General features: G+C 59.3%; 53 protein-coding genes, 3 tRNA genes, 1 rRNA gene and 3 pseudogenes. 39 read left to right on the top strand and 21 right to left on the bottom strand.

The genetic code is table 11. The annotated features are described in order from the left end of the window. Positions 1-53: 53 nt before the first annotated feature. Both ACQ4LH_RS18800 and ACQ4LH_RS18795 read right to left on the bottom strand, forming a co-directional pair. Complete coding sequence (locus ACQ4LH_RS18800) at positions 54-476, bottom strand: methyl-accepting chemotaxis protein (RefSeq protein WP_430698592.1); 423 nt, start codon at positions 474-476, stop codon at positions 54-56. Between the two features lie 1032 nt (positions 477-1508). Next, a complete protein-coding gene (locus tag ACQ4LH_RS18795) occupies positions 1509-2531 on the bottom strand; it encodes an AraC family transcriptional regulator (RefSeq protein WP_430698591.1) in 1023 nt (340 codons plus the stop codon). Positions 2532-2743: 212 nt separating this feature from the next. Here ACQ4LH_RS18795 and ACQ4LH_RS18790 point away from each other — a divergent pair, with 212 nt between their 5' ends. The 9 genes from ACQ4LH_RS18790 to ACQ4LH_RS18750 all read left to right on the top strand — a co-directional run bounded on the left by ACQ4LH_RS18790 (position 2744) and on the right by ACQ4LH_RS18750 (position 11822). Continuing rightward, complete coding sequence (locus tag ACQ4LH_RS18790) at positions 2744-3589, top strand: glycosyltransferase (RefSeq protein ID WP_430698590.1); 846 nt, start codon at positions 2744-2746, stop codon at positions 3587-3589. Between the two features lie 238 nt (positions 3590-3827). Further along, a complete protein-coding gene (locus tag ACQ4LH_RS18785; RefSeq protein ID WP_430698589.1) occupies positions 3828-5303 on the top strand; it encodes a flavin-containing monooxygenase in 1476 nt (491 codons plus the stop codon). Then, the gene (locus tag ACQ4LH_RS18780) at positions 5287-6216 is read left to right on the top strand and encodes an alpha/beta hydrolase (RefSeq protein WP_430698588.1); all 930 of its coding nucleotides are present in this window, start codon (positions 5287-5289) and stop codon (positions 6214-6216) included. Before ACQ4LH_RS18785 ends, ACQ4LH_RS18780 begins: the two co-directional genes overlap by 17 nt. Beyond that, positions 6217-6978: an SDR family oxidoreductase gene (locus ACQ4LH_RS18775; RefSeq protein ID WP_430698587.1), complete on the top strand. Its 762-nt coding sequence runs from the start codon at positions 6217-6219 to the stop codon at positions 6976-6978. Between the two features lie 316 nt (positions 6979-7294). Next, the gene (locus ACQ4LH_RS18770) at positions 7295-7630 is read left to right on the top strand and encodes a ribonuclease E inhibitor RraB (protein WP_108490342.1); all 336 of its coding nucleotides are present in this window, start codon (positions 7295-7297) and stop codon (positions 7628-7630) included. Positions 7631-7741: 111 nt separating this feature from the next. After that, positions 7742-8449, top strand: a complete 708-nt coding sequence (locus ACQ4LH_RS18765; RefSeq protein ID WP_430698586.1) for a type 1 glutamine amidotransferase — start codon at positions 7742-7744, stop codon at positions 8447-8449. Between the two features lie 216 nt (positions 8450-8665). Then, positions 8666-10075 carry a circularly permuted type 2 ATP-grasp protein gene (locus ACQ4LH_RS18760; RefSeq protein ID WP_311088449.1) on the top strand — a complete coding sequence of 470 codons (1410 nt, stop codon included), beginning with the start codon at positions 8666-8668 and terminating at the stop codon, positions 10073-10075. A gap of 2 nt (positions 10076-10077) precedes the next feature. Beyond that, the gene (locus tag ACQ4LH_RS18755; protein ID WP_160084806.1) at positions 10078-11028 is read left to right on the top strand and encodes an alpha-E domain-containing protein; all 951 of its coding nucleotides are present in this window, start codon (positions 10078-10080) and stop codon (positions 11026-11028) included. Then, entirely contained in the window at positions 11025-11822 is a 798-nt protein-coding gene (locus ACQ4LH_RS18750) for a transglutaminase family protein (protein ID WP_167140970.1), read from the top strand. Before ACQ4LH_RS18755 ends, ACQ4LH_RS18750 begins: the two co-directional genes overlap by 4 nt. A gap of 1369 nt (positions 11823-13191) precedes the next feature. On the opposite strand, the gene ACQ4LH_RS18745 is transcribed toward ACQ4LH_RS18750, so the two are convergent. Together ACQ4LH_RS18745 and ACQ4LH_RS18740 are read right to left on the bottom strand one after the other, a co-directional pair. Then, the gene (locus ACQ4LH_RS18745; protein ID WP_430698585.1) at positions 13192-14001 is read right to left on the bottom strand and encodes a c-type cytochrome; all 810 of its coding nucleotides are present in this window, start codon (positions 13999-14001) and stop codon (positions 13192-13194) included. Next, entirely contained in the window at positions 13998-14357 is a 360-nt protein-coding gene (locus tag ACQ4LH_RS18740; protein ID WP_430698584.1) for a rhodanese-like domain-containing protein, read from the bottom strand. Before ACQ4LH_RS18740 ends, ACQ4LH_RS18745 begins: the two co-directional genes overlap by 4 nt. A gap of 673 nt (positions 14358-15030) precedes the next feature. On the opposite strand from ACQ4LH_RS18740, the gene ACQ4LH_RS18735 reads away from it, so the two are divergent. From ACQ4LH_RS18735 to ACQ4LH_RS18725, 3 genes are all read left to right on the top strand, one after another. Continuing rightward, entirely contained in the window at positions 15031-16236 is a 1206-nt protein-coding gene (locus tag ACQ4LH_RS18735; RefSeq protein WP_430698583.1) for an acetyl-CoA C-acetyltransferase, read from the top strand. A 16-nt stretch (positions 16237-16252) separates the two neighbouring features. Continuing rightward, a complete protein-coding gene (locus ACQ4LH_RS18730; protein WP_430698582.1) occupies positions 16253-18397 on the top strand; it encodes a 3-hydroxyacyl-CoA dehydrogenase NAD-binding domain-containing protein in 2145 nt (714 codons plus the stop codon). Positions 18398-18543: 146 nt separating this feature from the next. Next, positions 18544-18945: a lysozyme inhibitor LprI family protein gene (locus ACQ4LH_RS18725; protein WP_430698581.1), complete on the top strand. Its 402-nt coding sequence runs from the start codon at positions 18544-18546 to the stop codon at positions 18943-18945. Positions 18946-18948: 3 nt separating this feature from the next. On the opposite strand, the gene ptrC is transcribed toward ACQ4LH_RS18725, so the two are convergent. Beyond that, on the bottom strand, positions 18949-19146 hold the full coding sequence (gene ptrC, locus ACQ4LH_RS18720; protein WP_160084800.1) for a type III secretion system co-regulatory protein PtrC: 198 nt from the start codon (positions 19144-19146) through the stop codon (positions 18949-18951). 26 nt (positions 19147-19172) lie between these two features. After that, positions 19173-19307 carry a hypothetical protein gene (locus ACQ4LH_RS18715; RefSeq protein ID WP_430698580.1) on the bottom strand — a complete coding sequence of 45 codons (135 nt, stop codon included), beginning with the start codon at positions 19305-19307 and terminating at the stop codon, positions 19173-19175. Positions 19308-19528: 221 nt separating this feature from the next. On the opposite strand from ACQ4LH_RS18715, the gene ACQ4LH_RS18710 reads away from it, so the two are divergent. Then, entirely contained in the window at positions 19529-20257 is a 729-nt protein-coding gene (locus tag ACQ4LH_RS18710) for an amidotransferase (RefSeq protein ID WP_430698579.1), read from the top strand. A 104-nt stretch (positions 20258-20361) separates the two neighbouring features. Here the strand turns inward: ACQ4LH_RS18710 and ACQ4LH_RS18705 are convergent, their stop codons facing one another. The 6 genes and pseudogenes from ACQ4LH_RS18705 to ACQ4LH_RS18680 form a co-directional block, all read right to left on the bottom strand. Further along, positions 20362-21333 carry a magnesium and cobalt transport protein CorA gene (locus ACQ4LH_RS18705; protein ID WP_275963593.1) on the bottom strand — a complete coding sequence of 324 codons (972 nt, stop codon included), beginning with the start codon at positions 21331-21333 and terminating at the stop codon, positions 20362-20364. A gap of 142 nt (positions 21334-21475) precedes the next feature. Further along, complete coding sequence (locus ACQ4LH_RS18700) at positions 21476-22198, bottom strand: 1-acylglycerol-3-phosphate O-acyltransferase (protein ID WP_430698578.1); 723 nt, start codon at positions 22196-22198, stop codon at positions 21476-21478. Positions 22199-22268: 70 nt separating this feature from the next. Beyond that, entirely contained in the window at positions 22269-23129 is an 861-nt protein-coding gene (locus ACQ4LH_RS18695; protein ID WP_430698577.1) for a substrate-binding periplasmic protein, read from the bottom strand. Positions 23130-23191: 62 nt separating this feature from the next. Then, on the bottom strand, positions 23192-24019 hold the full coding sequence (locus tag ACQ4LH_RS18690; RefSeq protein ID WP_370692738.1) for a methyl-accepting chemotaxis protein: 828 nt from the start codon (positions 24017-24019) through the stop codon (positions 23192-23194). A gap of 30 nt (positions 24020-24049) precedes the next feature. Then, positions 24050-25075 (bottom strand): annotated as a pseudogene (locus ACQ4LH_RS18685) (cache domain-containing protein); the annotation flags it as partial. 171 nt (positions 25076-25246) lie between these two features. Continuing rightward, positions 25247-25936: a crotonase/enoyl-CoA hydratase family protein gene (locus tag ACQ4LH_RS18680; protein ID WP_430698576.1), complete on the bottom strand. Its 690-nt coding sequence runs from the start codon at positions 25934-25936 to the stop codon at positions 25247-25249. A 64-nt stretch (positions 25937-26000) separates the two neighbouring features. Between ACQ4LH_RS18680 and ACQ4LH_RS18675 the strand changes: the two genes are divergently transcribed. The 5 genes from ACQ4LH_RS18675 (at position 26001) to efp (ending at position 29348) form a co-directional block, all read left to right on the top strand. Next, entirely contained in the window at positions 26001-26348 is a 348-nt protein-coding gene (locus tag ACQ4LH_RS18675) for a hypothetical protein (RefSeq protein ID WP_430698575.1), read from the top strand. Between the two features lie 92 nt (positions 26349-26440). Beyond that, positions 26441-26530: transfer RNA gene (locus tag ACQ4LH_RS18670), tRNA-Ser, on the top strand. 243 nt (positions 26531-26773) lie between these two features. Continuing rightward, positions 26774-27538, top strand: a complete 765-nt coding sequence (locus ACQ4LH_RS18665; RefSeq protein ID WP_430698574.1) for a substrate-binding periplasmic protein — start codon at positions 26774-26776, stop codon at positions 27536-27538. Between the two features lie 57 nt (positions 27539-27595). Continuing rightward, on the top strand, positions 27596-28729 hold the full coding sequence (gene earP, locus ACQ4LH_RS18660; RefSeq protein ID WP_430698573.1) for an elongation factor P maturation arginine rhamnosyltransferase EarP: 1134 nt from the start codon (positions 27596-27598) through the stop codon (positions 28727-28729). A 46-nt stretch (positions 28730-28775) separates the two neighbouring features. Next, entirely contained in the window at positions 28776-29348 is a 573-nt protein-coding gene (efp, locus tag ACQ4LH_RS18655; protein WP_430698572.1) for an elongation factor P, read from the top strand. Between the two features lie 145 nt (positions 29349-29493). On the opposite strand, the gene ACQ4LH_RS18650 is transcribed toward efp, so the two are convergent. Beyond that, positions 29494-30450 carry a LysR family transcriptional regulator gene (locus ACQ4LH_RS18650; RefSeq protein ID WP_430698571.1) on the bottom strand — a complete coding sequence of 319 codons (957 nt, stop codon included), beginning with the start codon at positions 30448-30450 and terminating at the stop codon, positions 29494-29496. 106 nt (positions 30451-30556) lie between these two features. Here ACQ4LH_RS18650 and ACQ4LH_RS18645 point away from each other — a divergent pair, with 106 nt between their 5' ends. Beyond that, the gene (locus ACQ4LH_RS18645) at positions 30557-31312 is read left to right on the top strand and encodes a sulfite exporter TauE/SafE family protein (protein ID WP_430698570.1); all 756 of its coding nucleotides are present in this window, start codon (positions 30557-30559) and stop codon (positions 31310-31312) included. On the opposite strand, the gene ACQ4LH_RS18640 is transcribed toward ACQ4LH_RS18645, so the two are convergent. Continuing rightward, positions 31302-32156 (bottom strand): LysR substrate-binding domain-containing protein, encoded by an 855-nt coding sequence (locus ACQ4LH_RS18640; protein WP_430698569.1) that lies wholly within the window; start codon positions 32154-32156, stop codon positions 31302-31304. The two genes, ACQ4LH_RS18645 and ACQ4LH_RS18640, sit on opposite strands and share 11 nt — an antisense overlap. A 97-nt stretch (positions 32157-32253) precedes the next feature. Here ACQ4LH_RS18640 and ACQ4LH_RS18635 point away from each other — a divergent pair, with 97 nt between their 5' ends. From ACQ4LH_RS18635 to queF, 4 genes are all read left to right on the top strand, one after another. After that, positions 32254-32487 carry a DUF1127 domain-containing protein gene (locus ACQ4LH_RS18635; protein WP_430698568.1) on the top strand — a complete coding sequence of 78 codons (234 nt, stop codon included), beginning with the start codon at positions 32254-32256 and terminating at the stop codon, positions 32485-32487. 94 nt (positions 32488-32581) lie between these two features. Continuing rightward, positions 32582-33052: a DUF3291 domain-containing protein gene (locus tag ACQ4LH_RS18630; RefSeq protein ID WP_430698567.1), complete on the top strand. Its 471-nt coding sequence runs from the start codon at positions 32582-32584 to the stop codon at positions 33050-33052. A gap of 126 nt (positions 33053-33178) precedes the next feature. Next, complete coding sequence (gene pyrF / locus ACQ4LH_RS18625; RefSeq protein ID WP_430698566.1) at positions 33179-33877, top strand: orotidine-5'-phosphate decarboxylase; 699 nt, start codon at positions 33179-33181, stop codon at positions 33875-33877. 95 nt (positions 33878-33972) lie between these two features. Then, positions 33973-34803 (top strand): NADPH-dependent 7-cyano-7-deazaguanine reductase QueF, encoded by an 831-nt coding sequence (gene queF, locus ACQ4LH_RS18620; RefSeq protein WP_430698565.1) that lies wholly within the window; start codon positions 33973-33975, stop codon positions 34801-34803. A 47-nt stretch (positions 34804-34850) separates the two neighbouring features. On the opposite strand, the gene ACQ4LH_RS18615 is transcribed toward queF, so the two are convergent. Next, positions 34851-35117 carry a DUF4404 family protein gene (locus ACQ4LH_RS18615; protein ID WP_090247740.1) on the bottom strand — a complete coding sequence of 89 codons (267 nt, stop codon included), beginning with the start codon at positions 35115-35117 and terminating at the stop codon, positions 34851-34853. Positions 35118-35265: 148 nt separating this feature from the next. Next, the gene (locus ACQ4LH_RS18610) at positions 35266-35985 is read right to left on the bottom strand and encodes an HAD family phosphatase (RefSeq protein WP_430698564.1); all 720 of its coding nucleotides are present in this window, start codon (positions 35983-35985) and stop codon (positions 35266-35268) included. A gap of 234 nt (positions 35986-36219) precedes the next feature. Here ACQ4LH_RS18610 and ACQ4LH_RS18605 point away from each other — a divergent pair, with 234 nt between their 5' ends. Next, entirely contained in the window at positions 36220-36921 is a 702-nt protein-coding gene (locus tag ACQ4LH_RS18605; RefSeq protein WP_430698563.1) for an MlaA family lipoprotein, read from the top strand. Between the two features lie 60 nt (positions 36922-36981). Here ACQ4LH_RS18605 and ACQ4LH_RS18600 read toward each other — a convergent pair whose 3' ends face one another. After that, positions 36982-37281, bottom strand: coding sequence for a PilZ domain-containing protein (locus ACQ4LH_RS18600; RefSeq protein WP_430698562.1), 300 nt, complete (start codon positions 37279-37281; stop codon positions 36982-36984). Between the two features lie 215 nt (positions 37282-37496). Here ACQ4LH_RS18600 and rssB point away from each other — a divergent pair, with 215 nt between their 5' ends. Both rssB and rssC read left to right on the top strand, forming a co-directional pair. Then, on the top strand, positions 37497-38681 hold the full coding sequence (rssB, locus tag ACQ4LH_RS18595; protein ID WP_430698561.1) for a two-component system response regulator RssB: 1185 nt from the start codon (positions 37497-37499) through the stop codon (positions 38679-38681). An 8-nt stretch (positions 38682-38689) separates the two neighbouring features. Then, a complete protein-coding gene (gene rssC, locus ACQ4LH_RS18590; RefSeq protein WP_160016356.1) occupies positions 38690-39172 on the top strand; it encodes an anti-sigma factor antagonist RssC in 483 nt (160 codons plus the stop codon). Between the two features lie 57 nt (positions 39173-39229). Here the strand turns inward: rssC and tal are convergent, their stop codons facing one another. Beyond that, positions 39230-40156, bottom strand: coding sequence for a transaldolase (tal, locus tag ACQ4LH_RS18585; RefSeq protein WP_430698560.1), 927 nt, complete (start codon positions 40154-40156; stop codon positions 39230-39232). Positions 40157-40197: 41 nt separating this feature from the next. Further along, positions 40198-41208, bottom strand: coding sequence for a tRNA dihydrouridine(20/20a) synthase DusA (dusA, locus tag ACQ4LH_RS18580; RefSeq protein WP_430698558.1), 1011 nt, complete (start codon positions 41206-41208; stop codon positions 40198-40200). Positions 41209-41457: 249 nt separating this feature from the next. Between dusA and ACQ4LH_RS18575 the strand changes: the two genes are divergently transcribed. Beyond that, entirely contained in the window at positions 41458-42135 is a 678-nt protein-coding gene (locus ACQ4LH_RS18575) for a PA2778 family cysteine peptidase (RefSeq protein ID WP_430698557.1), read from the top strand. 66 nt (positions 42136-42201) lie between these two features. Here ACQ4LH_RS18575 and ACQ4LH_RS18570 read toward each other — a convergent pair whose 3' ends face one another. Further along, positions 42202-43485, bottom strand: coding sequence for an NAD(P)/FAD-dependent oxidoreductase (locus tag ACQ4LH_RS18570; RefSeq protein ID WP_430698556.1), 1284 nt, complete (start codon positions 43483-43485; stop codon positions 42202-42204). A 186-nt stretch (positions 43486-43671) separates the two neighbouring features. Here ACQ4LH_RS18570 and ACQ4LH_RS18565 point away from each other — a divergent pair. The 10 genes from ACQ4LH_RS18565 to ACQ4LH_RS18520 all read left to right on the top strand — a co-directional run bounded on the left by ACQ4LH_RS18565 (position 43672) and on the right by ACQ4LH_RS18520 (position 51444). Then, positions 43672-43748, top strand: a tRNA-Val gene (locus tag ACQ4LH_RS18565). A 241-nt stretch (positions 43749-43989) separates the two neighbouring features. Beyond that, complete coding sequence (thrS, locus tag ACQ4LH_RS18560) at positions 43990-45912, top strand: threonine--tRNA ligase (RefSeq protein WP_430698555.1); 1923 nt, start codon at positions 43990-43992, stop codon at positions 45910-45912. Continuing rightward, entirely contained in the window at positions 45912-46463 is a 552-nt protein-coding gene (gene infC, locus ACQ4LH_RS18555) for a translation initiation factor IF-3 (protein ID WP_169852835.1), read from the top strand. The genes thrS and infC overlap by 1 nt, the downstream gene beginning before the upstream one ends. 60 nt (positions 46464-46523) lie before the next feature. Continuing rightward, positions 46524-46718, top strand: a complete 195-nt coding sequence (gene rpmI / locus ACQ4LH_RS18550; RefSeq protein ID WP_079202156.1) for a 50S ribosomal protein L35 — start codon at positions 46524-46526, stop codon at positions 46716-46718. Positions 46719-46743: 25 nt separating this feature from the next. Further along, complete coding sequence (gene rplT / locus ACQ4LH_RS18545) at positions 46744-47100, top strand: 50S ribosomal protein L20 (RefSeq protein ID WP_040069108.1); 357 nt, start codon at positions 46744-46746, stop codon at positions 47098-47100. A gap of 95 nt (positions 47101-47195) precedes the next feature. Then, a complete protein-coding gene (gene pheS / locus ACQ4LH_RS18540) occupies positions 47196-48212 on the top strand; it encodes a phenylalanine--tRNA ligase subunit alpha (RefSeq protein WP_430698554.1) in 1017 nt (338 codons plus the stop codon). Positions 48213-48257: 45 nt separating this feature from the next. Beyond that, the gene (gene pheT / locus ACQ4LH_RS18535; protein WP_430698553.1) at positions 48258-50636 is read left to right on the top strand and encodes a phenylalanine--tRNA ligase subunit beta; all 2379 of its coding nucleotides are present in this window, start codon (positions 48258-48260) and stop codon (positions 50634-50636) included. A 3-nt stretch (positions 50637-50639) separates the two neighbouring features. Beyond that, positions 50640-50942 (top strand): integration host factor subunit alpha, encoded by a 303-nt coding sequence (gene ihfA, locus ACQ4LH_RS18530; RefSeq protein WP_003243414.1) that lies wholly within the window; start codon positions 50640-50642, stop codon positions 50940-50942. Continuing rightward, positions 50923-51279, top strand: coding sequence for a MerR family transcriptional regulator (locus tag ACQ4LH_RS18525; protein WP_090256190.1), 357 nt, complete (start codon positions 50923-50925; stop codon positions 51277-51279). Before ihfA ends, ACQ4LH_RS18525 begins: the two co-directional genes overlap by 20 nt. An 88-nt stretch (positions 51280-51367) precedes the next feature. Continuing rightward, positions 51368-51444 (top strand) — tRNA-Pro (locus tag ACQ4LH_RS18520). A 73-nt stretch (positions 51445-51517) separates the two neighbouring features. On the opposite strand, the pseudogene ACQ4LH_RS18515 reads toward ACQ4LH_RS18520, so the two are convergent. Then, a pseudogene (locus ACQ4LH_RS18515) lies at positions 51518-51742 on the bottom strand (tyrosine-type recombinase/integrase); the annotation flags it as partial. On the opposite strand from ACQ4LH_RS18515, the pseudogene ACQ4LH_RS18510 reads away from it, so the two are divergent. Then, positions 51736-51963, top strand: a pseudogene (locus ACQ4LH_RS18510) (S4 domain-containing protein); the annotation flags it as partial. The pseudogenes ACQ4LH_RS18515 and ACQ4LH_RS18510 overlap by 7 nt on opposite strands. A gap of 678 nt (positions 51964-52641) precedes the next feature. After that, a 16S ribosomal RNA gene (locus ACQ4LH_RS18505) occupies positions 52642-52920 on the top strand; the annotation flags it as partial.

Genomic DNA, 52920 nt, shown 5'->3' with positions numbered 1-52920 from the left:
GTTCTGCACCGTATCGGCGGTTTTGTTACTTCGCCGCGGGGGGGCTGGTTCTTTTAAACATCTGACGCTGCCGACGACCCCCCCCCAGGGGGGGGGTTGGGGGGGGCGGGGGCGGTTAAAAAAAAAAAAAAACAAAAAAAACTGAGTGAGAGGTTGTCGGTCAGCCCGGCGTTGCTGCTTAGCGCAGTGCCGACATCGCTGACCTGGGCCGCGCCGGTATCGATGATCTGCTGCGACTGGCCCAGCACGTTCTGCACCGTATCGGCGGTTTCGTTACTGCGCCGCGAGAGGTTGCGCACCTCGTCGGCAACCACGGCAAAGCCGCGGCCATGTTCGCCGGCGCGGGCCGCTTCGATGGCTGCGTTAAGCGCTAGCAGGTTGGTCTGTTGGGCGATGGCGCTGATCATCTGCATGGATTCGGCGATGCGCTGGTTGCTCTGCTGAATCGCTTGCATGCTGGCCTGGGCATCCTCCATGCGTTGCGCGCAGGCATTCACCTGGCTGCTGCTGTGCTGGGTGTCCTGGCTGAGCTGTTGCATGTGGTCGGTGCTGGAGGCCAGGCTGTCCAGCACTTCATGCAGGGCCAGATCCAGTTGATGCATGGCGTCGGCCTGCTGTTGCACATCGGTGTCGATGCTCTGGCAGCGCTGGCGAATGCCGCCAAGGGTCTGTTGCAGCTGACCGGCCATTTGCAGCAGGTCGCCGGCGGTGCTGCGCACTTCATCGACGATGCCGCCAAGTTGTTCCTGGTTGCGTGCGGCGCGCTGGCCGAACTCGCGGGACTCGTTGAGCGCCAGCTCGGCATCGGCCAGCGCCTGGTTGCGCAGCTGTGCGCTGTACCACTGCGCCAGCCACACGGTCAGCACCGGGAGGATAAACCCGGAGTAGGTGTTCACAGCGGCGTCACGGGGGCTTAGTTCGAATACCGGCAGGCTCGCACCGCTGCGTTCCAGGCGGATCAGCCAGAACACGAACAGTACCTGCACCAGGCTCCAGACCATGGCGCTGCGCGGGCCCGCCAGTAGGTAGGCGAAGACGATGATTACCGCCGGCCAATAGATATGCGCCGAGTGCAGGCCGCCCAGCTGGTAGATCAGCAGCATTGAGTAGCTGGCCATGCAGGCCAGCGCCATATTCGCCGCCACGGCCAGCGGCAGCACGGCGCTGCGCATGACCAGCAGCATCAGCGGCATACCCAGTACCAGCAGCAACGAGCCGTACATCAGCGCCTCGTTGCCCATGCGGCCCCATTTGATGCAGCTGTACAGGCCGATCACTACGCTGCATAAGCCGCTGAAGGCCAGGGTGCGGGCCAACAGAACGCTGGCCTGGTCGGTCAAATCATGTGGCAGGAACTGCCCAAGGAAACCCTGTCGCATGAAAACTCCAGTCAGTAGGTTGTTCAGCAGTATCGGCGTAAATGGCCGCCGGCTTGAGGGTGGAAAGTGCCAATTTGGCGGATGAAATGGCAAAGTGCCACCCTGGCCGACGACTTGTCAGTCGCGCTTTCACGCCAGCGCTTGGCGGTACTGGCCGGGCGTCTGGCCTTTCCAGCGTTTGAAGGCATGCAGAAAGTTCGACACCTCGCTGTAGCCCAGGCGTTCGGCAATCTCCTCCTGGCTCAGGCTGGCGATGGCCAGCAGCTCTTCGGCCAGAGCCTGGCGTACTTCTTCCTGCAACTGGCGAAAGCTGCTGCCCTGATCTTCCAGGCGGCGGCGCAAGGTGCGGCTGCTGATATTCAGCTCGTTGGCAATCAGCTCCATATCCGGTAGCCGGCCGGGTGTGCTCAGCAAACGATCACGAATCTGTCCGGCCAGACCGCTGCGTACCTGGCGTTTGGCGAGCAGTGCCTGGCATTGCAGCTCACAGAGTTGCGCGTTGTGTGGATTGGCGCGGGGCAGGGGCAGGTCGAGCAGATGACGGGAAAAACTGATGCGGTTCTGCGTGCAGGCAAACTCTGGCAGCAGACCAAATTGCTCAACAAAACGCGTCGGATCGGCGGGCGCTGGCATGCTCAACTGCACCCGACTGAGGGGAATCTTGGCGCCAGTGAGTTCGCGCTGAATCACCATCACCGCCACGGTGTCGCGCAGCAGGAGAAAATCGCGCACCTGGCCCGGCAAGTGGCTGCCGTCCAGCTGCAGATGCGCCTGGTTGGCGTCTTCGCACAAGGTGATGCGGTTGAAGGCAAAGGTCAGGTCCAGGTAACGCAGGCCAAGGTCGGCGGCCTGGCGGAAGGTCTGGCTGCTGAGTAGCGCATAACCCCAGATGCCGTAGGTGGTCAGCTGATAACGCAGGCCGGCCTGTAGGCCCAAGTCGTATTGCGCGGGCAGGGCGTCGATCAGGTTGCGGATCAACTGCAGTTCCTGCGGGCCTTCGATTTCACTGTGCAACTCGGCCAGCTGCAGAGGGCTGAGGCCGGTGTTGTGCAGGCAGCGTTCGACACTCAGGCCATGGTCGATGCCCAGTTGGGTGAGCAGTTGCACGCTGGTGATGCTGCGCCGTGGCAGGGTGTAGGGGACGGCCGACATGGATTTGTCCGGAAGTCACAATAAGAGTGATCGAATATGCCATAGCTATGGTGTGCTACGCGAAGGCTGCTCAGACAGTTGCCGAGGCAGCTGTGCTGTGCTTGATCTGCCAGCGGCAAAGCATTAGCGTACGCCGAAATTTGCCGCCGGCTCCCAGGGCTGGGTGCAATAGGTTTTAGCGGAGCCAGACAGTGGCAGAGGAACTCCAAGATATGCAGGAAGTAATCAAGGTTTTCGTTGGCTGCGACCCCAACGATTGCGATTTGGAGCAAATGATGGTGCTGGACTACAGCATCCGCAAACACTGCTCCTTGCCGGTCGAGATCCACTGGATGCAGCTTTCCCGTGGCTCGCAAAGCTTCTGGTATTCCAATCCTGAGCAGCAGCAAGGCTGGCGCACCGAAGCCTGGACCACGCCGTTCTCGGGCTTTCGCTGGGGTATTCCGGCCTACTGCGGCTACCAGGGCAAGGCTATTTATATGGACACGGATGTTATCGTCCTGTGCGACCTGGCTGAACTCTGGCAGCTACCTTTTGAGTCCGGCAAGGTAGTCATGGCCAAGGGTGGGCAGCAGTCCTGGCGGTTCTGCGTGTCGATGTGGGACTGCGCCGCGGCTGAAAAGCACCTGCCTCTGATCGAGGAGATCAAAGGTCGACCTGAGACCCACCAGCAGCTCAAAAAGTACTACAAGGTTAATACCGGTGTTATTCAGCCGTTTGACACCGAGTACAACAATATCGATGGCGAGAACAGCCCGATCGAGCAGATCAAGATTCTTCACTACTCGGATATGGGCACCCAGTTCTCTCACTATCTCTCGATTCCGCGTCTGGCCGGGGAAGGGCGAAAGCACTGGTTCGATGGCCAAGTCATGGCGCATCCGCGCAAAGACCTGCAGAGCCTCTTCGACCGTTACTACCAGGAAGCGCTGGACAATGGTTACAGCTTGGACAACTACCGATTGCCCGAAGCTTTTGGCGATTTCCCCAAGTTTTCGCAAAAGACCTATACCGGCAACCGCGTGACGCGGCCCAAACGCTGGTGGAAGTTCTGGTAGTCGCTGCGGACACATCCGCGCCCACTGAGTGTTGAGCGGCGTACTTTGCCATTACTGACTCGAGCTCTGTGGGTGTTCCGATTGCTCGGACATTTACCTTTAGTGCTAGAGCCTTAGCATCCGTGGTCATGGGGGCTGTCCGAAAGTCACAATCCGTTGTCCGGCTATCCCATAACCTTTATCTACCCAGGCAAGTAGCATTCTGTGCAGTCAGGCAGATGCAATTGGGGAGATAACAATGCATAACAATTCCCGTTCGACAGTACCCTTGCGCGTGCTGATTGTCGGCACCGGGTTTGGCGGCCTGGGCATGGCCATTCAGCTGCAGAAGGCCGGTATCGAGGATTTTCTGCTGCTGGAAAAAGCCGCAGAAATCGGCGGAACCTGGCGTGACAACAGCTATCCGGGGGCGGCCTGTGATGTGCCGTCGCACTTGTATTCGTTTTCCTTCGAGCCGAAAAGCGACTGGAGCCGCAAGTTCGCGCCCCAGGCGGAAATCCACGGCTACATGCTGCACTGCGTGGCTAAGTACCAGCTGCGCTCGCGCATTCGCTGCAATGCCGAGGTGGCCTCGGCCGCATTTGATGCAGCCGCGGCGCTGTGGCGGGTGACCCTGAGCAATGGCGAAGAACTCTGCGCCGAGGTGCTGATCAGCGCCTGCGGTCAGCTCAACCAGCCGGCCTATCCGGCGTTGCCGGGCATCGAGCAGTTCGCCGGTGAGGCCTTTCATTCGGCGCGCTGGCGGCATGATCTGGACCTGACCGGCAAGCACGTGGCGGTGATCGGCACTGGCGCCTCGGCGATTCAGTTTGTTCCGCAGATTCAGCCCAAGGTTGCGCAGCTGCAGCTGTTCCAGCGCTCGCCGGCCTATGTGCTGGCCAAACCGGACCGCGCCTATCGGCCGTGGGAGCTGGCAGTAATGCGCCGGCTGCCCTGGCTGCAGCGCATCGACCGTGGCCTCAAGTACCTGCAGCACGAAGTGCGCGGCCTGGCGTTTATCAGCATGCCTTGGCTGATGAAGCTGTTTCGCTTCAGCTTCGAGCGTCACCTTAATCAGCACATCAGCGATCCACAGTTGCGTACCCAGCTGCAGCCGAATTACCCCATGGGTTGCAAGCGCATCCTGATCAGCAATGATTACTTCCCGGCCCTGGCGCAGCCCAACGTGACAGTTGTCAGCGAGGCAATCAGCCGCGTCAGCGCAACGGCGATCATTACCGCCGATGGCCGCGAGCACCCCTGCGATGTGCTGATCTACGGCACCGGGTTTGCTGCCACGGATCTTCTCGCACCGATGCAGATTCTCGGCCTCGGCGGGCTGGAGCTGAGCCAGGCCTGGCGCGACGGCGCCGAAGCCTACAAGGGCATCAGCGTCAGCGGCTTTCCCAATCTGTTTATCCTTTACGGGCCGAATACCAACCTGGGACACAACTCGATCATCTATATGCTCGAAAGCCAGTTCCGTTATGTGCTCGGCTGCATCGATTTGCTGCGTCAGCAGGGCGTACGCTATGTGGATGTAAAGGCTGCGGTGCAACAGCGCTACAACCAGCAGGTGCAGGCCAGCTCACATCGAACGATATGGGAGCAGGGCTGCTCAAGCTGGTACAAAACCGCCTCCGGCAAAAGCACCAATAACTGGCCGGGCTATACCTTTACTTATCGCCTGCAGACCCGCGCACCGGAGCCCGATGACTATGAATGCACCCGTTGAATTCACCGCACCTGCGGCCGATCAGGCGTTACTGCGCAGCGTGCTGCGTACCGGCCTGCGCCTGTTGTTTCGAAGCCTGGTGCGCCCGCCGATGCCGATTGCCGGGCAGCGCGCGGTACTGCGCTTGCTGACCGCAGCCAGCCCGGCACCGCGTGGTATCAGCCGTAGCGCCGGCACCCTGGGCGGGCGGCCGTGCGAATGGCATCGTCCACAAAGCCCACGCGGTACGGTGCTGCTTTACCTGCATGGCGGCGCTTACCTGATCGGCGGGCCGAACACTCACCGAACGATCTGCGCGCACCTGGCCAAGCGCGGGCAGATGGAGGTCTGCGCCCTGGATTACCGCCTGGCGCCGGAGCATCAATACCCAGCGGCTCGCGAAGATGCGTTGGCAGCGTTTCAGGAACTGATCACGCTGGGTTACAAGCCTGAGCAGATTGTGATCGGCGGTGATTCGGCCGGCGGCAACCTGAGCCTGATCACCAGCCTGCGCTTGCGTGACCTGGGTTTGCCGCAACCGGCGGCGCTGGTGTGTTTCTCTCCGGTTACCGATTTTTCCTTCACGCAGATACATGAGCCGCCGGCGGGCGACCCACTGCTTCATCCAAAATGGGCGGCGCAGGCGTTGGCACTGTATTGCCCGGTCGGGCTGGCGCCTGACGATCCTGGTATGTCGCCGCAGTATGCTGATCTGCACGGCCTGGCCCCGCTGCTGATTCAGGTGGGCGAAGACGAAATTCTGCTCAATGACAGCCTGCGCTTTGCCGACAAGGCCAAGGCTGCCGGTGTGGATGTGCGCCTGCAGCGGTATCCGGATTTGTGGCATGTGTTCCAGGCGTATGCCGGCATGCTCAAGGCCGCCGATTTTGCCCTGGCTGAAGTGGTGAGCTTTCTGCGTGAGCGGGGCTGCTGAGTGAACAACATTCTGATTACCGGGGCCGCCTCGGGGATCGGCGCGGCCACCGCCAGGCTGTTTCATCAGTATGGTTGGCAGGTCGGTTTGCTGGATATCAACCACCAGGCGCTGGCCAAGCTGGCCCGTGAGCTGGGTAACGTCTGGCATGCCGAGTTGGATGTAAGCGACCCGGCGGCGGTCAAGGTCGCTCTGGCGGACTTCTGCGCCCTGCATGGCGGCCAGTTGCGCCTGCTGTTCAACAGCGCGGGGATTCTGCAGTGCGGGCACTTCGAGGAAATCGAACTGAGCGAGCATGCGCGCATCCTGCAGATCAATGTGCAGGGCCTGCTGAATATGACCCACGCGGCCTTTCCCTACCTGAAAGCCACGCCCGACGCCCAGGTGATCAATATGGGCTCGGCCTCAGGGCTGTATGGCGTGCCGCATCTGGCCAGCTACTCGGCCTCCAAGTTCGCTGTGCGTGGGCTGACCGAGGCGCTGGATCTGGAATGGGCCAAGCACGGCATCCGCGTCGGCGACCTGATGCCGCCGTTTGTCAGCACGCCGATGCTTAACAGCCAGCGCTTCCAGGCCCCGGTGCTGCGCCGCCTGGGCGTCAATCTTGAGGCCGAAGCCGTGGCCCAGGCCGCCTGGGCGCAAACCCGGAGCAGGGCGGTACACCGGCCGATCAGCCTGCCATTCAAGCTGCTGTACTGGTCCGGCCAGTTGACGCCGGCCTGGATTAACCGGCGCATCATGGCTTGGTTAAGCCGCGAGTAATTCCCCGGATGTATTGCTGTAACAACTTTCCCTGGGCAAAGACTGTCTGATGGGACTAGTCTGCAACTAACGCTTCTGACTTGTTCACTCTGAACAAGCCTGCGTTGACCAGTCCTGGTTTCAGGTCTGGCTTATGACATATCAAGCAGCGTGATCGCTTGATTCTCGGGCGGCACTGCAATCGGTGCCGCAACACCGCTGAGGTTCTGGCGGTAGCAATGGGAAAGCGTTTACCAGGTCGTTGCACTGCAGTATCGACACCTAGTTGGTTCTTTAGCGTCCTGTAAATTTATCCATCGCCTGAGGAGGTCACTTCATGAGCACAGCCTTGCACGATGATGTCAGTAACGGGGTTTTACGGCGGATGAAGGAGGGTGGCTTCGACTTTGCCAGCTTCCATCCCATCGAGTTCTACGCCCTTTTCCCTGATGAGGAGCGGGCCCGTATGGCGACCCGCAAATTTCGAGGTGAGTCTTTACACGCCCTGGTGACCGAGCGTGATGACGGTGTCTGGCACCTGCAAGTCAGTAAAGTAATGTTCGCGACATATCACGGCATCGATGACTTCGAGCATGACCTGGAGTCCGTCGTGGCGCCGCTTGGCGGCAAATTAGATGGGTGGGGCGTTACCCAGGAGGTAAGGCAGCCCTGAAGTCTGCACACTGGCCAGCCATAAGCTGGCCAGTGTCATTTCAACCCCCGCACACTATCCCCAGCCAATCGTCCCTCGACCCCAGCCTGCGCTTTGCTTCAGACTTGGCGCATGACCGATATCCTGATTTTTACCCACATTGATTACTGCCCGCCGGCCCACCTGGGCAAGGTGCTGGAGCAGGCTGGCCACGCATTTACGGTGCTGCGTGCCGATCTTGGCGAACTGGACGGCATCGACCTCGACCGCCCCAAGGCTGTGGCCATTATGGGTGGGCCGATGAGCGTCAACGATGCGTTGCCCTGGCTGCAGACCGAAGTGGCCGCGCTGCAGCATTTTATCCGCCGCGATATCCCGCTGATCGGCCACTGCCTGGGTGGCCAGCTTTTGGCCAAGGCCCTAGGCGCAGAAATCAGCCGCATGCCCTATACCGAAAGCGGCTGGCAGCCGCTGAACCGTCTTGATCAGGCTGTGCCCAGTCCCTGGCTGCAGCACCTGCCTGCGCAGTTCCCGATTTTTCAGTGGCATGGCGACAGCTTTGCCATTCCCGAGGGCGCGCAGCCTTTGCTGAGCAGCCCCTGGTGCAGCAACCAGGCGTTTGCCTGGGGCGACAAGCTGCTGGCCCTGCAAGGCCACCCGGAAATGGACGAAGCCCTGGTGCGCCAGTGGCTAGGTGATTGGCACCACCTGCTGGATGAAACCCAACCCAGCCAGCAGAGCAGGGCGCAGATGCTCGATGAGCTGCCGGCCAAGGTTGCCGAGCTGAACCGCGTCGCCGAAGGTTTCTATCGTCATTGGTTGCAGCTGGCCGGGCTCTGATACGCACATTCCCTGCCGCGCTTACGTAGGCGGCTGCAAACCACAGCCAACGCGCGCCTTAAAATGGCGCGCCCTGCGACTCGGCGGTCACGATTGCGCCCTGGCTTGGTGCGTTGCTAGTTGGTTAAATACTCAAGTGATTGATTTAAAGCATTTTTGTTGTGTGGCGCGGGCCTTGCAAAGCTGTCTCCATGTCCGGGTGACAAGGAGTACGGCATGGCCCGCACCTTTTATGATGAGATGTACGACGCGAGTGGCGCTGTCCGCCCGCATTACCAAGCTTTTGCCCGCTGGTTAGCGGATACCCCGGATGAACTGCTGGCCCAGCGCCGCCGTGAAGCCGACCTGCTGTTTCACCGCGCTGGTATCACCTTCACCCTGTATGGCGACGACCAGGGCACCGAGCGGCTGATTCCGTTCGACATCATCCCGCGCAGCATCCCCGCCAGCGAATGGCGCATCGTCGAACGCGGCTGCATCCAGCGGGTGCAGGCACTGAACATGTTCCTCGCCGACCTCTATCACGATCAGCGCATCATCAAGGCCGGTATCGTGCCTGCCGAGCAGGTGCTGGCCAACGAGGGTTACCAGATCGCCATGCAGGGCCTCAACCTGCACCGCGACCTCTACGCCCACATTGCCGGGGTCGACCTAGTGCGCGATGGCGATGGCAGCTACTACGTGCTGGAAGACAACCTGCGCACGCCCAGCGGCGTCAGCTACATGCTCGAAGACCGCAAGATGATGATGCGTCTGTTCCCCGAGCTGTTCGCCGCCCAGCGTGTGGCGCCGATTGATCACTATCCGAACCTGCTGCTCGACACGCTGAAATCCTCCAGCCCGCTGGATAACCCAAATGTCGTGGTGCTGACGCCGGGGCGCTTCAACAGTGCCTACTTCGAGCACGCCTTCCTCTCCCGCGAAATGGGCGTGGAGCTGGTTGAAGGCGCGGACTTGTTCGTGCGCGACGACAAACTGTTTATGCGCACCACCGCCGGGGCCAAGCAGGTGGACGTGGTTTATCGCCGCCTTGACGACGCCTTCCTCGACCCGCTGGCCTTCAACCCGGACTCCATGCTCGGTGTGCCGGGCCTGCTGGCCTGTTACCGCAGCGGCAACGTAGTGCTGGCCAACGCCATCGGCACTGGGGTGGCGGACGACAAATCCATCTATCCCTATGTCGACGACATGATCCGCTTCTACCTCAGCGAAGAGCCGATCCTGAAAAACGTGCCGACCTTCCAGTGCCGCAAACCGGCCGAACTGTCCCACGTGCTGGCCAATCTGGAACACCTGGTGGTCAAGGAAACCCAGGGCTCCGGCGGCTACGGCATGCTGGTCGGCCCGGCAGCCACCAAGGCCGAAATCGAAGACTTCCGCGCCCGCCTGATTGCCCGCCCCGAGGCCTATATCGCCCAACCGACCCTGTGCCTATCGACTTGCCCGACCTTTGTTGAGCGTGGCATCGCGCCACGCCATATCGACCTGCGGCCGTTCGTTCTATCCGGCAAGGAAACCCGCATCGTCCCCGGCGGCCTGACCCGCGTCGCGCTGCGCGAAGGCTCGCTGGTGGTCAACTCGTCCCAGGGTGGCGGCACCAAAGATACCTGGGTGGTGGAGGACTAACCATGCTTTCAAGAACTGCCTCTGATCTGTACTGGATGTCGCGCTACCTGGAGCGCGCGGAAAACCTCGCGCGCATGCTTGAAGTCAGCTATTCGCTGTCGCTGATGCCGCAGGACGGGCGTGGCGATGGCCTGGAAGAACTGGCCCTGCCGCTGCTGATTACCGGCACCCTGGACGATTACCTGGAGCGCCATGGCCCGCTGCATGCCGAGCGCATGTTGCACTTCTTCGCCCTTGATGCGACCAATCCGGCGAGCATCTACTGCTGCCTGCAGGCCGCGCGCAGCAACGCCCACGCCGTACGCGGGCGGATCACCGCCGACATGTGGGAAAACATCAACGCCACCTGGCTGGAAATCCACGGCATCGCGCAGCAAGGCCTGAGCCGCTACGGCATCAGCCGTTTCTGCGAATGGGTCAAGGAGCGCTCGCACCTGTTCCGTGGCGCCACCTTCGGCACCATCATGCGCGGCGACCCGTACCGCTTTATCCGCCTGGGCACCTTTATCGAGCGCGCCGACAACACTCTGCGCCTGCTCGATGCGCGCTATGAAATGCTCGGCGAAGACATCGACGAAGTCGATGGCCGCCCGGCGCGCAGCTACTACCAGTGGACCGCGCTTTTGCGTGCACTGTCCTCGTTCGAGGCCTTTGCCGAGATCTACCGCGGCTCGCCCGGTACGCGCAAAGTTTCCGAACTGCTGCTGCTACGTGCCGACGTGCCGCGTTCGTTGCGCGCCTGCATGGACGAACTCAGCCTGATGCTCGCCAGCCTGCCCGGCGACAACGGCCGCCCGGCCCAGCGCCTGGCCGCCGAACTGGAAGCGCGACTGCGCTACACCAGCATCGAAGAAGTACTCGACGAGGGCCTGCACGCCTGGCTCACCGATTTCATCCTGCTGGTTCGCCAGCTGGGCCAAGCCATCCAAAGTTCCTACCTGGAGGTCGCATGAGACTGTCCATCAGCCACGACACCACCTATCACTATGAAGATCAGGTGCGTACCAGCATCCAGTACCTGCGCATGACTCCGCACGACAGCGAGCGCCAGCAGGTGCTCAGCTGGGAGTTGACCCTGCCGCGCCCGGTGCGCGCCCAGCTCGACCCCTACGGCAATATCCTGCATGTGCTGACCATGGATGAGCCGCACGAATCCATCGTCATCGGCGCCCGTGGCCAGGTGGAAATCGACGAAGCGCGCGAAGCCGAACACGAAAGCCAGTCGGCGTTGCCGTTTTTGCGCTTTACCCGCCTGACCGAAGCCGACGAAGCCTTGCGTGAATTCGCCAAACTGCAAAGCCGCAGCCGCCCGGACCGCAGCGGCTTGATCGACCTGATGCATGCGTTGAATGCGCATATCCGTTACCAGCCGGGCAGCACAGCTGTGGAAACCAGCGCCAGTGAAGCCTTCGCCGGCGGCAAGGGCGTTTGCCAGGATCACGCTCACGCCTTCCTGGCCTGCGCGCGCAGCCTGGGCGTTCCAGCGCGTTATGTGTCGGGTTATCTGTTTACCGACAGCGAAGACCACCTGGCCAGCCACGCCTGGGCCGAAGCCTGGTTGGACGACGCCTGGTACAGCTTTGATGTGACCAACTGTTTGGCCAAACCGGAGCGGCATTTGAAGTTGGCCGTGGGCCTGGATTATCTGGATGCTTGCCCGGTACGCGGTATGCGTCGGGGTGGTGGCATCGAGCAGATGCATGCTCAGGTGGAGGTTGCACCGCTGGTGCGGGTGCAACAGCAGTAGGGGCGCTGCGCTGGCTTCGTAGGGTGGGTTAGTGGCGCGGATCCGAGATTGATTGTGCAACTCGGAGCTTGAGCGCCATGTAACCCACCAAGCGGTTATAGGCTCTAGTTTTGGTTTCGCCCCTTACGGGCGAGTCCCTTTTGGCAATTGCCCCAAAAGGAACCAAAAGGTCTAGCCCCGACATCCGGCCCTGCCTGCGGCAGGGTTCGTGAACAGAATCATTGCTCCGAGGGTCGGCGTACAAGGGCCGTCCTGGCCCTTTACGCCTTTCGCCGCATCCATGCGGCTCAACCCTCTACACAACGATTCTGTTCACCCTCCTGAAGGGGCGTTTGGCGTCGTCTGCGCATTTTGCGTGGGTTAACCAAAAGCAACGTCCGCGTGGCCATTTGTAGGGTGGAAAACCGCGAAGCGTTTTCCACCACGGCAATTTGATGGGTATCGCGTTGCTCAATCCATCCTACGAGTTGTTACACATTATCATCGGGGGCTTGCTCCATGTTCTGGCTTATTTAAGTTGTATTGCCGAGTGAGATTTTATAACTGCTGTAATGTCCGGGCGATATGGGGTTACAGTTTCGTCAAAGAATTTTTGCACGAATGGTGCAACCCAATATTGAGAACCTTCCTCCGGTTGCATCCCACATTCAAGAGCATCTATGTAGTCCCCTGATATCATGTAGTGATTGTTTATGAAGAAGACATAGCTGATATGGAGTATGACGAGATCTCGAATGTCATTCGACAGTCGAGTGATCCATTTTTCTCGGCTATTCAGGTGAATTTGGTTATCGTTGAGCATTACATGTTTATAGAAATTGTAGTGCGTGTTGTCGTTGCATCTATTTCGTAATTCTTTGTATCGGTCGTCTGAATAAAATGCATTGCTTATGGGTTGAACATCCTCAGTCTCTCTTATGTACTTAGATAGTACTCGATATTCCGGCAGTGTCTCTTTTCCACGAAGCCAGTTGTTTATTTTTTCGATTATGAGTTTTTCAGGGCTGCAATTTTTTCGAAGATATAGGTTTGTGTAAATATTTATTATTGCGGAGTCATGGTATTTTCGTAGCAGTGCGTACGCATCGTTAATTCGACCTGCTTTTAGAGTTAGTGATATGGATTCCAGTGTTCCCTGCATCGACGAATAGACATAGGTATCTATGCTGCATATCGCATTAGTGCCCATGCTTGGAAAGCTGAATATAGAAATTGATAATTGATCGTAAAACTCCATGAGTTTCTGTAAGTCGGTAAACACATGATGCTCTTGATAAGATTTATCCGTAACTTTCATTTTTCGCGCCTAGGTCTTGATCAGTGCCATGGTTATATTGCCTCTGCATGAAAATACATACTGGATAAGTATCTATAGGGCATGTTTCCTCCCCACCATATGCCGCAAATACTCAACCAATTCCCCCAATTCCTTATCACTCAACACCTCAACCGAAAACCCCGGCATCTTGCCCTGTGGCCAGCGCCGCAAGCTCTGCGGATCGCGGATATAGCGGGTGAGAAAATCGCCGCTGAAATACTCGGTAGGGTTATGCGGAATATTCAGATCGGGTCCGAATTGCGAGTCGCCTGCGCCATTTAAGCGATGACAGGCCATGCAGTTCTTCTGGTATTGGGCAAAACCTGCCTGCACCGCCGGGCTGGCGTCGGCCGCTGGCAGCAGTTGCGGGAAGCGCTGCGCTACTGGGGCCAATTTACGGATGGTGGCCAGTTGGAACGGCCATTGCTCCGGGCCGATCTGGCTGGCGGCTGGGTTTTGCCAGACCAGGTAGAACGGCCCGGCGCTGGGTTTGCCGTTGCCTAGGGCGGGCCAGGGCTCTGCCGGGTCTTCGATGGCCAGCCAAGCCCGACTGCCGGTTTGGTTGAGCGCGGGTGCGGCGGAGAGTTCGGCAGCAAAGCCGTCGCTGGCGACCAGTTGCAGGTGATCGCCCGGCTGCACGCCTTCCAGCAGCGCGGCCAACGGCACGGCGCGGTAGCGCATGCTGCGTTTGTAGCTGACGTCGTCGCTGATCTCGACGCTTTGCGCCTGCGGGTGGGCGAGCAGTTGGGCGCTGCTCAGGCGCTGGCTGCCGTTGCCCAGTTCCAGGGTCAGTTCGGCGGCGTGCAGGTGGCTGAAGGGTAAGAGGACGAGCAGGGCGATACCGAGAGTGCGCTTGTTCAATCCTGCGACTCCAGGGCGAGTTTCAGTTCGTCATAGCCGCCGGCGTTGATCAGGTTGCTGTAGCCCATGGCGCGCAGGTTTTCTTCGGCGATGCCAGAACGGCGGCCGCTGCGGCAGTAGAGGATGATCGGCGTGTCTTTATCCGGGGCGAGGGCTCTGATGCGGCTGGTGATCTGTTCGTGCTCGATCTGCTCGGCTCCGGGCAATGCGCCTGCGGCGAATTCATCGGCGGTGCGTACATCGATCAGCACGCTTTCCGGTGATTGCAGGGCGACAACGGCGGCGCTGAGTTCGGCTTCGCCGGCCAGCAGAGGCAGGCTGACCAGCAGGCTGAGGGTGGCAAATAGGGTGCGCATGGTGTGCTCCTTAGGGTGATTGAAATCACCCTAGCACAGGCGCCAGCTTTCAAGCGGTTGCGGGGTTGTGCTGCCGCTGCCGTGCGCACTCCACGGTGGCAGGCAGGGCAGGAAATCAGGGGTTTAGCTGACCAAACGGGTCAGGTTGGGAAGAATCAGAATGACTGTGGTGGCAAACACGATCATGCCTGCCTGACGCATTTTCACTGGATTGAACATGGCGGTTGGCCTTGTTGTTTTTTGCGGGTGGTCGTCGCTGTCCTGCGTAATGTGCGGATGCGACGCCACGCCTCGTGTTGATCATTCAAGCCGTCCCGGCAAAACCCGGCGACGACGCCTACAGCAGCCGACCTGCGCTCTATTTGCCGGTGGCTTGATTCAACTGTAGGGGCGCGCAGCGTCTGGCTATAGACGCCTTGATTACTAAGGTGTGCCGGCTAGTTGCCAGCGGTTATGACGCGGACCCGGTTATTGGCAAGCGGGCCTTGAGCTAGACGCGCTTGTTAGCCTTCGCCCAGTGATTGACCGTTTGTCTGAGCTGAGCGGTCAATAGGCCTGAGCACTTCGGTCATTGAGACTGCTCCGGTGCGGCGTATGGTAGGCCCACTCAACAAAAACAGGCGTGGGCCCACCTGCGCCGCCAGCCACCCTCCATTGGAGGTCTGAGGACGCCATGACCGAAGCATTTATTTTCGATGCAGTGCGCACGCCCCGCGGTAAGGGCAAGAAGGACGGCGCGCTGTACAGCGTCAAGCCTGTCGACCTGATCGCCGGCCTGCTCAAGGCGCTGCAAGCGCGTAATAACCTGGACACCAGCCAGGTCGATGACATCGTGCTCGGCTGTGTAACGCCAGTGGGTGATCAGGGCGCGGACATTGCCAAGACCGCTGCCATGGTTGCCGATTGGGATGTCAGCGTATCGGGTGTACAGCTCAACCGTTTCTGCGCCTCGGGCCTGGAAGCGGTGAACATGGGCGCGATGAAGGTGCGTTCCGGTTTCGAGGATCTGGTGGTGGTCGGCGGCGTCGAGTCGATGTCGCGCATTCCCATGGGTTCCGACGGTGGTGCCTGGGTGATGGATCCGGCGACCAATATGCACACCCATTTCACCCCGCAGGGCATCGGCGCCGATTTGATTGCCACCCTGGAAGGCTTCAGCCGCACGGACGTCGACAGCTTCGCCCTGCGTTCGCAGCAGAAAGCCGCTCGCGCCAGCAAGGACGGCTCGTTCAATAAATCGCTGATTCCGGTGGCCGACCAGAACGGCATCGTGCTGCTTGATCACGACGAATTTATCCGTGGCGAATCCACCCTCGAAGGCCTGGGCAAACTCAAACCGAGCTTCGAGATGATGGGGCAGATGGGTTTCGACAGCACCGCGCTGCGCGTCTACAGCAATGTCGAGCAGATCAACCACGTGCACACCCCAGGCAACAGCTCCGGCATCGTTGACGGTTCGGCCTTGATGCTGATCGGCAGCGCTGAGAAGGGCAAGGAACTGGGCTTGAAGCCGCGTGCGCGCATCGTCGCCACTGCCGTGACCAGTACCGACCCGACCATCATGCTCACCGGCCCGGCGCCGGCTACACGCAAGGCCCTGGCCAAGGCTGGGCTGAACGTCAATGACATCGACCTGTTCGAAGTCAATGAAGCGTTCGCTTCGGTGGTGATGAAGTTTATGAAGGACATGGGCGTCAGCGAGGACAAGGTCAACGTCAACGGCGGCTCCATTGCCATGGGCCACCCGCTGGGTGCGACCGGTTGCGCCATCCTCGGCACCCTGCTCGACGAGCTGGAGAAGCGCCAACTGCGCTACGGCTTGGCCACCCTCTGTGTGGGTGGCGGTATGGGCATTGCCACGATTATTGAAAGAGTTTGAGGCGGAGATAAGAAAAATGACTGACGCCATCCGTTACGAAAAAGGCCAGGACAATATCGTCGTTCTGACCATGGACATGCCCGGCCAGAGTGCCAACACCATGAACGCGGTATACCGCGAGGCCATGGGCAAAATCGTCGACCGCCTGGAAGCCGAGAAGGATTCCATTGCCGGTGTGATCGTTACTTCGGCGAAGAAGACGTTCTTCGCCGGCGGTGATCTGAACGAGCTGATCAAGGTCACCAAGGCCGACGCGCCGGCCTTCTACCAGATGATCCTCAATATCAAGGGCCAGCTGCGCCGCCTGGAGTGCCTCGGCAAACCGGTGGTGGCTGCGATCAATGGCGCGGCCCTGGGCGGCGGCTGGGAAATTGCCCTGGCCTGCCATCACCGTATCGCCCTGGACAGCTCCAGCACCCAGCTCGGCCTACCGGAAGTGACCCTCGGCTTGCTGCCAGGTGGTGGCGGGGTGGTGCGTATGGTGCGCCTGCTCGGTCTGGAAAAAGCCCTGCCGTATCTGGCTGAAGGCAAGAAGGTCCGTCCGGATGCCGCGCTCAAGGCTGGCTTGATCCACGAACTGGCTTCCGACAAGGATGACCTACTGGCCAAGGCCCGCGCCTGGATCGCCGCCAACCCGGCGCCCAAGCAGCCTTGGGATATAGCCGGTTACAAGATCCCCGGAGGCACGCCGTCGAGCCCGAATGTGGCGCAGATGCTGGCCATCGCGCCGAGCGTATTGCGTGATAAAACCAAGGGCTGCTTCCCAGCGCCGGAGAAGATCATGTGCGCCGCCGTCGAGGGCGCCCAGGTCGACTTCGACACCGCGCAGATCATCGAAGCGCGCTACTTCACCGAGCTGACCACCGGCCAGGTGGCGAAGAACATGATTGGCACCTTCTGGTTCCAGCTCAATGAAATCAACGCCGGCGGCTCGCGTCCGCAAGGCTTCGCGCCCTACGTGACCAAGAAGATCGGCGTGCTCGGTGCCGGCATGATGGGCGCCGGTATTGCCTATGTGTCGGCCGTCGCCGGTATCGACGTGGTGCTCAAGGACATCTCCATCGAGGCCGCCGAGAAGGGCAAGGATTACTCGGCCAAGCTGCTGGAGAAGAAAGTCGGCCGTGGCCAGATGAGCGCCGACAAGCGCGATGGCATTCTGGCGCGGATCAAAACTACTGTTAGCGATGCCGATTTCGAAGGTTGCGACCTGATTATCGAAGCGGTATTCGAGGATCGTGATCTCAAGGCCAATGTCACCGCCGCTGCCGAACGGGCTGCGTTGAGTGATGCGGTGATTGCCTCCAACACCTCGACCCTGCCGATCACCGGCCTGGCCAACGCGGTGCAGAAGCAGGACAAGTTTATCGGCCTGCATTTCTTCAGCCCGGTGGACAAGATGCCGCTGGTGGAAATCATCAAAGGCGAGCACACCAGCGACGAGACCCTGGCGCGCGGCTTTGACTACGTCATGCAGATCAAGAAGACCCCGATTGTGGTCAACGACAGCCGTGGCTTCTTCACCTCGCGGGTATTCGGCACCTTCACCAACGAAGGTCTGGCCATGCTGGGCGAAGGCGTGAGCGCGGCGATGATCGAGAACGAAGCGCGCAAGGCCGGCATGCCGGTTGGCCCGCTGGCGATCAGCGACGAGGTGTCGATGAGCCTGATGAACCATATTCGTCAGCAGACCATCAAGGACCTCGCCGCCGAGGGTAAATCCATCCCCGAGCACCCGGCGTTTGCGGTGATCGACATGATGCTCAACGAGTACAAGCGGCCGGGCAAGGCAGCTGGTGCGGGTTTCTACGATTACCCGGCAGGCGGCAAGAAGCACCTGTGGCCGGAGCTCAAGGCGCGCTTTGAGAAGCGCGATGCGCAGATCTCGCAGATCGACGTGCGTGATCGCATCCTGTTTATCCAGGCCATCGAAACCGTGCGCTGCGTGGAAGAAGGTGTGCTCAAGTCGGTAGCGGACGCCAATATCGGCTCGATCATGGGCATCGGCTTTGCCGCCTGGAGCGGCGGCGCGCTGCAGTTTATCAACCAGTACGGGGTGAAGGACTTCGTCGCCCGCGCCCAGTACCTGGCTGAGCAGTACGGTGAGCGCTTCCTTCCGCCAGCGCTGCTGCTGGAGAAGGCGGCGAAGAACCAGAGCTTCTAACGCCGTCGCGTTAAGGCTGATGTTCTGAAAACCGGCTCCTTGCGAGCCGGTTTTTTATGGCCTGTAGTTTATGGAAGACCAGCCTATTTATGACTACAGCACTAGACTGCTCAACGGCCACGCCGGTGTGGCGCAAGGGAGGTGTTATGAACGTTAGGATAAGCAGTGCTCTGGCAATCAGCCTGGGGTTATTGGCCGCGCCGGTGTGGGCGGATGACTGCGCCAATGCCATGGATCAGTTCACCCTCAACCAGTGCGCGGCGGCGGAGTACGCCACTCAGGACAAGCGCCTGAATCAGCTGTACGGCGATTACCGCAAGCGTCTGGATGATGGGCAGAAGCAGCAACTCAAGGACGTGCAGCTGGCCTGGATCAAATTCCGTGACCTGGCCTGCGCGTTCGAGTCGGCTTCGGTGGAGGGCGGTTCGGCCTATCCGATGGTGCTTAACGGCTGCCTGACTCAAAAGACCGCCGCACGGGTCAAGGAGCTGGAGCAGCTGGTCGTATGTGAAGAAGGCGACCTAAGCTGCCCGATGCCAGCGCAGTAGCGGTCAGCAGGCCTGACGGCCGCAGACCAGCTGCTGGATAGCCTGACGCTCGCTCAGGTGAGTGGGCATGCGCAGGGTGGTCAGAGTTCCATCGCTGAGCTGGATGGCCAGCTCGGATTCGAAGTGGATGCCACTGTCGTCGACAGTGGCGTAGGTCACGCCATAGACGTTCTGGTTGCTCAGCGATTGGGCGATGCTCATGGCGTTCTCCTGATTGCGGGGTGCAGTTATTTACCGGCGTTCTGGTCGGCCTTGAGTTGTGCAGCTTGCACTTTTTCGGTTTGGCGCTGGCTACTCGCACTGTGGCTGCTGGTAAAGGCTGATGCGGCAAGCAGGCTGGCGATGGCGGAAAAACTGGTCATGGTGATGTCCTCTGGTAAGTGGGGCGCAGTGCCCGATGGCCAGATCATCTGCGCGTGCCGCTATCGACAGAAGTGAATGGTGCTTATGGTGACTATCGAGGGCGCTGATGGGCCCCGGGTAATTGGTCGGGTTTAGCCCGTAGCTATTGCCTTGCAGCCTGTCAGCAGGCACGCTTGCGCGCTGGAAAAACAACCCTCCTGCGCCCTAGGTAACCGCCCATATGCCGCTGCAGATCTGCATCCTGGAAACCGATGTTCTTCGCCCTGAATTGGTCGACCAATACGACAGTTATGGCCGTATGTTCGAGCAGTTGTTCGCCCGTCAGCCAATTGCTGCCGAATTCAAGGTGTACAACGTGATGGAGGGGCATTACCCGCCGGACAGCGAGCGCTACGATGCCTATCTGGTGACGGGCAGCAAGGCGGATTCCTTCGGTAGCGACGCCTGGATTCAGACGCTGAAAACCTACCTGCTGGAGCGCTACAACCGCGGCGACAAGCTGCTCGGTGTGTGTTTCGGCCATCAGTTGTTGGCGCTGCTGCTGGGCGGCAAGGCTGAGCGCGCGGTGCAGGGTTGGGGGGTGGGCATTCATCAGTACCGCATGGCGAGCAAACCGACCTGGATGAGCCCTGATCTGGAAGACCTGACCCTGCTGATCAGCCACCAGGATCAGGTCACCCAACTGCCGGAAAACGCCACATTGCTGGCCAGCAGCGAGTTCTGCCCGATCGCCTCCTACTGCATCGGTGATCAGGTGCTGTGCTTCCAGGGCCACCCCGAGTTTGTGCATGACTACTCGCGCGCGCTGCTCGACCTGCGTCAGCAGCATATCGGTGAGCCTGCCTACTCCAAGGGCGTAGACAGTTTGCAGCGCGATCATCAGGGCCACACCGTGGCCGAGTGGATGATGCGTTTTGTCGCCCATGGCCGTGCCGGCCTGGCTGAGTAACACGCGCCTTCACGAAAAAGCCCGGTCAGTGACCGGGCTTTTTTATGGCGTGCCATCCATGGCCGCCCCCTGCGGGCCGCCGCTACGCGACGCTAAACATCGCTCTATAGCCAGCCGGAACGCTTGAAGCTGGCGTAGAGCCCGACGCAGCCGGTGGTGATCAAGCCGAGCACGCCGAAGTAGCCGTACTGCCAGGCGAGCTCGGGCATGTTCTGAAAGTTCATCCCGTAGATCCCGGCCACCGCCGTGGGGAAGGCCAGGATCGCTGCCCAGGCGGCGAACTTGCGTTGGGTGACGCTTTGCCGTGAGGACTCCAGCAGCAGGCCGATTTCGATGGCGTGGTCGGCCATCTCGCGCAGGCCGGTGAGGTCTTCCAGCAGGCGGTTGACGTGGATCGCCACGTCGCGGAAGTAGGGGCGCATGTTCTTGTCGATAAACGGAAAGTCGAGGCGCTGCAGCTCTTTGCAGATTTCTGCCAGCGGCCCGATATAACGACGCAACCGCAGCAGGTCGCGACGCAGGCCCTGGATGCGCTCGACATCGGCCTGGCTCAGTGGGTTTTTCAGCACGTGCTGTTCCACTTCTTCAAGCTCGACGTGGTAGTTGTCCATCAGCGGACGGTAGTTCTCGATCACGAAGCTGAGCAGAGCGTAGAGCACGAAATCTTCGCCGTGCTCAAGCAACAGCGGACGCGCCTCGCAGCGTTGGCGCACCTGGGAGTAGGGCGCGGATTCGCCGTAACGGGCGCTGATGATGTAACCGCTGCCGGCAAACAGCTGGGTTTCGACAAAGGTCAGCTCGTCGTTAACCAGGATGGGCGAGTAGAGCACCAGAAACAGCGCATCGCCGAAGGTTTCCAGCTTGGGCCGGGTGTGCCGCTGCAGGGCGTCTTCCAGGGCCAGTTCATGCAGGTCGAATTGTTGTTGCAGGCTGATCAGCTCCTCGGAGCAGGGATCATGCAGGCCGATCCAGACGAAATGCCCCGGTTTCTTCGACCATGGTTTGCCTTCGTCGAGGCTGATATTCGTGACTTTCTTGCCGTTGCTGTAAACGGCGGCGGCAACAACGCGACCCATGGTGTTTCCTTATTATCGGTGACCTCAGCACGCAGCTTAGCGGCTTGCTCGCCGCTGGTGTGACTGAACGGCTGCTGCGCAGGTTGCATCAGGCAATAAAAAGCCCAGCGCGTGGCTGGGCTTTTGGCCGTTGCGGGTTGCGTCAGGCGCTTTGGCTGAGCTGTTGATCCATGGCATCGATGGACTGCTGCATTTGCGTGCGACAGGTTTCGATCAGCTGCGGCAGGTCATCCTGGCTCAGGCCTGCGGTGGGGATGGCCGGCAGCGAGCGGATCATGATCTCGCCGCTGTTCCAGCGGTTGAGCTGGATATGGTTGACGTAGGTGCTGACGCACACCGGGATGATCGGCACGCCGGCGGCAATCGCCATCTGGAACGCGCCTTTCTTGAAGGGCAGTAGACCCTTGCCGAGGTTGCGCGTGCCTTCGGGGAACACCCAGATCGAAGTGTCTTTATGCTTTAGCGTATCGGTGGTGGTCAGCATGGCCTGCTTGGCGCGAATCGCATTGCCACGGTCGAGCAGCACGTTGCCGGCCAGCCAGTACAGCTGGCCGAAGAATGGCACCCACTTCAGGCTCTTCTTGCCGATGCTCACGGTGCGCTTGGGCACCACGCGGCCGAGCACGTAGAGGTCGTAGTTGGATTGGTGGTTGGCGATGATCACGCAGGAGTATTGGTGTTCCAGGCTGTGCACATCGGTCTTCAGCTTCCAGCGCAACAGCCACTGCGCGGGGATGCTGTAGAGGCGGGCGCACAGACGGCTGTTGTCTGGGTTGAACGGGCGGCAGATGCCAAGCAACAGGCCGAGGATGCCAGCGAGGATAAAGTGCACGCCCATCGCCAGCATGCGCAGAAGAAAAAGCATTTGGTACGCCCGTCATAGGAAAAAGGCGCGCAGTGTACGGGCGTGCACTGCTTTCGGCAATTGATGCTGATCAGAGGTCGTTACCGCTTGTTGCGTCCTCGCCAGAGCCGCTATCGGTGGCAGGCAGCAGGTCAATCGAACTGTAGCGCTGGGCCAGGCGGGCGATGCTGCCATCCTGCTCAAGGGCTAGCAGGGCCTGATCCAGCTGTTGCATAAAGTCCTGTTTGTAGGGGTATGCCTGTTCATTGATGCGGGTATAGCCCAGATGACCGTGCTCGCTGGACAGCTTCGGCCCCTCAGTCAGCCAGCTCAGCCCACTGCTGGAAAACAGGCCTTCGTTGCGCATCTGCTGCAGTTCCCAGAGGATCGACAGGCGATCATTGATAAACACATCGATGCGCTTGCGCCTGAGTTGCAGCAAGTTGGTGCGGTTGTCCGTGGCGTAGCTCTGTTTGACCTCGCCAGCCGCGAGCATGGTCTTGTAACTCGGCGCGGCGATGATATTGAAGCCTCGGTTGAGGCCGATGCGCAGGCCCGCATAGGCGGCCGGGAAATCCTCGATGGTGCGTTGTTGCGCCAGCTCGGAACGCACGAAGGCCACCACGCTTTCTTCCAGAATCGGCCGCGAGTAATCCATCCACGGGCGTTCCACGGGGCGATGGTAGGGCGGGAACAGGGCAAAGGCTGTGCCTTTTTCCAGCGCCGCCAACCCGCGTGGCCAGGGCACCGGACGGATACTCACGCGATAGTCCGGCATGTGGGTGAAGGCCGCACGTAGGATGTCGCTGTACAGGCCTTTGGCTTCGCCGTTTTCGGCGTAGCTGTAGGGCGGATAACTGGCGTCACACAGCACCGTAACACTGATGGGCGTTTGCGCCTGGGCGATGCCATGCATGGCCAGGCACAGTAGCCACGCTACGAGTATGCGCATGCCCAATCTCCTTATCGGTTGGCGCAGGCTGCACGCGTAGGTGCAGCCAGATGTATGGGAACTCAGACCTTGAAACGCCCGAGCAGATGATCCTGCTGGCCGACCTGTTCGACCATTACGGCGCACTGGCGCACCTGTTCTTCGGCGCCCGCGGCCACCTCATGGCTGATGTCGCGAATATTGGTGGTGTTGCGGTTGATCTCCTCGGTGGTGGCGCTCTGCTGCTCGGCGGCGGTGGCGATTTGCAGGTTCATGTCGTTGATACGGGTGATGGCATCGCTGATGCGCCCAAGCATATCGTTGGCCGCGCCGGCTTCTTCGGCGGTCTTGCTGGCGGTATCGCGGCTCTGCTGCATGCGCGACTCGGCCTGCTTCACCCCGGATTGCAGCTGATCGATCATCTGGCGGATTTCCTGGGTCGACTGCTGGGTGCGCGAGGCCAGTGAGCGTACCTCATCGGCAACCACGGCAAAACCCCGGCCGGACTCACCGGCGCGCGCTGCCTCGATGGCTGCGTTGAGGGCGAGCAGGTTGGTCTGGTCGGCAATGCTGGTGATCACCGAGAGGATCGACTCGATGTTGTGGCTGAGCTTGGCCAGCTCGTTGATCGCGTGGCTGGTTTCGTCCATTTCCTCGGCGAGGTGCTTGATTGCCTCGGTGGAGCGCGAAACCACGCGCACGCCATTCTCGGTTTCCTGATTGGCCGCCAGCGCTGCCTGCGCCGCAGCCTGTGCGTTGCGCGCGACTTCCTCTGCGGTGGACGCCATTTCCTGCATGGCGGTGGCCAGCTGATCGAGCTCCTGCAGCTGTTGCTGCAAACGATTAGCGGCCTGGTTGGCTTCGCTGGAGGTCAGGGTGGTGCTTTCGCGCACTTGCCTGGAGCTGCCCATAACCTCGCTGATCAGGCTCTGCAGGCTTTGCAGGAAGCTGTTGAATTCTTTGGAAACCAGGGCAATTTCATCGTTGCCGGCGGCAGGCAAGCGGCGGGTCAGATCGCCTTCACCGCTGTTCACCTCATGCAGGGAGTTGTGCAGGTGATCAAGGGGCTTGAGCAGGCTGTTCATCAGCACGCCCAGCACGATCAGGCTGATGATCACTCCCAGCACGGTGCCGATCACAGCGCGCCAGCTCAGGGCGTTGGCTTCGGCCATGACGATGCTCTTGTCCAGCACCACGCCGATATACCAATCCATGCCTTTGAGATTGGGCAGTGGGGTGAAGGACACCAGCAGGTCCTTGTCGCCGCCATTGGTTTCCTGCAGCTCCTTGTTCAGGGCTGGGCTCTGGCCTTCGAATAGTTCGCTGTAGCTTTTGCCGTTCAGTTCTGTGTTGGGGTGGGAAATGATATTGCCGTTGCGCGTGAGCAGAAAGGCGTAGCCGGCGCCGTTGAAGTCCAGCGTGTTGACCGCGTCGGCGACGGTTTTCAGGCGAATGTCGCCACCCAGCACGCCGAGAAATTCGCCAGCATTGGTGATGCGGGTAACGGCGGAAATCAGGATTTCCCCGGTGGTGGAATCCACATAGGGTTCGGTGAGTACCGCCTGGCTGCCGGCTTTACCGGTGGCGTACCAGGGGCGTTGACGGCCATCCCAATCCGGTTTTGGCTGCCACTCATCGGTGTTCTTGATCGGCTTGCCATCGCTTTGCAGGGTGCCAAACACCAGGATGAACTCGTTTTTCAGCATGGGGCTGTTGACGATGCGCTGGGTTTCTTCGGGGCTGTAGTTGCTGTCGATGCTTTGCGACATCAGATCCATCAGCTTGAGTTTGGCGTTAAGCCAGTTCTCGATCTGCCGCGCCAGTGCGTTACTCGACTCTGCGATGCTCGCCGCCACCTGGTTCTGCAGGGTTTCGCGAACTTGGCTGACTTGCGCCAGTGACAGCAGGCTGGTGGTAAGGAACAGCACGATGGCCGCGGCCAGACCAACCTTGTGGGCAATCTTCATAACACGCTCCCGGCGGCAATTTCGAATAGATCGTTGGGCGCCTCTGCTCCTTGGCTCTACCTGTTAAAAGTAATACAGCCTGGCCAGATTGCTTGCGGGCTCGCCACTGTTTTGCCATTAAATGCAAAAGCCCGGCACATGGGCCGGGCTTTGCGGTGTTGCGGGGTGTGTTTACACCATGTGCTTCTTGTCCAGCTCGACTGCTTGGTCGAGGGCTTCGAGCAGCGCCTTGCGTACTTTCAACTTGGTGTTCTTGTGCGCGGTCATGTTGATCTTCTTCATCTGCTGGGCAACCGCCAGGGCAGTGGCGTGCAGTTGCTCGGCCGGCACCACCTTGTCGAGGAAGCCTGCATCCACCGCGCCTTGCGGGTCGAACATCTCGCCGTTGATTACCGAACGGTGGAAGGCCGATTTGCGCAGGCGGTCACGGGCCAATTCGATGCCGGCGTGGTGCATGGTCATGCCGATCTGTACTTCGTTGAGGCCGATGCTGAACGGACCTTCGACGCCGATGCGGTAGTCGGACGAGAGCAGGATAAAGGCACCCTTGGCCACCGCATGGCCCGGGCAGGCGACGATGATCGGGAAGGGGTGGGCGAGCATGCGGCGCGCCAGGGTGGAGCCGGAAGCCACCAGATCGATCGCATTCTGCGGGCCGGAAGTCATCACCTTGAGGTCGTAGCCGCCCGAAAGAATGCCCGGCTGGCCGGTGATGATAACGATGGCCTTGTCCTCCGCGGCGCGATCCAGAGCCGCATTGAAAGCGGTGATCACGTCCGGGGAGATGGCATTCACCTTGCCATTACACAGGGTCAGGGTGGCAATGCCATCGTTGAGTTGGTAGCTGATCAGGTCGCTCATGGTCGGGTTCCTTGTGCTGAAGTGCAGCAGACGTTACTCATCCGCATCGGCCAGGTAAAGCACGATGGCTGACTGGCTGGTCAGCGATGGTGGGCTGCTCGGGCTATGGAGGCGATCAAGATCGCCAATTGGGCTGCACAGCTTGCTTGCACTTAAGGTCGCCACCCTATTAGGAGTGACCGACATGCCTGGTTTAATCAGACTCATCAGCTTCTGGCGCGCTGCATTGGCCTTGTTGCTGATGGTTGGCTTGCTCTGGCTCGCGAGTGACCAACACAGCCAAAGCCCTGCGGGTGTGCTGGGGCTGTTCGGCTTCGGCCTGTTTATCTCGCTGGGCTTTATCCTGTTCGGCCAGCAGCGATTCGAGCCGAGCACGGCGAATACCTCGGCCGAAGACCAGCATCTGGCATAAGCGCATGAATTTTTTGAAGAAAGCTTTTGCCTTTGCCAGTATGTTCGGCTAGATTAGCGCGCCTCGACAGACAGCAATGCTTGTCGAGACCCGGTGAAGTGTCCGAGTGGCTTAAGGAGCACGCCTGGAAAGTGTGTATACGAGAAATCGTATCGAGAGTTCGAATCTCTCCTTCACCGCCATATATAGAAAACCCCAGAAAGAGCAATCTTTCTGGGGTTTTTGCGTTTAGGCCGCACGTTTTGGCCTGATTGGTACAGCGCAGTGGTACAGATGACCGCCCCGGCAAAGCGCTCAGTTGGCTGACCACCACATTGCACGCTATTGCGGCTGTTTCTAAGAGCAACTTGGATTAGCGCGGCGGGCTTTGGTTGAAGCAATGAGGCCTAGACTAAAAGGTATAAATCCTTCGGTCAGGCTCTGTGATGAGATGGTTGTGGTTAGCCCTTTTACTTGTCCTCTGGCCGCTGGCACAGGCGGAGCCTCTGAGTATCCGTGTCTGTCATGACCGGGAGCCATTGCGGCCCTGGCGGCTTGAGGGGCAGCAGGGGCTGGATTTTGAGTTGATCCGTCAGTTGGAACCGCAGTTGGCGGTGCGGTTTGAATTTATTGCGCTGCCCTGGAAGCGCTGTTTGCTGAGCCTGGAGCAGGGGCGAGTGGATGGGGCCATGGGCGTCAGCTTCTCGGAAGAGCGTAGTGCGTTTGCCATGTACCCACTGCATGAGCAGCAACCCCATGCTGCCCTGCGCATGCGCAGTGAAAGTTATGTGCTGTATCGGCGTAAGGGTACGCCGGTGCGCTGGCAAGAGGGCGCGGTGGCTGATCTGCAGGGGGGTGTGGGCATCCAGCACGGCTACTCGGCTATCGATTTTCTGCAGCGTTTGGGCGTGCCAATCGACAGTAGCGCCGGCAGCTCGGAGGCAAATCTGTACAAGTTGCTCAAGGGGCGTATCGGGGCGGCCGTGTTGTTGGGGCAGGAAGGTGATTACTGGTTGCGCCACGATTTGGCGTTCCATGCGGCGCTGGAGCGGGTCGAGCCACCACTGCAGGAGAAACATTACTACCTGGTTTATTCGCGATCCTTTTATGAGCGCAACACGGCCCTAGTACAGCGCAGCTGGCAGGGCGTTGCAGTGGCGCGGGATTCGGCAATTTATCGTCAGCAACTGGATGCCAGCCTGCAGGATTGAGTAGGCGCCAGGCGTTGGGCACTTGTTAGACTGCGCGCCTGACGATTGGGGTTGGGCATGAAGGCGACTTGGGACATTTTCTGCAGCGTTGTCGATAACTACGGCGATATCGGGGTGACCTGGCGGTTGGCGCGGCAGTTGGTGGCCGAGCACGGTCTGGCGGTGCGGCTGTGGGTCGATGATATGGGCGCGTTTGTGCGCCTGTGTCCGCAGGCAGATGCGCAGGCGTTGCGGCAAGTCCAGCAAGGTGTTGAGGTCTGTTTATGGCGTGCCGAGTGGCAGGCTGTCGAGCCTGCGGATGTGGTGATCGAGGCGTTTGCCTGTGAATTGCCAGCCACTTATATAGGCGCAATGGCGCAGCGTTCGCAGAAACCACTCTGGCTCAATCTGGAGTATCTAAGTGCCGAGGAGTGGGTTGAGGGATGCCATGGTTTGCCTTCGTTGCAGTCCAATGGTTTGTCGAAGTTCTTCTTCTTTCCAGGTTTTACTGCAGGCAGCGGCGGCCTGTTGCGTGAGCGTGAGCTGCTGGTGCAGCGCCGGGCGTTTCAGGCAGATAGCGGCGTCCGCGAAGTGTTTCTGCGCAGCATTGGTGTAACGCCGTTGCCTGGGGCGCGATTGATCTCCCTGTTTGCCTATGAGAACGCTGCGCTGGCCAGTTGGCTGGATGTGCTGGCTGTCGACGCGCAAGCCAGCCAGTTACTGGTGCCGGAAGGACGCATTCTGGCGGATCTGCAGGCTTGGCTGGGCGGTGCGGCGCTGCAGGTCGGTGATAGTCGGCAACGCGGTCAACTGCATATCCAGGTGCTGCCGTTTATCCAGCAGGATCAGTACGACCGGTTGCTGTGGAGCTGCGATTTTAATGCGGTGCGCGGGGAGGATTCCTTTGTCCGTGCGCAATGGGCCGGGCGGCCGTTGCTCTGGCATATCTATGAGCAAGCGGACAACGCCCACCTGGAAAAGCTCGACGCCTTTCTTGCTCTCTATAAAGAGGGCTTATCAGCGGATGGGCAGCGTGCCCTGGTCGAGTTGTGGCATGCCTGGAATACCGGTCAGTCGGTCAAAGAAAGCTGGAATCAGCTGCTACAACGCTGGCCAGAGCAGCAAACACACGCCGAGCAGTGGTGTCTGCAACGGGCCTCTCAGGCCGATCTTGCCGAGGCGCTGGTGCTGTTTTACCTAAATTGGCTATGATACGCGGCCAAGAATTTTGTAATTCCATCCAAACCCGGATATTCGTATGAAAACCGCACAAGAAATGAAGCCCAACAGTGTGGCCCTGATCGACGGCCAACCTTGGCTGATCCAGAAGGCCGAATTCACCAAATCCGGTCGTAACAGCGCCATCGTTAAAATGAAGTTGAAGAACCTGCTGAGCGGCTCCTCAACTGAAACCGTGTACAAAGCCGACGACAAAATGGAGCCGGTGATCCTCGATCGCGTAGACGTGACCTACTCGTACTACAGCGAGCCGAACTACGTCTTTATGGACCAAGAGTTCAACCAGTACGAGCTGAACAAAGACGATCTGGAAAGCGTAATGCCGTACATCGTTGATGGCATGACCGACATCTGCGAAGCCGTATTCTTCGAAGGTAAAGTGGTTTCGGTTGACCTGCCGACCACCATCGTTCGCCAGATCACCTACACCGAAGGTTCCGCCCGTGGCGACACTTCCGGCAAAGTGATGAAGCCAGCTAAGCTGAGCAACGGCACCGAGATCAAAGTTGCTGACTTCTGCAACATCGACGACTGGATCGAAATCGACACCCGTACCGGTGAGTACAAATCCCGCGCTAAAGCTCCGGTCTAAGACCTGCTTTAACGGCGAGAAGAAAAAGCCCGACCTTGAGTCGGGCTTTTTTATGGCCAGCCATCCATGGCGGCCACCCTTCGGGTCGTCGCTGCGAGACGCTAAAAATGATTCCGATCATTTTTTATGCCTGCTGTTTCAGCTTTTAACTACGTTGTAGGCCACTTTGCAGCGCCAGATCCCAGGGCGCTACCGGGCCGAAGCGGGCCTTGAGAAACTCCAGCAACAAGCGACTGCGCGAGTCGGTTTCGCGCTCCAGGCGCAGGGCATAGATGCCGCTGGGCTCGGGAGTTGGCAGGCCGTTTTCGCAGAACAGCGGCAGCAGTTCGCCGCGCAGCAGGTAGTCGCTGATCAGCCAGGTCGGCAAATGAGCAATGCCCAAGCCGGCGAGGGCGCTGAACAATAGCGCCTCGGCATTGTTGGCGGTCATGCGCAGGCGCTTGGGGCGGCACAGTTGCAGTTTGCCGCCCTGCTCGAAGCGCCAGGCATAGGGCGGTGCCAGGCTGTCCCAGTCGAGGCCGTCATGCTCCAGCAGCTCATCAGGGCTACGCGGTACGCCGCGACGCGCCAGGTATTCGGGGCTGGCGCAGACGACCCGCACCATGGGTGATAGCGCGGTGGCGACCAGGCGGGTGTCGGCCAGGGGGCCGATGCGCAGCACCAGGTCGACCTCACCCAGGTGTGTGCCATGTAGATCGACGAAGCTGTCGATCAGGCGCAGTTGCACATCCAGCCCTGGATAGGCGACCAGAAACTCTGCAATCGCCGGAGCCAGATGGCGCCGGCCGAACGGTGCCGGCGCGTCGATGCGGATCAGCCCTTCCGGCGCGCTGCTCAGCGAGACGGCTTCGGCGCGAGCCAGGTGCAGCTCGGCGAGAATGCGCCTGGCCCGTTCGGCAAACGCCAGGCCGGCGGAGGTGGCGCGTACGGCATGGGTGCTGCGGCTGAACAGGTTGCTGCCCAGCGAGCGTTCCAATGCATCGATTCGCCGGGCCACAGCCGAGGGCGTCAGCGGGTGGCGACGGGCAGCGGCGGAAAAGCTGCCGGTTTCCAATACATCGAGAAACAGGCTGAGCTGGTCGGTCAGGCTATCGGGGTTCATGGTCAGAGCCTGCTATGCGTTATATGCAAAGCCATTTTGCGTTGCTGTGCGTTTCGCGGCTAGTGGCGAATAACTAGGCTGTGCAGCTTCACTCTGGAGCCTACCGATGACCTTGCTCGATTTTGCCTTGAACCTTCTGCTCGGATTGGCCCTCGGTACTCTGGGCGGTCTGTTTGGGATTGGCGGTGGGCTGATCGCCATTCCGGCGCTCGGCGTGTTGTTTGGCCTGGATCAACAGCTGGCTCAGGGTACGGCGCTGGTGATGGTGGTGCCCAATGTGCTGTTGGCGCTGTGGCGTTATCACCAGCGCAACCGTATCGACTGGCGGCATGCGTTGGCCCTGGCGGTGCCCAGCCTGATATTTGCTGTGCTGGGCGCGGGCTGGGCGGTCACTGTGGATGCCGAGCGCATGCGCCTGGGGTTCGTGGTCTTCCTAGTGTTACTGGCGGCCTACAACCTCTCTCGACTGTACAGCAAGCCGGCCATGCTCTCGGTTGGCCTGCGTTATCCCTGGCCCTGGCTGACACTGCTAGGCAGTGGCGCCGGTTTGCTCGGCGGGTTATTTGGTGTGGGTGGCGCGGTGCTGGCGACGCCGGTGCTGACTACGTTGTTCGGCACCAGCCAGGTCATGGCGCAGGGGCTGTCCCTGGCTCTGGCCGCGCCGAGCACTGCCGTGACGCTGGCGACTTACGCGGCCCATGATCACGTCGATTGGCTGCTGGGGGCGCCCCTGGCGCTGGGCGGTTTGCTGAGTATCAGTTGGGGCGTGAAGTGCGCCCACGCGCTGCCAGAGCGCGTTCTGCGCGGGCTGTTTGCCGGCTTTCTGCTGCTTTGCGCGGTATTGCTCGCGCTTAAAGTCTGAAACCTTCGACGATCTGTTCGGCCAGGGTCTCGGTGACCTGCGACTGGGTCTGGCTGTTACGCAGTAGCACGATACTGGCGGAGGGCATCACCGGCAGGCCCTCGGCAGTGCCGATGATGCGCATGTCTGGGGTAATTAGGCTTTGCAGCTGAGCGGTAATCGCCAGGCCCGCGCTGACTACCGCCATGATCGCCGACAGGCTTGGGCTGGTGTAGGCGATACGGTATTCGCGCTCCATGGCGTCCAGCGCGTTGCAGGCCCAGGAGCGGCAGAAGCACTGGGCATTGAACATCGCCAGTGGTAGCGGTTCCTGCTCATGCGGGCTGAAGCCATGGGCTTCGGCCCAGACAATTCGTTCTTGGCGCAGCAGTTGGCCAATTTCGGTGCCTGGCTCGCGGGTGACGATGGTCAGGTCGAGGTCCTGGCGCTGCAACAGCTGGAACGAAGGCTCGCAGTGCAATTCCACCTGCACCAGCGGATAGGCTTGGGCGAAGCGCGAAAGAATGCCCGGCATAAAACGCATCACATAGTCGTCCGGCGTGCCGATGCGCACGGTGCCAACCATATGCGGGGCACGCATGCTGGTCATCACTTCACTGTGCAATTTGAGAATGCGCCTGGCATAACCGAGCAGTAACTGGCCTTCGGCGGTGAGGCTGAACTGGCGACCGTCACGCACAAACAGCGGGCGCTGCACCACGTCGTCTTCCAGGCGCTTCATCTGCATGCTGACGGCCGACTGGGTGCGGTTGACCATTTCCGCAGCGCGGGTAAAACCGCCGTGATCGGCAATCGCGACAAAGGTGCGCAGCAGTTCGCTATCGATGCTCGGGTAGCTGGCCATACATCAATCTCCGAGATGCATTGCATAAGAAACATTCGTTGGATTGATCATAAGCCGAGCGCGAGACTGTCGCCAACCCCACAAGGAGGGCGACGAGATGAAAGGTCAAAAAGGTTATGCATTAGCCAGTGCCGGACGCTTACAGGGCCGCCGGCCTTTTGAAATACTGCGTGCGGTTGGCCGCCAGTTTTCCCGCTGGTGGCAGCTGGCCGAACAACGGCGGCGCCTGGCCATGCTCGATGATGCTGCGTTGAAGGACCTGGGCTTAAGCCGCGCGGATGTTATTCAGGAAAGCGAGCGCTCATTCTGGGATGATCCCATGGCGCGCTGAATCGCTGGCCGTGTGCATCGAGGCTGTGATGCGCTTGTAGGGCTCAGTCAGGGCAGTGGTTATTCAGGGATTTACATAAATAAGGAGAGCATTGATGTCTAGCTATCAACTCGCGCAGTTGAATATCGCCACGATGATGGAGCCGCTGGAGTCGCCAAGCATGGCCGACTTTGTCGCCAACCTGGAGCGCATCAATGCGCTGGCGGAAGCCTCGCCCGGCTATATCTGGCGCTTGCAGGACGAGGCGGGCGATGCCACGGCGTTTCGCCCGTTTGGCGATGATGTGCTGGTGAATCTGTCGGTATGGCGCGATGTGCAGGCGCTCAGCGATTACGTCTACAAGTCCGCCCATACCGAGATGCTCAAGCGTCGCCAGGAGTGGTTCAGCAAGGTCACTGAGGCGCATATGGTGCTGTGGTGGGTGCCGGCGGGGCATCGGCCATCGGTGCAGGAGGCTGCCGAGCGCTTGGCGTTGTTGCGTGAGCAGGGCGTTAGCGCCCAGGCGTTCAGCTTTCGCCAGGCGTTTGCGGCGCCGGATACGCGCGTGGCTGAGCCTGCCGAGTAGCGGTAAGCCATGGTTTGCTGCGGCTCTGTTTGAGTCGCGGGCTAGGCGGGCGGATCACCGGAGCGGCAAGCGTGCGGCGCATCCGCTACAATGCGCGCCGAATTTGTCTTGCCCGAGAGCCCGCCCATGTCCGCCTGCCAGACCCCGATCATCGTTGCCCTGGATTTCCCGACCCGTGATGCCGCACTGGCATTGGCTGATCAGCTCGATCCCAAGTTGTGCCGGGTAAAAGTGGGCAAGGAGCTGTTCACCCGTTGCGGGCCGGAGATCGTCAACGTGCTGGCCGGCAAGGGTTTCGAGGTGTTCCTCGACCTGAAATTTCACGACATTCCCAATACCACCGCCATGGCGGTCAAAGCCGCGGCCGAGATGGGCGTGTGGATGGTCAATGTGCACTGCTCGGGCGGCCTGCGCATGATGGCGGCCTGCCGCGAAACCCTGGACAAGCTTGCGGGGGCCAAACCGCTGTTGATCGGCGTAACCGTGCTGACCAGCATGGAGCGCGAAGACCTGGCCGGCGTTGGCCTGGATCTCGAACCGCAGGCGCAGGTGCTGCGTCTCGCTGGGCTGGCGGCGCAAGCCGGGCTGGATGGCCTGGTGTGTTCGGCTCAGGAAGCCCAAGCGCTGAAGGCCGCTTACCCGGCGCTGCAACTGGTGACGCCGGGGATTCGTCCGGCCGGCAGCGCTCAGGACGACCAGCGCCGTATTCTGACTCCGCGTCAGGCTCTGGATGTGGGTTCTGATTATCTGGTGATCGGCCGGCCGATCAGCAAGGCTGCCAATCCCGCCCAGGCGCTGGCAGCGGTGGTAGCTGAGCTGGCCTGATGCTGCTGCGGCAAGGCCGACATCGGTCTTGCCACACTGAATCTGCTTTAAAAGTTGTATACAATCGCCGCGTCTCGACTAGCCAGGTTTTCTCCATGCATCCCGCCGCCGAAGATTCGCCACTGGGCAAATCCAGTGAATACATCGCTACCTACACCCCGTCTTTGTTGTTCCCGATTCCGCGTGCCGCGAAATGGGCGGAACTGGGCCTGAGCGCCGAGACGCTGCCGTACCAGGGCGTGGATTTCTGGAACTGTTTCGAGTTGTCCTGGCTGTTGCCGTTGGGCAAACCGGTGGTGGCCATGGGCGAGTTCGCCATTCCTGCCGACTCACCGAATATCATCGAGTCGAAATCCTTCAAGCTGTACCTCAACTCGCTGAACCAGTCGGTGTTCAACAGCGCTGACGAACTGGTGGCGGTCCTGGTACAGGACCTCTCGGCAGCCGCCGGCAAACCAGTTGGCGTGCGTGTGCGCAGCCTGGCGGAGGTGACGGCCGACGGTGTGCAGGCCGCGCCAGGTATCTGCATTGACGAGCTGGATGTAGCCATCAGCAACTATGCGCAGCCGCAGCCTGAGCTGCTGCGCTGTGATGCCGCGCGAGTGGTCGAAGAGAGCCTGCACAGCCATCTGCTCAAATCCAATTGCCCGGTCACCGGCCAGCCGGATTGGGGCACGCTGGTGGTGCTGTACCGTGGTTTGGCGCTGGATCACGCCAGCCTGCTGGCTTATCTGGTGAGCTTTCGCCAGCATGCGGATTTTCACGAGCAGTGCGTGGAACGAATCTTCCTCGACCTGCAGCGCTTGCTCAAGCCCGAGCATCTGACGGTGTATGCGCGTTATGTGCGGCGTGGCGGGTTGGATATCAATCCCTATCGCAGCAGTGGGCCCATCAGTCCGGATAATCAGCGTTTGGTGCGCCAGTAATGCAAAACCCCAGCTAATGCTGGGGTTTTCGTTAGTGCTGCGTGCGTTTAGATGCCCATATTGGCCAGGCTCTGCACGATATTGCGCAGGGTGCCGGCGAGGGTTGGGTGGCTGGCTTCGAAGCGCTCCACTGCGAGGTTGACCCCGTCGATCAGGGTTGCGTCGGGGGCAGCTGCAGCCTGGCGGGCCAGCTGCAGTTCAATTTCCTGGGTCAGTACAAACAGCTCGGCACGTTCTTCTTCAGTCAGTGGTGGCTGCTCGGCCAGTTGGTCGCGCAGGTCTTGCAGTTGTTGCTGCAGGCGGCTTGCAGGCATGGAGTTCTCCCTTGGGTAATCGACAGATTGACTGACCTTGCGTGTGGGCGAAAGGTTCTGCATACCTTCAGGTTAATCCAAGCCCGCCGCCTTTGCTTGCTTTGGATCAAGCGTGAGGCATTGATTCAGCCTGCAATTTGGCGGTTGCTCAGGGCTTTTCGCCCTTGTAGCGACGCAGGCTGAGGTCCGCCAGACAGGTGGGCAGATCGCTGAGCTGGTCGATTACCGAGTGCACGCCAAGACGGTACAGGCTGAGGGTGGCTTGGCTGCGCAGGCGGTCACGCTCGCCCATCGGCAGGCTCTGCCAATCAGCCGGTGCCAGACCGCAGAGCGGGCCACTGATGGCCAGGCCGATGGTCCAGATGCCGGCATTCAACGCGGCTTGCAGCAGGCGCGGTTCGCCACTAACCAGTACGCAGCCTTCAAGCTGATCAACCTGCAGCTCCATCAAACTGCGCCAGACGGCGTCGGGTGCCGGCCATGGGCGCGTGCTGTGGCTGGATGTGCCGGGCAGCCAGTCCGGTAGCGCGCTGGCTAGGCTGATGCTGGCGTCGCGTGGCAGTTCATCCAGCCAGGCGCAGGGCACCGTTTGTTGGTGTAGTTGTTCAAGCAGGGGCAGGGCGGCATGCGTGGCTTCGGCATGCTCGCATGCGGTTTCGCAGAGGGCCTGCTGATAGGCCTGCCACTCTTCAGCCAAGGGTTCACGGCCCAGGGCCTGTTGCAGGCTCTGGTGATTGTCTGCCTTTGGGTAGAGGCGTTGCAGGGTCAGCGGGATGGTGCGTGCGCCGAAATCAACCAGGCAGCCGGACAGGCTAAACAGGATGGCGGTGAAGGCGGTGAAGGCGGGCGAGCTGGCGGGCGTTTGCATGGGCCGTCCTTGAAAATGGTCTAGTCCAGGCTAGTGCCTTCAGGTTACAGGCAGATGAAGGTTTTATTTCCGTTCGCGTTGCCGGCAATCGCTGGGCTGTACGGCAACAGGCGGTAAGATTTTTCAGCTATTTGTTCGTCCGCTATGCTGCCTATTTATAGAGCTGCCGCCTTATACTGCGCGGCCTGATTTGGCCGCCTGTGGCAGCCTGAGCATTTTCAAGGAGCGACTGTGATGCGTGTGACCGGTGCGAGCTGGATTGAACGATTGAGCCTGTTGATTGCCTGTACCGGCGTGCTGTTGCTGCCTGCACTGGCGCAAGCCAACGAAGAAGACCCGTGGCAGGGCTACAACCGCTTTATGTTTCGGGTCAACGATAACGTTGATACCTATACCCTCAAGCCATTGGCCAAGGGCTATCAGGCGGTGACGCCGCAGTTTCTTGAAGATGGCGTGCATAACGTCTTCCGCAACATCGGTGATGTCGGCAACCTGGCCAACAACCTGCTGCAAGGCAAGTTGCATGATGCCGGCGTTGATGGCGGCCGTTTGATCTTCAACACCACCTTCGGCCTGCTGGGCTTCTTCGATGTGGGCAGCGCCATGGGCCTGCAGCGCAGCGATGAGGATTTCGGTCAGACCATGGGCGTCTGGGGGCTCAATAGCGGGCCTTACGTCGTGCTGCCGTTGTTGGGGCCGAGCACCGTGCGTGATGCCTTCGGCAAAGTGCCGGACAGCATGCTGACCGCGCCTGCGTTTATCGATCACGTGCCGACGCGCAATGTGGTGCGCGGCGTTCAGGCAGTCGACGTGCGGGCCAGCTTGCTCAAGGCCGAGCGTATGGTCAGCGGTGATAAGTACATCTTTATCCGCAATGCCTACCTGCAGAATCGCGAGTTCAAAGTGCGCGATGGTGAGGTTGAAGACGATTTCTGAGTCGTTGGGTAAACAAAAAAGGCGGCCATTGCGGGCCGCCTTTTTTGTTGTCCGAGTATTTCAGCTCATGGAAATAATCGCCAAGCCTAATGCCTGGCGGCCGTCTTCCAGCGTGCTGACGCGCATCACTTCGGCTTGGGCATCCAGGCCGCGTAATTCGTTGTGATCAGAAGCGATGTGCACACATACCTTGTCGCCCATCTTCACCGCGCTTTCGGCTTCCAGCTGCATGCCGGTGCTGGACAGGTCGAGGCACAGTGCGGGGATTTCCTTGCCGTCATGGTGCAGGGTGACGGGGGCTTCTAGCCGCATGCGGATGTAATCGCGTTTCTCACTGTAGGCACGATCATTTTGGCTCATGGGCTTTTTCCTCTTGTTATGGGGGCTGTCCTGCAGCTCTTATAACCTTCGCCGATTTGAGGTGTAAAGTCGTGCGGCGACGACCGGCACACGCTTGAATCACGTAGCGGATGGGAGTACCGTCTGCGCCTTGAAGCAAGCCGAGTTCGCGCGTCCAGGCGGTTGCCCTGACGTATAAGCCAACCCATACCCGGCGCAGTTTGCCTGGATACCTCATGCACAAAACCAGTGCCACGCTGCTGATAATCGATGACGACGACGTAGTGCGTGCGAGCCTCGCAGCCTACCTGGAAGACAGTGGTTTTCATGTGCTGCAGGCCGCCAATGGCTTGCAGGGGCTGGAAGTCTTTCATGCCGAGTCGCCGGATCTGGTGATCTGCGATCTGCGCATGCCGCAAGTCGATGGTCTCGAGCTGATCCGCCGTATCAATGCCCTGCAAGTGGAAACCCCGGTGATCGTGGTGTCCGGTGCAGGCGTGATGAGCGATGCCGTAGAGGCCTTGCGCCTCGGTGCTGCCGATTATCTGATCAAGCCCCTGGCCGATCTTGCCGTGCTTGAGCACTCAGTGCGTCGTGCGCTGGACCGCGCCAATTTGCGACTGGAAAACCAGCGCTATCGCGACGAGCTGGAAACCGCTAACCGCGAACTGCAAGCCAGCCTGCATTTGCTGCAGGAGGATCAGAACGCCGGTCGCCAGGTGCAGATGAACATGCTGCCGGTGACGCCGTGGCAGGCCGATGGCTTGAACTTCGCGCATCAGATCATTCCATCGCTGTACCTGTCGGGCGACTTTGTCGACTATTTCCGCGTCGATGACAGCCGTATCGCTTTTTATCTGGCCGATGTTTCCGGGCATGGCGCTTCTTCGGCATTTATCACCGTGCTGCTGAAGTTTATGACCACGCGTCTGCTGTACGAGTCGCGGCGCGGCGGTAACCTGCCGGATTTCAAACCCTCAGAAGTGCTCGGCCATATCAACCGTGGCCTGATCAACTGCAAGCTGGGCAAACACGTGACCATGCTTGGCGGTGTGATCGACCAGGCCAACAACCGCCTGACCTACAGTATTGGCGGTCATCTGCCGCTGCCGGTGCTCTACAGCGACGGCCAGGCGCGTTACCTGGAAGGCCGCGGCCTGCCGGTTGGGCTGTTTGTAGAGGCCGAATACAACGATCTGGAACTTGAACTGCCGGAGGCCTTCAGCTTGACGCTGCTCTCCGACGGCATCCTCGATCTGCTGCCGGGCGATACCTTGAAAGACAAGGAAACCCTGTTGCCGCAGCTGATCAGTTCTGCGGGTGGCACCCTGGATGGCTTGCGTACGGCTTTTGGGCTGGCCAATCTAGGGGATATGCCGGATGATATCGCCTTGCTGGTGTTAAGCAGGAACCTTGCATGAACCCTGGGATAAGCCCCGGTAGAATCCAGTTTGCCGAGCAAGATGGCACGTTCATCTTGAAGTTTGTCGGTGAAGTGCGCCTGACGCTGTGTTCGGCCCTGGATTCGACCATCGAGAAAATCTTCACTGCGCTGAATTTCTCAGCCATCGTGATTGATCTCACCGAGACCCGCAGTATCGACAGCACGACCCTTGGGCTGCTGGCCAAGCTCTCGATTCTCTCGCGGCAGAAAATCGGTCTGTTGCCGACAGTAGTGACCACCCACGCCGATATCACGCGACTGTTGCAGTCGATGGGGTTCGATCAGGTCTTCAATATCGTCGACACACCCGTGCCGTGCCCGGATTGTCTGGACGATCTGCCGTCGCAGGATCAATCAGAAGAGCTGGTGCGCGCCAAGGTGCTGGAAGCGCACCGCATTCTGATGGGGTTGAACGACTCCAATCGCGAAGCCTTCCACGATCTGGTCAACGCCCTCGAGCATCATTGATTCGAGTGGCTAAACAAACGGGGCGCTCAATGAGCGCCCCGTTTGCTTTCAGGCCATTCAGGCTTGAGCGGTGAGCAGTTTTTCCAGCTTTTCCTGATCGCGGGCAAACAGACGAATGCCTTCGGCCAGCTTTTCGGTGCCCATGGCGTCTTCATTCATGGCCCAGCGGAATTGGCTTTCGCTCAGGCTCTGCTTGGCTTCGGCAGCTTTGCCAGGGCTGAGCAGGCGCGCCAGTGGCTGCTGATCATCGGCCAGTTGCTGCAGCAGCTCGGGGCTGATGGTCAGGCGATCACAGCCAGCCAGTTGTTCGATCTGGCCGATATTGCGGAAGCTCGCGCCCATTACCACGGTCTGGTAGGCGTTGGCTTTGTAGTAGTTGTAGATGCGCGTAACCGACTGCACGCCGGGATCTTTTGCGCCGACAAAATCACGGCCTTCGGCCTTCTTGTACCAGTCGTAGATGCGCCCAACGAAGGGCGAAATCAGAAATACGCCGGCATCGGCACAGGCCTGGGCCTGTGCGAAGGTGAACAGCAGGGTCAGGTTGCACTGGACGCCAGCCTTTTCCAGCTGCTCGGCAGCGCGAATACCTTCCCAGGTCGAGGCGATCTTGATCAGCACGCGCTCGCGACCAATACCGGCCTCTTCATACAGGCCAATCAGGCGTTCAGCGCGGCGCAGGGTGGCTTGTGTGTCGAAGGACAGGCGCGCATCCACCTCGGTGGAGATGCGACCGGGGATGATCTTGAGGATTTCGCCCCCTACTGCGACGCCGAAATGGTCACAGGCCAGGCCCAAGTCGCCTTTGCCGGCAGTCACTGCGCTTTTCAGCAGTGCGCTGTAACCAGGCATGGCAGCGGCTTTGAGCAGCAGGGAAGGGTTGGTAGTGGCATCGACCGGCTTCAGGCGGGCGATGGCGTCGAGGTCGCCGGTATCGGCGACCACAGTGGTGAACTGCTTGAGTTGATCCAGCTTGGAGGTCATGACACAGCCTTGTCGTTGCAGATGCACCGACCTTACCCGAGTCAGCGGCCTTGCAGCAATTGCGCCGCTTGATCGAATAGCGCCAAGGGCTCGCTGGTCTTGTGAATGTCCACCGAGAGCAGCTGGCGAAAGCGCCGCGCGCCATTGAAGCCCTGGCCCAGGCCGAGCATATGGCGGGTGATGTGGTGCATGCTGCCGCCTTCGGCGAGGTGTGCGGCGATATAGCCGCGCATGCTCTGCATGGCCTCGAAGCGGCTCATTACGGCGCGCGTTGAGCCAAACAGCTGCTGGTCAACCTGCGCCAGCAGGTAAGGGTTGTGGTACGCCTCGCGGCCCAGCATCACGCCATCGAAGGTGTCGAGATGCTGTTGGCAATCTTCCAGGGTCTTGATGCCGCCATTGAGGATGATTTCCAGCTCGGGGAAGTCCTGCTTAAGCTGCGCCGCCACCTCATAGCGCAGCGGCGGCACCTCGCGATTCTCCTTGGGCGATAGCCCTTCGAGAATGGCGATGCGCGCATGTACGGTAAAGCTGCGGCAGCCGGCATCGCGCACGGTGCCAACGAAATCGCACAGCTCGGCATAGCTGTCGCGACCGTTGATGCCAATGCGGTGCTTCACCGTTACCGGGATATCCACCGCATCCTGCATGGCTTTCACGCAGCCGGCGACTAGCTGCGGGTGGCCCATCAGGCAGGCGCCGATCATATTGTTCTGCACCCGATCGCTGGGGCAGCCAACGTTGAGGTTGACCTCGTTATAGCCAGCCTCTTGCGCCAGCTTGGCACAGGCCGCCAGATCCGCAGGCACGCTGCCGCCTAGCTGCAGAGCCAGCGGGTATTCTGCGGCGCTGTGACGTAGAAAACGCGCACTGTCGTTATGCAGGATCGCGCCGGTGGTGACCATCTCGGTGTAGAGCAGGGCGTTTTGCGATAGTTGGCGCAGGAAGAAGCGGCAGTGACGATCCGTCCAGTCCATCATCGGCGCTACGGAGAAGCGCCGAGAAAGCGTGGTTGGGGGCGTGTTGGCAGTAAGTACAGGGTTATCGGGCATCGGAGTCTGTCTGTTTGACGGCAGGCGCAGGGGCGGCGGTCGTAATTCGTTGGTTGTGCCGGGTGCGGGCAGTGTGGGTGCAATGCCCGGCAGTTTATCAGCCTGGAGAGGGTTTTCGCTTTTGCACATGACTTGACCGCTGCTCACTGGGGGAGTCTGGGCATTTTGTGCGGATGGGTTGGGTCATCGGCACTTCATCGTTATGCTCTGCGCCACAAACAAGCCAGTGGGTGAGTAATGTTTCAGTCTGTGCGCGTAGTAAAGCTTCTGCCGGTAGCCCTGTTTTTTCTGCTCGCTGCCTGCGCGGGTGGGCCGCAGCTGCAGCCTGAGACCAAGCGCTTGCCCGAGCGGGTCGAGTTGGCCGATGTGCCGTTCTTTCAACTCAGTGATGCGCAGGGCGGGCCTTCGGCGTTGGCGGCGCTGCTCAATCATCATGGGGTGATCAGTAGCCCTGGATTGGTGGATGAACGCATTCAGCAACTGGCCAAAGGGCAGAGCGCGCAAGCCGCGCTTGAAGCGGTGGCGCGCTCTTATGATCTGCTGGTCTACCCCTTGCCCGGTAATCTGGATGCGCTGATGCAACAAGTGTCTGCAGGGCATCCGGTGTTGGTGATGCAGGATCGACTATTTGGCGGGCCGGGTTCGCAGTTTGCGCTGCTGGTAGGCTATGACCAGCGCGAGCGCACTTTGGTACTGCGTTCGGGCAATACCCGGCGTTGGTACACCAGCTTTGCCAGTTTCGACGATGCCTGGGGCGAGGCGGGGCGTTGGGCGGTATTGGTCATGCCTACCAATCAATTGCCGGCGCAGCCGCTCAAGCAGGCGTGGTTGACGGCAGCTCAGGCCTTGCAGCAGCAAGGTCGTGCGGCGGCAGCGCAGCGGGCGTTGCGTACAGCGCGTCAGGCTTGGCCGGATGCGCAGCTGTAAAACCGTTGAAAGGTAGAATGACAAACGGCACCTCTTGAGGTGCCGTTTTTGTTTGCGGGCTGTGCTTTAGACGCCCAGTTTGTCACGCAGGGTGTAGTACCAGGCGCCCAGGGCGCTGAATGGCACCTGGAACAGGCGACCGCCCGGGAAGGGGTAGTGCGGCAGGTCGGCGAAGGCGTCAAAGCGTTCTGCCTGACCGCGCAGGGCTTCGGCCAGGACCTTGCCGGCCAGGTGGGTGTAGGTCACGCCGTGGCCGCTGCAGCCTTGTGAGTAGTAGATGTTGTCGCCGAGGCGACCGACTTGCGGCAGGCGCGACAGGGTCAGCAGGAAGTTGCCGGTCCAGGCGTAGTCGATCTTCACATCCTTCAACTGCGGGAAGGCCTTGAGCATCTTCGGGCGAATGATCGCTTCGATGTTCGCCGGGTCGCGTGCGCCATAGACCACGCCACCACCGAAGATCAGGCGCCTGTCGCTGGTCAGACGATAGTAGTCGAGCAGGTAGTTGCAGTCCTCGACGCAGTAGTCCTGCGGCAGCAAGCTTTTCGCCAGCTCAGCGGACAGGGGTTCGGTGGTGATCACCTGGGTGCCGCACGGCATCGATTTGGCTGACAGCTCAGGGATCAGGTTGCCCAGGTAGGCGTTGCCTGCAACAACCACGAACTTGGCTTTGATCCGACCATTGGGAGTATGCACAACAGGGTTTGCGCCGCGATCAATGCGGATGGCGGGTGACTGTTCGTAAATCACGCCGCCCAGCGACTCGACCGCCGCCGCTTCGCCCAGTGCCAGGTTGAGCGGGTGGATATGGCCGCCGCTCATATCGAGCATGCCGCCCACATAAGCGTCGCTGCCGACCACTTCACGGATGCGTTTTGCGTCCATCAGTTCCAGTTGGGTGTGGCCGTAGCGCTCCCAGAGTTTTTTCTGCGACTCGAGGTGCTTCAAGTGCTTGGGCGTGTTGGCAGCAAAGACGCCACCGTCCTTAAGATCGCACTGGATGTTGTACTTGGTGATGCGCTCACGAATGATCCGGCCGCCTTCGAAGGCCATGTCGCCCAGCAGTTGCGCCTGCTTGGGGCCAACGCTGCGTTCGATCACATCAATATCACGGCTATAGCTGTTAACGATCTGCCCGCCATTGCGGCCCGATGCGCCGAAACCGACCTTGGCCGCTTCGACGATGCGGACTTGAAAGCCGTTTTCGAGTAGGGCAATGGCTGTGGACAGGCCGGTGTAGCCCGCGCCGACGATGCACACGTCAGTCTCGACTTCACCATTCAATTCCGGGCGCGCCGGTACCGGGTTAGCGGAGGCCGCGTAATAGGATTGTGGATAAGCTGTGTGCGCCATTTTGCAACCTCTGTTCTTTATTTTTTACGAATGGGCGGATGCTACCTGAGTTGAAAAAGCTCGGCTAGTGGCCTGTGCGAAATATTAAACGCGCTGTAGAGCAGTAAAAAATTCAGTTATTCAGGCAGTTAGCGTAAAAAATAGGTTGACAGTTTTTTGCGCGGCCGTAGAATGCGCACCCATCGTAGGCACGTAGCTCAGTTGGTTAGAGCACCACCTTGACATGGTGGGGGTCGTTGGTTCGAGTCCAATCGTGCCTACCAGATTTGGTAGAAAAAGGGTCGCTTAGGCGGCCCTTTTTTATTGGGTTCTTGCCAGTAAGCCCGGCTTTCTGCAAGCATTCATGCGGTTAATCGCTGTTTAAAACCTCCAGTGACCCCGGTTTGGTTTTGGTTGGCTGAAAAGCTCCTGCCACTGTATGGCGGGTATACCGCCGAATCGCTTACTGGCTCATCCCAACCCATGTGGCCTTTGGTAGAGGTCACCACTAGGAGAGGAGGCGCCATGCCCATCATTACTCTTCCCGACGGCAGTCAGCGTTCGTTCGATCACCCGGTATCCGTACTCGAGGTGGCGCAATCTATTGGTGCTGGTCTGGCCAAGGCCACGGTAGCTGGCAAAGTCAATGGCAAGTTGGTTGATGCCTGTGACCTGATTGAAGCTGATGCAACCCTGCAAATCATTACGCCAAAAGATCAGGAAGGGCTCGAAATCATTCGCCACTCCTGCGCGCATTTGATTGGTCATGCGGTCAAGCAGTTGTTTCCGGCAGCCAAGATGGTAATCGGTCCGGTCATTGATGAGGGTTTTTACTACGACATCGCATCCGAGCGCCCATTTACTCTAGACGATGTGGCGGCAATCGAGCAGCGCATGCAGCAGCTGATCGAGAAGGACTACGACGTCATCAAGAAAGTAACCCCGCGCGCCGAGGTTATTGATGTGTTCACTGCGCGTGGTGAGGAATACAAGCTGCGTCTGGTTGAAGACATGCCGGATGAGCAGGCCATGGGCCTGTACTACCACGAAGAATACGTCGACATGTGCCGTGGTCCGCACGTGCCGAATACGCGCTTCCTCAAGGCGTTCAAGCTGACCAAATTGTCCGGTGCCTACTGGCGCGGCGATGCCAAGAACGAGCAGTTGCAGCGCGTGTATGGCACGGCCTGGGCTGACAAGAAGCAGTTGGCGGCTTATATCCAGCGTATCGAAGAGGCCGAGAAGCGCGATCATCGCAAGATCGGTAAGCGCCTCGATCTGTTCCATACCCAGGAAGAAGCGCCGGGTATGGTGTTCTGGCACCCGAATGGCTGGACCATCTATCAGGTGCTTGAGCAGTACATGCGTGGTGTTCAGCGCGACAACGGTTACCAGGAAGTGCGCACGCCGCAGGTGGTTGACCGTGTGCTGTGGGAGAAATCCGGGCACTGGGGCAATTACGCCGACAACATGTTCACCACTCAGTCGGAAAGCCGCGACTACGCGATCAAGCCGATGAACTGCCCGTGCCATGTGCAGATATTCAATCAGGGGCTCAAGAGCTACCGTGAGTTGCCGCTGCGTCTGGCTGAGTTTGGCTCCTGCCACCGTAATGAGGCCTCAGGCGCCCTGCACGGCATTATGCGGGTGCGTGGCTTCACTCAGGATGACGCGCACATCTTCTGTACTGAAGAGCAGGTCAAGAAAGAGGCCGCGGATTTCATCAAGCTGACCTTGCAGGTTTATGCTGATTTTGGTTTCAGCGACGTCAAGATGAAGCTCTCCACGCGCCCAGCCAAGCGCGTGGGTGATGATGCGTTCTGGGATCGTGCCGAAGAGGCGCTGGCCAATGCGCTGAATGAAGCGGGGCTGCCTTGGGAGTATCTGCCGGGGGAGGGTGCGTTCTACGGTCCGAAGATCGAGTTCACGCTGCTCGACTGTCTTGGTCGTGCCTGGCAGTGCGGTACGCTGCAGTACGATCCGAATATGCCTCAGCGTCTGGAAGCGAGCTACGTTTCTGAAGACAACAGCCGCAAAGTGCCGGTCATGTTGCACCGGGCAATTCTCGGTTCGTTCGAGCGTTTCATCGGTATTTTGATCGAGCACTATGAAGGTGCGTTCCCAGCTTGGCTGGCGCCGACTCAGGCCGTGGTGATGAATATCACTGACAAACAGGCCGATTTTGCTCTCGAAGTGGAAAAAACGCTCAATCAAAGCGGTTTTCGTGCCAAGTCTGACTTGAGGAACGAGAAGATAGGCTTTAAAATCCGCGAGCATACTTTGCTCAAGGTTCCCTATCTCTTGGTTATTGGAGATCGGGAGGTTGAGACGAAAACTGTCGCCGTGCGTACCCGTGAAGGTGCTGATCTGGGCTCAATGCCCATCACTCAATTCGCTGAATTTCTTGCGCAGGCGGTTTCCCGGCGTGGTCGCCAAGATTTGGAGTAATCATTATTAAGCGTGAAATGAGACAAGATAAACGAGCTGCACCGAAGGCCCCGATCAACGAGAATATCTCGGCACGTGAGGTTCGGTTAATTGGCGCTGAAGGTGAGCAGCTTGGGATTGTGTCAATTGAAGACGCGCTTCTTAAGGCCGAAGAGGCCAAGCTGGATCTGGTAGAGATTTCTGCCGATGCAGTGCCCCCTGTTTGTAAGCTGATGGACTACGGCAAATCGATCTTCGAAAAGAAGAAGCAGATTGCTGCTGCAAAGAAAAACCAGAAGCAGATTCAGGTTAAAGAAATCAAGTTTCGTCCAGGGACGGAGGAAGGGGATTACCAGGTAAAACTACGCAACCTGGTACGTTTCCTTAGTGATGGGGACAGGGCCAAGGTATCGCTTCGATTCCGCGGCCGTGAGATGGCGCATCAGGAGCTGGGCATGGAGTTGTTGAAGCGGGTTGAAGGTGACCTTGCTGAATACGGCACCGTTGAACAGCATCCAAAGATGGAAGGACGCCAGCTGATAATGGTCATCGCCCCCAAAAAGAAGAAGTAACCACCAGGGCACGGCAGGCCTTGCGGTTATGTTTATCAACTGAATGCGGAGTATCCGAACATGCCAAAGATGAAAACTAAGAGTGGTGCAGCCAAGCGTTTTCTCAAAACCGCTAACGGCTTCAAGCACAAGCACGCTTTCAAGAGCCACATCCTGACCAAGATGTCCACTAAGCGTAAGCGTCAACTGCGCGGTAGCACCATGGTGCATCCGTCTGACGTAGCAAAAGTGGCGCGCATGCTGCGCGTTCGTTAATCGGTCAAGATAGAGGAAATTACTCATGGCTCGTGTTAAGCGCGGCGTTATCGCTCGCAAGCGTCACAAAAAAATTCTGAAACTCGCTAAAGGCTACTACGGCGCACGTTCACGCGTGTTCCGCGTTGCCAAGCAAGCGGTGATCAAGGCAGGCCAGTACGCCTACCGCGACCGTCGCCAGAAAAAACGTCAGTTCCGCGCTCTGTGGATCGCTCGTATCAACGCTGGTGCTCGTGTTAACGGTCTGTCCTACAGCCGTTTCATTGCCGGCCTGAAAAAAGCGTCCATCGAGATCGACCGTAAGGTTCTGGCTGATCTGGCAGTGAACGAAAAAGCGGCGTTTGCTGCGATTGTCGAGAAAGCGAAAGCCGTACTGGCTTAAGTCCCCGACAATCACCGGGCTCGCCCGGTGCTAAACGTCACCAATAGGGGAAGAGCCTTCAAGCTCTTCCCCTATTTCGTATCTGGAGTCTGTAAATGGAAAATCTGGATGTGCTGGTCTCGCAAGCGCTTGAGGCCGTTAGCCACACCGACGATGTGAATGCCCTGGAGCAACTGCGGGTTCACTATCTGGGCAAGAAAGGCGAATTGACTCAGGTGATGAAGACCCTGGGCAATCTGTCGGCAGAAGAGCGCCCGCAAGCCGGTGCGTTGATCAATGCCGCCAAGGATCAGGTTCAGGATGCTCTGAACAGCCGTAAGGCAACTCTGGAACAGGCCGCGCTGAGCGCCAAGCTCGCCGCCGAAAAAATCGACGTGACCCTGCCAGGCCGTGGTCCGGTTTCTGGTGGCTTACATCCGGTAACCCGGACACTGGAGCGCGTTGAGCAGTTTTTCACCCGTATTGGCTACGGCATTGCCGAAGGCCCGGAAGTGGAAAACGACTATCACAACTTTGAAGCACTCAATATTCCAGGCCATCACCCGGCCCGGGCGATGCATGACACCTTTTATTTCAACGCGAATATGTTGCTGCGCACCCACACCTCTCCGGTTCAGGTGCGCACCATGGAATCGCAGCAACCGCCGATCCGCATCGTTTGCCCCGGCCGCGTTTATCGCTGCGACTCCGATATCACTCACTCGCCGATGTTCCATCAGGTCGAAGGCCTGCTGGTTGATGAGGGCGTGAGTTTTGCTGATCTCAAGGGCACCATCGAGGAGTTTCTCCGGGTGTTCTTCGAAAAGCCTCTGGGCGTACGTTTCCGTCCTTCGTTTTTCCCTTTCACCGAGCCATCGGCCGAAGTCGATATGCAGTGCGTGATGTGCAGCGGCAAAGGCTGCCGCGTGTGCAAGCAGACCGGCTGGCTGGAAGTCATGGGCTGCGGCATGGTGCATCCGAATGTGCTGCGCATGTCTGGCATTGATCCGGAGAAATACTCCGGCTTCGCCTTCGGTATGGGTGTTGAACGTCTGGCCATGCTGCGTTACGGCGTCAACGATTTACGGCTGTTCTTCGATAACGACCTGCGGTTCCTGGCGCAATTTCGCTAGCGCCCTCGCATTCCGTAATCGAATTGGTTCAGGAGAACAGACAGTATGAAATTCAGTGAACAATGGCTGCGCAGCTGGGTAAGCCCGCAGGTCTCGCGCGACGATCTGGTTGCCCGCTTGTCCATGGCCGGCCTTGAAGTCGACAGCGTATCGCTGGCCGCCGGTGTATTCAGTGGCGTGGTGGTGGGTGAGGTGCTGAGCACCGAGCAGCACCCCGATGCCGACAAACTGCGTGTGTGCCAGGTCAGCAGTGGTGCAGAAACCTTTCAGGTGGTGTGTGGCGCGCCGAATGTTCGCCTTGGTCTGAAAATTCCGTTCGCCATGATCGGTGCCGAACTGCCCGGCGACTTCAAAATCAAGAAAGCCAAGCTGCGCGGCGTTGAGTCCAACGGCATGCTCTGCTCGGCCTCTGAGCTGCAGATCAGCGAAGAAAATGACGGTCTGATGGAGCTGCCGGCTGATGCGCCGGTGGGCCAGGACATTCGTGTCTATCTGGATCTGGATGATGCCAGCATCGAGGTTGATCTGACCCCGAACCGCGGCGATTGCCTGTCGCTGGCTGGCCTGGCGCGTGAGGTGGGTGCCTTGTACGCCGCGCCTGTCGCTCGTCCGGTAGTTGATGCGGTTGCGCCGAGCCATGATGAAGTGCGTCCGGTTGAAGTTCTGGCTGCGCAAGCCTGCCCGCGCTACCTCGGCCGGGTGGTGCGCAATGTCGATCTGTCCAAGCCCACGCCGTTGTGGATGGTTGAGCGTCTGCGTCGCGCCGATGTGCGCAGTATCGATGCAGCTGTCGATATCACCAACTACGTGATGCTTGAGTTGGGTCAGCCACTGCATGCGTTTGACCTCGCCGAAATCAATGGCGGCATCCGCGTGCGTATGGCCGAGGAGGGCGAGAAGCTTGTTCTGCTTGATGGTCAGGAAGTCAGCCTGCGTAGCGATACGCTGGTGATCGCCGATCACAGCCGTGCCTTGGCGATTGCCGGTGTGATGGGCGGCGAGCACAGCGGTGTCAACGAAAAGACCCGCGACCTGTTCCTTGAAAGTGCGTTCTTCGACACTATTGCCATTGCTGGCAAGGCGCGCTCTTACGGTTTGCACACGGATGCATCGCACCGCTTCGAGCGTGGCGTGGACTGGCAGCTGGCGCGTGAGGCGATGGAGCGGGCGACTGCGTTGTTGCTGGAAATCGTTGGTGGCGAAGCCGGGCCGATTATCGAAGTCGTCAATCAGGAGCACTTGCCGAGCGTTGCGCCGGTCACGCTGCGTGCTGAGCGCGTCGAGCAGATGCTCGGCTTGAAGATGGATGATGCGGAAATTGTCCGTTTGCTGGCTGCTTTGGGCTTGGACATTCGTGCCGATGGCGAAGGGCAGTGGCAGGTTGGTGTGCCAAGTCACCGCTTCGATATCAGCCTGGAAGTCGATCTGATCGAAGAGCTTGCCCGCTTGTATGGTTACAACCGCTTGCCGGTGCGTTACCCGCAAGCGCGCCTGGCTCCGCAGGCCAAGGCCGAAGCGGCAGTCGAATTGCCTGCACTGCGCCGTTTGCTGGTTGCTCGTGGTTATCAGGAGGCGATCACATACAGCTTTATCGATCCCAAGTTGTTCGAGCTGTTCAATCCAGGCGTTGCGCCGCTGATGCTGGCGAACCCTATCTCCGCAGATATGGCGGCGATGCGCTCCTCCTTGTGGCCAGGCCTGATTAAGGCGCTTGAGCACAACTCGAATCGTCAGCAGTTGCGTGTGCGTCTGTTCGAAAGCGGCTTGCGCTTTGTCGGTCAGCTCGAAGGTTTGAAACAAGAGCCGATGCTGGCGGGCGTGATTTGTGGTGGTCGCTTGCCTGAAGGTTGGGCGCACGGTCGCGATGATGTCGATTTCTATGATGTGAAGGCTGATGTTGAAGCGTTGCTGGCCAGTGCAGGTGCGGGCGATAGCTTTGCATTTGTACCGGGCGAGCATGCGGCGCTGCATCCGGGGCAAACGGCGCGCATCGAGCGTGACGGGCGTGTCGTCGGTTTCCTCGGTGCCATTCATCCTGAGCTGTCGAAAGCGTTGGGTCTGGATCAGGCTGTCTTTATGTTTGAGCTGGTGCTGGGTGAGATCACTCAGGGTGTTATGCCGAAGTTCCAGGAGCTGTCTAAGTTCCCTGAAGTGCGGCGTGACCTGGCGGTGCTGGTCGATCGTGACGTGCCAGCGCAGGATTTGCTCGGCGCGATTCGTGAAGCAGCAGGCGAGTGGCTGACCGACCTCAAGCTATTTGACGTGTATCACGGTAAAGGTATTGATCCTCATAGAAAAAGCCTTGCTGTTGGCTTGACCTGGCAGCATCCATCGCGCACTCTTAATGACGATGAGGTGAGCACCACAACGCAAAATATTCTCACCTCCCTGGAACAAAGGTTCAACGCCACGTTAAGGAAGTAGCGTATGGGGGCTCTGACGAAAGCTGAGATGGCGGAACGTCTGTATGAAGAGCTGGGCCTGAATAAACGGGAAGCCAAGGAGTTGGTGGAGCTGTTCTTTGAGGAAATCCGCCAAGCGCTGGAGCTCAACGAACAGGTCAAGCTCTCGGGGTTCGGTAACTTTGATCTGCGCGATAAGCGTCAGCGCCCCGGTCGCAATCCAAAAACAGGAGAGGAAATTCCGATTACGGCTCGCCGTGTCGTGACTTTCCGTCCAGGCCAGAAACTTAAAGCCAGGGTCGAGGCGTATGCTGGAACCAAGTCATAACGACGAACTACCCGTCATACCCGGCAAGCGTTACTTCACCATTGGTGAAGTTAGCGAGCTATGTGCCGTTAAACCGCATGTGTTGCGTTATTGGGAGCAGGAGTTCCCACAACTCAACCCGGTTAAGCGGCGTGGTAATCGCCGCTATTATCAGCGCCAGGATGTGCTGATGATTCGGCAGATTCGTGCGCTCTTGTACGATCAAGGCTTCACCATCGGTGGCGCGCGTCAGCGTCTTTCAGGCGATGAAGCTAAAGATGACAGCACCCAGTACAAGCAGCTGATCAAGCAGATGATTACTGAGCTTGAAGACGTATTGCTGGTGCTTAGAAAATAGTCGCCGCACTCAAAAAGTTTCCACATTTCAGAAGCTTAATGTATAGTTCGCGACGTTTTCGGTATCTGAAAACTGATTCACGCCTAGTCGGGGCGTAGCGCAGTCCGGTAGCGCACTAGCATGGGGTGCTAGGGGTCGAGTGTTCGAATCACTCCGTCCCGACCATATAATTCAAGCATTAGAGCCTGGTCAGTGATGAGCAGGCTTTTTTGTGTCAGGGACTTTTGCGGGACTTTTTTCATCCTGCCTTCCTCCTCAGTATTGTCAGCGCCGGCCCACGTGAGTCGGTAGCCGAAATTTTGTTTGCTTCATCAATCAGCTTGCCCAGTTCTGCGCCCGAGTAGTGGCTGGTGATGCTGCCGTTCTTGTGGCCTAACAGGGCCTTTCTGTCTTCCTCAGTGACTCTTGCAGCCCATAGTCTTCGACCAAGGATGTGCTTCAGGTCGTGGGCGCGTATCGAGGCAGAGGGAAGGCGAGCTGCCTGAGGATATGCCGATTGCCGCGCTGCTTAATAAAGCAGGCCTAGTGAAGAACGCCGCGATGGCGCGTGATCTGTTGGGCTCCGGCAGTGTGCGCGTGGATGGTGAGGTGGTGGATCGCGCCTTCATATATAAGGTGGGTGCTGTGCGCGTCTGCCAGGCGGGCAAGAAAGCGTTCGCGCGTATCACGCTTAAGGCCGAGTAATCGGTTGCACGCTTGCGTGATGGTTTCGACAAAGCCGTTGAAGCGCCAGCTTCAACGGCTTTGTCGTTTCTGCAGGCGGCGCGCTAGTGGTTCGTGTGGCTACAGCCCTTGAGTTCGTGGGTGTTGCAACAAAAGTATAACAATCGATTGACCTTCGTTCGGCAGTCCCTATAATGCGCAGCTCTTCAGGCGTATGTGGTCCTTTAAACTTCTTATAAAACAAGAAGTTAGATTTAAAAGAAGGGTTGCAAAGCAGCGAAAGCTGCGTAGAATGCGCCTCCTCTTCAGGAGGTGGTGTTTGAGTCTGAAGGGGTTCGGTCGGGTTGATCGGAGGCGGTAAAAGAGGCGGTTGACAGCGGTTTGAAACGCTGTAGAATTCGCCTCCCGCTGACGAGAAGCTTAAGGCTGAATGAAGGCGCAAGTGGTTGAGATTGAAAAGAAATTTTCGAAATCACTTGACGGAAGATGAGGCTGCTGTAGAATGCGCGCCTCGGTTGAGACGAAAGAATCAACCACCCGCTCTTTAACAACTGAATCAAGCAATTCGTGTGGGTGCTTGTGAGGTAAGACTGCTAGTCGCAAGATTGTCAGCATCACAAGTTACTCCGCGAGAAATCAAAGATGTAACCAACGATTGCTGAGCTAAGTTTAGGGTTTTCTCAAAACCCAAGCAGTATTGAACTGAAGAGTTTGATCATGGCTCAGATTGAACGCTGGCGGCAGGCCTAACACATGCAAGTCGAGCGGTAGAGAGAAGCTTGCTTCTCTTGAGAGCGGCGGACGGGTGAGTAATGCCTAGGAATCTGCCTAGTGGTGGGGGATAACGTTCGGAAACGGACGCTAATACCGCATACGTCCTACGGGAGAAAGCGGGGGACCTTCGGGCCTCGGCTCCGGCTGGCTGACCGAAGGCGCAGTGCTGCACGGCCAGATACTGGCGCGGGTACGGCGTAACAG

Origin of the sequence: Pseudomonas peli (genome assembly GCF_050563605.1) — a bacterium.
Classification (GTDB): Bacteria; Pseudomonadota; Gammaproteobacteria; order Pseudomonadales; family Pseudomonadaceae; genus Aquipseudomonas; species Aquipseudomonas peli_A.
The sequence above is the reverse complement of the archived record's forward strand: the minus strand, read 5'-3'. Positions and strand labels throughout refer to the sequence as shown.

Bases quoted from the DNA above. Each gene is read 5' to 3' on its own strand.
- ACQ4LH_RS18800 (WP_430698592.1), bottom strand. From the start codon at position 476: ATGGAGGATGCCCAGGCCAGCATGCAAGCGATTCAGCAGAGCAACCAG.
- ACQ4LH_RS18795 (WP_430698591.1), bottom strand. From the start codon at position 2,531: ATGTCGGCCGTCCCCTACACCCTGCCACGGCGCAGCATCACCAGCGTG.
- ACQ4LH_RS18790 (WP_430698590.1), top strand. From the start codon at position 2,744: ATGCAGGAAGTAATCAAGGTTTTCGTTGGCTGCGACCCCAACGATTGC.
- ACQ4LH_RS18785 (WP_430698589.1), top strand. From the start codon at position 3,828: ATGCATAACAATTCCCGTTCGACAGTACCCTTGCGCGTGCTGATTGTC.
- ACQ4LH_RS18780 (WP_430698588.1), top strand. From the start codon at position 5,287: ATGAATGCACCCGTTGAATTCACCGCACCTGCGGCCGATCAGGCGTTA.
- ACQ4LH_RS18770 (WP_108490342.1), top strand. From the start codon at position 7,295: ATGAGCACAGCCTTGCACGATGATGTCAGTAACGGGGTTTTACGGCGG.
- ACQ4LH_RS18765 (WP_430698586.1), top strand. From the start codon at position 7,742: ATGACCGATATCCTGATTTTTACCCACATTGATTACTGCCCGCCGGCC.
- ACQ4LH_RS18760 (WP_311088449.1), top strand. From the start codon at position 8,666: ATGGCCCGCACCTTTTATGATGAGATGTACGACGCGAGTGGCGCTGTC.
- ACQ4LH_RS18755 (WP_160084806.1), top strand. From the start codon at position 10,078: ATGCTTTCAAGAACTGCCTCTGATCTGTACTGGATGTCGCGCTACCTG.
- ACQ4LH_RS18750 (WP_167140970.1), top strand. From the start codon at position 11,025: ATGAGACTGTCCATCAGCCACGACACCACCTATCACTATGAAGATCAG.
- ACQ4LH_RS18740 (WP_430698584.1), bottom strand. From the start codon at position 14,357: ATGCGCACCCTATTTGCCACCCTCAGCCTGCTGGTCAGCCTGCCTCTG.
- ACQ4LH_RS18735 (WP_430698583.1), top strand. From the start codon at position 15,031: ATGACCGAAGCATTTATTTTCGATGCAGTGCGCACGCCCCGCGGTAAG.
- ACQ4LH_RS18730 (WP_430698582.1), top strand. From the start codon at position 16,253: ATGACTGACGCCATCCGTTACGAAAAAGGCCAGGACAATATCGTCGTT.
- ACQ4LH_RS18725 (WP_430698581.1), top strand. From the start codon at position 18,544: ATGAACGTTAGGATAAGCAGTGCTCTGGCAATCAGCCTGGGGTTATTG.
- ptrC (WP_160084800.1), bottom strand. From the start codon at position 19,146: ATGAGCATCGCCCAATCGCTGAGCAACCAGAACGTCTATGGCGTGACC.
- ACQ4LH_RS18715 (WP_430698580.1), bottom strand. From the start codon at position 19,307: ATGACCAGTTTTTCCGCCATCGCCAGCCTGCTTGCCGCATCAGCCTTT.
- ACQ4LH_RS18710 (WP_430698579.1), top strand. From the start codon at position 19,529: ATGCCGCTGCAGATCTGCATCCTGGAAACCGATGTTCTTCGCCCTGAA.
- ACQ4LH_RS18705 (WP_275963593.1), bottom strand. From the start codon at position 21,333: ATGGGTCGCGTTGTTGCCGCCGCCGTTTACAGCAACGGCAAGAAAGTC.
- ACQ4LH_RS18700 (WP_430698578.1), bottom strand. From the start codon at position 22,198: ATGCTTTTTCTTCTGCGCATGCTGGCGATGGGCGTGCACTTTATCCTC.
- ACQ4LH_RS18695 (WP_430698577.1), bottom strand. From the start codon at position 23,129: ATGCGCATACTCGTAGCGTGGCTACTGTGCCTGGCCATGCATGGCATC.
- ACQ4LH_RS18690 (WP_370692738.1), bottom strand. From the start codon at position 24,019: ATGGGCAGCTCCAGGCAAGTGCGCGAAAGCACCACCCTGACCTCCAGC.
- ACQ4LH_RS18680 (WP_430698576.1), bottom strand. From the start codon at position 25,936: ATGAGCGACCTGATCAGCTACCAACTCAACGATGGCATTGCCACCCTG.
- ACQ4LH_RS18675 (WP_430698575.1), top strand. From the start codon at position 26,001: ATGGCTGACTGGCTGGTCAGCGATGGTGGGCTGCTCGGGCTATGGAGG.
- ACQ4LH_RS18665 (WP_430698574.1), top strand. From the start codon at position 26,774: ATGAGATGGTTGTGGTTAGCCCTTTTACTTGTCCTCTGGCCGCTGGCA.
- earP (WP_430698573.1), top strand. From the start codon at position 27,596: ATGAAGGCGACTTGGGACATTTTCTGCAGCGTTGTCGATAACTACGGC.
- efp (WP_430698572.1), top strand. From the start codon at position 28,776: ATGAAAACCGCACAAGAAATGAAGCCCAACAGTGTGGCCCTGATCGAC.
- ACQ4LH_RS18650 (WP_430698571.1), bottom strand. From the start codon at position 30,450: ATGAACCCCGATAGCCTGACCGACCAGCTCAGCCTGTTTCTCGATGTA.
- ACQ4LH_RS18645 (WP_430698570.1), top strand. From the start codon at position 30,557: ATGACCTTGCTCGATTTTGCCTTGAACCTTCTGCTCGGATTGGCCCTC.
- ACQ4LH_RS18640 (WP_430698569.1), bottom strand. From the start codon at position 32,156: ATGGCCAGCTACCCGAGCATCGATAGCGAACTGCTGCGCACCTTTGTC.
- ACQ4LH_RS18635 (WP_430698568.1), top strand. From the start codon at position 32,254: ATGAAAGGTCAAAAAGGTTATGCATTAGCCAGTGCCGGACGCTTACAG.
- ACQ4LH_RS18630 (WP_430698567.1), top strand. From the start codon at position 32,582: ATGTCTAGCTATCAACTCGCGCAGTTGAATATCGCCACGATGATGGAG.
- pyrF (WP_430698566.1), top strand. From the start codon at position 33,179: ATGTCCGCCTGCCAGACCCCGATCATCGTTGCCCTGGATTTCCCGACC.
- queF (WP_430698565.1), top strand. From the start codon at position 33,973: ATGCATCCCGCCGCCGAAGATTCGCCACTGGGCAAATCCAGTGAATAC.
- ACQ4LH_RS18615 (WP_090247740.1), bottom strand. From the start codon at position 35,117: ATGCCTGCAAGCCGCCTGCAGCAACAACTGCAAGACCTGCGCGACCAA.
- ACQ4LH_RS18610 (WP_430698564.1), bottom strand. From the start codon at position 35,985: ATGCAAACGCCCGCCAGCTCGCCCGCCTTCACCGCCTTCACCGCCATC.
- ACQ4LH_RS18605 (WP_430698563.1), top strand. From the start codon at position 36,220: ATGCGTGTGACCGGTGCGAGCTGGATTGAACGATTGAGCCTGTTGATT.
- ACQ4LH_RS18600 (WP_430698562.1), bottom strand. From the start codon at position 37,281: ATGAGCCAAAATGATCGTGCCTACAGTGAGAAACGCGATTACATCCGC.
- rssB (WP_430698561.1), top strand. From the start codon at position 37,497: ATGCACAAAACCAGTGCCACGCTGCTGATAATCGATGACGACGACGTA.
- tal (WP_430698560.1), bottom strand. From the start codon at position 40,156: ATGACCTCCAAGCTGGATCAACTCAAGCAGTTCACCACTGTGGTCGCC.
- dusA (WP_430698558.1), bottom strand. From the start codon at position 41,208: ATGCCCGATAACCCTGTACTTACTGCCAACACGCCCCCAACCACGCTT.
- ACQ4LH_RS18570 (WP_430698556.1), bottom strand. From the start codon at position 43,485: ATGGCGCACACAGCTTATCCACAATCCTATTACGCGGCCTCCGCTAAC.
- thrS (WP_430698555.1), top strand. From the start codon at position 43,990: ATGCCCATCATTACTCTTCCCGACGGCAGTCAGCGTTCGTTCGATCAC.
- rpmI (WP_079202156.1), top strand. From the start codon at position 46,524: ATGCCAAAGATGAAAACTAAGAGTGGTGCAGCCAAGCGTTTTCTCAAA.
- rplT (WP_040069108.1), top strand. From the start codon at position 46,744: ATGGCTCGTGTTAAGCGCGGCGTTATCGCTCGCAAGCGTCACAAAAAA.
- pheS (WP_430698554.1), top strand. From the start codon at position 47,196: ATGGAAAATCTGGATGTGCTGGTCTCGCAAGCGCTTGAGGCCGTTAGC.
- pheT (WP_430698553.1), top strand. From the start codon at position 48,258: ATGAAATTCAGTGAACAATGGCTGCGCAGCTGGGTAAGCCCGCAGGTC.
- ihfA (WP_003243414.1), top strand. From the start codon at position 50,640: ATGGGGGCTCTGACGAAAGCTGAGATGGCGGAACGTCTGTATGAAGAG.
- ACQ4LH_RS18525 (WP_090256190.1), top strand. From the start codon at position 50,923: ATGCTGGAACCAAGTCATAACGACGAACTACCCGTCATACCCGGCAAG.